Source organism: Arthrobacter sp. AL05, from assembly GCF_029960715.1.
Lineage (GTDB): Bacteria > Actinomycetota > Actinomycetes > Actinomycetales > Micrococcaceae > Arthrobacter.
Window position 1 is genome coordinate 169,256 of sequence record NZ_JASBRC010000007.1, and the last position, 40,970, is coordinate 210,225.

Annotated in this window: 38 protein-coding genes and 1 tRNA gene (1 of these 39 cut by a window edge); 15 read left to right on the plus strand and 24 right to left on the minus strand. The window is 65.7% G+C overall.

Annotation, left to right across the window (positions count from 1 at the left end; genetic code table 11):
* Window positions 1-114, plus strand: the final stretch of a protein-coding gene (locus QK287_RS10975) for a rhomboid family intramembrane serine protease (RefSeq protein ID WP_282360056.1). It extends 768 nt beyond the left edge of the window; only the last 114 of its 882 coding nucleotides appear in the window; the start codon falls outside the window, past its left edge; the stop codon is at window positions 112-114.
* Window positions 115-1,008: 894 nt separating this feature from the next.
* Here QK287_RS10975 and QK287_RS10980 read toward each other — a convergent pair.
* Window positions 1,009-1,614: a DNA-3-methyladenine glycosylase I gene (locus tag QK287_RS10980; RefSeq protein WP_226775548.1), complete on the minus strand. Its 606-nt coding sequence runs from the start codon at window positions 1,612-1,614 to the stop codon at window positions 1,009-1,011.
* Window positions 1,615-1,734: 120 nt separating this feature from the next.
* A complete protein-coding gene (locus tag QK287_RS10985) occupies window positions 1,735-1,989 on the minus strand; it encodes a cell division protein CrgA (RefSeq protein ID WP_226775547.1) in 255 nt (84 codons plus the stop codon).
* 184 nt (window positions 1,990-2,173) lie between these two features.
* On the opposite strand from QK287_RS10985, the gene QK287_RS10990 reads away from it, so the two are divergent.
* A complete protein-coding gene (locus QK287_RS10990; protein ID WP_226775670.1) occupies window positions 2,174-2,935 on the plus strand; it encodes a class E sortase in 762 nt (253 codons plus the stop codon).
* Between the two features lie 170 nt (window positions 2,936-3,105).
* The gene (locus tag QK287_RS10995; RefSeq protein ID WP_226775546.1) at window positions 3,106-3,747 is read left to right on the plus strand and encodes a gamma-glutamyl-gamma-aminobutyrate hydrolase family protein; all 642 of its coding nucleotides are present in this window, start codon (window positions 3,106-3,108) and stop codon (window positions 3,745-3,747) included.
* Here the strand turns inward: QK287_RS10995 and pknB are convergent.
* Genes pknB through QK287_RS11030 form a run of 7 tightly spaced genes read right to left on the minus strand, consistent with a single transcriptional unit; the run spans window position 3,744 to window position 13,326 of the window.
* The gene (pknB, locus tag QK287_RS11000; protein WP_226775545.1) at window positions 3,744-5,732 is read right to left on the minus strand and encodes a Stk1 family PASTA domain-containing Ser/Thr kinase; all 1,989 of its coding nucleotides are present in this window, start codon (window positions 5,730-5,732) and stop codon (window positions 3,744-3,746) included. The two genes, QK287_RS10995 and pknB, sit on opposite strands and share 4 nt — an antisense overlap.
* 6 nt (window positions 5,733-5,738) lie before the next feature.
* On the minus strand, window positions 5,739-7,547 hold the full coding sequence (locus QK287_RS11005; RefSeq protein WP_226775544.1) for a protein kinase: 1,809 nt from the start codon (window positions 7,545-7,547) through the stop codon (window positions 5,739-5,741).
* Window positions 7,544-9,001: a penicillin-binding protein 2 gene (locus QK287_RS11010; RefSeq protein WP_226775543.1), complete on the minus strand. Its 1,458-nt coding sequence runs from the start codon at window positions 8,999-9,001 to the stop codon at window positions 7,544-7,546. Before QK287_RS11010 ends, QK287_RS11005 begins: the two co-directional genes overlap by 4 nt.
* Complete coding sequence (locus QK287_RS11015; RefSeq protein ID WP_282360057.1) at window positions 8,998-10,449, minus strand: FtsW/RodA/SpoVE family cell cycle protein; 1,452 nt, start codon at window positions 10,447-10,449, stop codon at window positions 8,998-9,000. Before QK287_RS11015 ends, QK287_RS11010 begins: the two co-directional genes overlap by 4 nt.
* Window positions 10,446-12,107 carry a PP2C family serine/threonine-protein phosphatase gene (locus tag QK287_RS11020; protein ID WP_282360058.1) on the minus strand — a complete coding sequence of 554 codons (1,662 nt, stop codon included), beginning with the start codon at window positions 12,105-12,107 and terminating at the stop codon, window positions 10,446-10,448. Before QK287_RS11020 ends, QK287_RS11015 begins: the two co-directional genes overlap by 4 nt.
* A 2-nt stretch (window positions 12,108-12,109) precedes the next feature.
* Window positions 12,110-12,589: an FHA domain-containing protein gene (locus tag QK287_RS11025; RefSeq protein WP_282360059.1), complete on the minus strand. Its 480-nt coding sequence runs from the start codon at window positions 12,587-12,589 to the stop codon at window positions 12,110-12,112.
* The gene (locus QK287_RS11030; protein ID WP_282360060.1) at window positions 12,586-13,326 is read right to left on the minus strand and encodes a DUF3662 and FHA domain-containing protein; all 741 of its coding nucleotides are present in this window, start codon (window positions 13,324-13,326) and stop codon (window positions 12,586-12,588) included. Before QK287_RS11030 ends, QK287_RS11025 begins: the two co-directional genes overlap by 4 nt.
* A 440-nt stretch (window positions 13,327-13,766) precedes the next feature.
* Here QK287_RS11030 and QK287_RS11035 point away from each other — a divergent pair.
* A tRNA-Leu gene (locus QK287_RS11035) sits at window positions 13,767-13,849 on the plus strand.
* A 79-nt stretch (window positions 13,850-13,928) separates the two neighbouring features.
* Here QK287_RS11035 and QK287_RS11040 read toward each other — a convergent pair.
* Window positions 13,929-14,618, minus strand: coding sequence for a TetR/AcrR family transcriptional regulator (locus QK287_RS11040; protein WP_282360061.1), 690 nt, complete (start codon window positions 14,616-14,618; stop codon window positions 13,929-13,931).
* A gap of 169 nt (window positions 14,619-14,787) precedes the next feature.
* On the opposite strand from QK287_RS11040, the gene QK287_RS11045 reads away from it, so the two are divergent.
* The 4 genes from QK287_RS11045 to QK287_RS11060 all read left to right on the plus strand — a co-directional run bounded on the left by QK287_RS11045 (window position 14,788) and on the right by QK287_RS11060 (window position 19,266).
* On the plus strand, window positions 14,788-16,179 hold the full coding sequence (locus QK287_RS11045; RefSeq protein WP_282360062.1) for an NAD(P)/FAD-dependent oxidoreductase: 1,392 nt from the start codon (window positions 14,788-14,790) through the stop codon (window positions 16,177-16,179).
* Between the two features lie 49 nt (window positions 16,180-16,228).
* Entirely contained in the window at window positions 16,229-17,143 is a 915-nt protein-coding gene (locus QK287_RS11050; RefSeq protein ID WP_282360063.1) for a universal stress protein, read from the plus strand.
* Window positions 17,140-18,663: an APC family permease gene (locus QK287_RS11055; RefSeq protein WP_282360064.1), complete on the plus strand. Its 1,524-nt coding sequence runs from the start codon at window positions 17,140-17,142 to the stop codon at window positions 18,661-18,663. Before QK287_RS11050 ends, QK287_RS11055 begins: the two co-directional genes overlap by 4 nt.
* Before the next feature lie 120 nt (window positions 18,664-18,783).
* Window positions 18,784-19,266: a pyridoxamine 5'-phosphate oxidase family protein gene (locus tag QK287_RS11060; protein ID WP_282360065.1), complete on the plus strand. Its 483-nt coding sequence runs from the start codon at window positions 18,784-18,786 to the stop codon at window positions 19,264-19,266.
* Window positions 19,267-19,320: 54 nt separating this feature from the next.
* On the opposite strand, the gene QK287_RS11065 is transcribed toward QK287_RS11060, so the two are convergent.
* Entirely contained in the window at window positions 19,321-19,950 is a 630-nt protein-coding gene (locus tag QK287_RS11065; protein WP_282360066.1) for a hypothetical protein, read from the minus strand.
* A gap of 178 nt (window positions 19,951-20,128) precedes the next feature.
* A complete protein-coding gene (locus QK287_RS11070) occupies window positions 20,129-20,533 on the minus strand; it encodes a DUF5997 family protein (protein WP_282360068.1) in 405 nt (134 codons plus the stop codon).
* 90 nt (window positions 20,534-20,623) lie between these two features.
* Here QK287_RS11070 and QK287_RS11075 point away from each other — a divergent pair, with 90 nt between their 5' ends.
* Window positions 20,624-21,376: a LysR substrate-binding domain-containing protein gene (locus tag QK287_RS11075; protein WP_282360069.1), complete on the plus strand. Its 753-nt coding sequence runs from the start codon at window positions 20,624-20,626 to the stop codon at window positions 21,374-21,376.
* Between the two features lie 18 nt (window positions 21,377-21,394).
* Here the strand turns inward: QK287_RS11075 and QK287_RS11080 are convergent, their stop codons facing one another.
* The gene (locus QK287_RS11080; RefSeq protein WP_282360071.1) at window positions 21,395-21,730 is read right to left on the minus strand and encodes a hypothetical protein; all 336 of its coding nucleotides are present in this window, start codon (window positions 21,728-21,730) and stop codon (window positions 21,395-21,397) included.
* A gap of 499 nt (window positions 21,731-22,229) precedes the next feature.
* Between QK287_RS11080 and QK287_RS11085 the strand changes: the two genes are divergently transcribed.
* Genes QK287_RS11085 through QK287_RS11095 form a run of 3 tightly spaced genes read left to right on the plus strand, consistent with a single transcriptional unit; the run spans window position 22,230 to window position 26,421 of the window.
* Window positions 22,230-22,988: a 5-oxoprolinase subunit PxpA gene (locus QK287_RS11085; protein ID WP_282360072.1), complete on the plus strand. Its 759-nt coding sequence runs from the start codon at window positions 22,230-22,232 to the stop codon at window positions 22,986-22,988.
* Between the two features lie 41 nt (window positions 22,989-23,029).
* Window positions 23,030-24,667, plus strand: coding sequence for a 5-oxoprolinase/urea amidolyase family protein (locus tag QK287_RS11090; protein ID WP_282360073.1), 1,638 nt, complete (start codon window positions 23,030-23,032; stop codon window positions 24,665-24,667).
* The gene (locus QK287_RS11095) at window positions 24,667-26,421 is read left to right on the plus strand and encodes a biotin carboxylase N-terminal domain-containing protein (RefSeq protein ID WP_282360074.1); all 1,755 of its coding nucleotides are present in this window, start codon (window positions 24,667-24,669) and stop codon (window positions 26,419-26,421) included. The genes QK287_RS11090 and QK287_RS11095 overlap by 1 nt, the downstream gene beginning before the upstream one ends.
* On the opposite strand, the gene QK287_RS11100 is transcribed toward QK287_RS11095, so the two are convergent.
* The gene (locus QK287_RS11100) at window positions 26,390-27,304 is read right to left on the minus strand and encodes a helix-turn-helix transcriptional regulator (RefSeq protein ID WP_282360075.1); all 915 of its coding nucleotides are present in this window, start codon (window positions 27,302-27,304) and stop codon (window positions 26,390-26,392) included. The two genes, QK287_RS11095 and QK287_RS11100, sit on opposite strands and share 32 nt — an antisense overlap.
* 192 nt (window positions 27,305-27,496) lie before the next feature.
* Between QK287_RS11100 and QK287_RS11105 the strand changes: the two genes are divergently transcribed.
* The 3 genes from QK287_RS11105 (at window position 27,497) to QK287_RS11115 (ending at window position 29,995) form a co-directional block, all read left to right on the plus strand.
* A complete protein-coding gene (locus QK287_RS11105) occupies window positions 27,497-28,540 on the plus strand; it encodes an NAD(P)-dependent alcohol dehydrogenase (protein ID WP_226775525.1) in 1,044 nt (347 codons plus the stop codon).
* A 132-nt stretch (window positions 28,541-28,672) separates the two neighbouring features.
* On the plus strand, window positions 28,673-29,053 hold the full coding sequence (locus QK287_RS11110; RefSeq protein WP_226775524.1) for an STAS/SEC14 domain-containing protein: 381 nt from the start codon (window positions 28,673-28,675) through the stop codon (window positions 29,051-29,053).
* Between the two features lie 156 nt (window positions 29,054-29,209).
* The gene (locus QK287_RS11115) at window positions 29,210-29,995 is read left to right on the plus strand and encodes a glucosamine-6-phosphate deaminase (RefSeq protein ID WP_226775669.1); all 786 of its coding nucleotides are present in this window, start codon (window positions 29,210-29,212) and stop codon (window positions 29,993-29,995) included.
* Here QK287_RS11115 and QK287_RS11120 read toward each other — a convergent pair.
* From QK287_RS11120 to QK287_RS11165, 10 genes are all read right to left on the minus strand, one after another.
* On the minus strand, window positions 29,992-30,876 hold the full coding sequence (locus QK287_RS11120; RefSeq protein ID WP_226775523.1) for a MurR/RpiR family transcriptional regulator: 885 nt from the start codon (window positions 30,874-30,876) through the stop codon (window positions 29,992-29,994). The genes QK287_RS11115 and QK287_RS11120 overlap by 4 nt on opposite strands.
* A complete protein-coding gene (murQ, locus tag QK287_RS11125) occupies window positions 30,866-31,840 on the minus strand; it encodes an N-acetylmuramic acid 6-phosphate etherase (protein WP_226775522.1) in 975 nt (324 codons plus the stop codon). Before murQ ends, QK287_RS11120 begins: the two co-directional genes overlap by 11 nt.
* On the minus strand, window positions 31,833-32,756 hold the full coding sequence (locus QK287_RS11130; protein WP_226775521.1) for a BadF/BadG/BcrA/BcrD ATPase family protein: 924 nt from the start codon (window positions 32,754-32,756) through the stop codon (window positions 31,833-31,835). Before QK287_RS11130 ends, murQ begins: the two co-directional genes overlap by 8 nt.
* The gene (locus QK287_RS11135) at window positions 32,753-34,015 is read right to left on the minus strand and encodes an anhydro-N-acetylmuramic acid kinase (RefSeq protein WP_282360076.1); all 1,263 of its coding nucleotides are present in this window, start codon (window positions 34,013-34,015) and stop codon (window positions 32,753-32,755) included. The genes QK287_RS11130 and QK287_RS11135 overlap by 4 nt, the downstream gene beginning before the upstream one ends.
* Window positions 34,012-35,526 carry a glycoside hydrolase family 3 N-terminal domain-containing protein gene (locus tag QK287_RS11140; RefSeq protein ID WP_226775519.1) on the minus strand — a complete coding sequence of 505 codons (1,515 nt, stop codon included), beginning with the start codon at window positions 35,524-35,526 and terminating at the stop codon, window positions 34,012-34,014. The genes QK287_RS11135 and QK287_RS11140 overlap by 4 nt, the downstream gene beginning before the upstream one ends.
* Complete coding sequence (locus QK287_RS11145; RefSeq protein WP_226775518.1) at window positions 35,523-36,353, minus strand: carbohydrate ABC transporter permease; 831 nt, start codon at window positions 36,351-36,353, stop codon at window positions 35,523-35,525. Before QK287_RS11145 ends, QK287_RS11140 begins: the two co-directional genes overlap by 4 nt.
* The gene (locus QK287_RS11150) at window positions 36,350-37,234 is read right to left on the minus strand and encodes a sugar ABC transporter permease (protein ID WP_282360083.1); all 885 of its coding nucleotides are present in this window, start codon (window positions 37,232-37,234) and stop codon (window positions 36,350-36,352) included. The genes QK287_RS11145 and QK287_RS11150 overlap by 4 nt, the downstream gene beginning before the upstream one ends.
* 92 nt (window positions 37,235-37,326) lie before the next feature.
* Entirely contained in the window at window positions 37,327-38,622 is a 1,296-nt protein-coding gene (locus tag QK287_RS11155) for a sugar ABC transporter substrate-binding protein (RefSeq protein WP_282360077.1), read from the minus strand.
* A 182-nt stretch (window positions 38,623-38,804) separates the two neighbouring features.
* A complete protein-coding gene (nagA, locus tag QK287_RS11160; protein WP_282360078.1) occupies window positions 38,805-40,001 on the minus strand; it encodes an N-acetylglucosamine-6-phosphate deacetylase in 1,197 nt (398 codons plus the stop codon).
* Window positions 39,998-40,807, minus strand: a complete 810-nt coding sequence (locus QK287_RS11165) for a DeoR/GlpR family DNA-binding transcription regulator (RefSeq protein WP_226775515.1) — start codon at window positions 40,805-40,807, stop codon at window positions 39,998-40,000. Before QK287_RS11165 ends, nagA begins: the two co-directional genes overlap by 4 nt.
* Between the last annotated feature and the right edge of the window lie 163 nt (window positions 40,808-40,970).

Here is a 40,970-nt window from a genome sequence, read left to right on the forward strand (position 1 = left end):
GTTGTTGCCTACACCCCGCGCGGACCGCGCCAGGGACTCATGCAGGCAGGCGGCCTGGTCCTGGTCCTGGCCTTGCTTGTCGGCATCTCCGTTTTCAGGGTTGCCACCGCCTGAGGCCCGGCTGGCCGGTGATGCCTCCCCACCCTGCCTGCGGCGGACTCTGTTCCCAGGGATTCCACTCCCGGCTTCCCGCGGCCTTTTTTGGAGCGTAAACGCCGTTTTAGCCAACGCGCCCTGACGGGCGCGTTTTTTGTGTTGCCACTCCTTGTCTGGCTGGGCCCGGCAGGCCTGGCGACAGTATCCCGCAGTAGTTCTCCACAGGGGTTATCCACACTGTTGGTAACTTACACACGTGTAGTTCATCAGCCCACCATGGATCTGACGGCCACACCGGGGGATCTTGCGAAGCGGCGCCAAGCGATTTCCACAATTGTGGATAACCGCGGTGGGGAGGGCTGTGGTTAAGTGGACAACCCGGGTCCTGCTGGGGTTCGATCCGGTGCAGATGCCAAAGAAGTGACGATCGGTGCCCGGTACGGATGGCAAACTCCGGTCAGGTGGCCGTCTCGACGTTGATTTCAACAAGTTTTTGCACAGTGTTAATAACTTGTCGCTCCAAGTAAGGTAGCCAGGATCGGCCCCACAGTGCGTTGGAGCGCCTCTAGCGGGACCCGACGGGCCAACTTATCCCCAACTGTGGATAAGTTGTGGGTACTGGGTTGTTATTAAGTGGATAACTCGTGAGAAGGGGCACGGTTGAGCCCTTTTGCCGGTCATTTCCCGGCTAATAGTCCCACTGCGACGAAGAGCGTGCCGGACCGAATACTTATCCACAGGCAATCCACACTGTTAATAACTACCGGGACTGTCAGAGTGTGCGTATCCCTCGCCGGACGAGGCCCCTAAAGGCCAGCATCCGCGGGGAAGGCGGCGACGAGAGCCAAAGACTGCCAGAAGTTATCCACACTGTGGATAACTTAAACCATACTTGTTCACAGCCTGCTGTCCTTAGCGCGGCCAGATGCCCGAGCTTCCCCGACGGTGGCTGTCCATCAGATGCGTATCAACCATTCCGATGGCTTCCATCAAGGCGTACATGGTGGTGGGGCCGACAAAGGCGAAACCACGCTTGCGCAATGCTGTGGACAGGGCGATGGACTCCGTCGACGTTGTGGGGATGTCCGCATGCGTTCTCGGCAGGGGTGTAGAGGCGGGTTGGAAGGACCACACGAAGTCGACCAGCCCGCCGTCGGCCCGCAGGGCGATAGTGGCTTGGGCGTTGGTGACCGCTGCCCGGATCTTCAGCCGGTTGCGGACGATTCCGGCGTCCAGGAGGAGACGCTGAACATCCGCTTCGGTGAAGGCCGCTACCGTCTCGGGGCGGAAATTCCCGAAGGCGGCCCGGAACGCCGGACGCTTGCGGAGGATCGTGGCCCAGGACAGTCCGGCCTGGAACGCCTCCAGGCTGATGCGTTCGAACAGTCCCTGTTCGTCCCGCACCGGAAGTCCCCACTCCGTGTCGTAGTACTCGCGCAGCATCGGATCCACGGCCGCCCAGGGCGGCCTGGCGAGGCCGTCCTCCCCGAGGATCGGGCCGGCTACGTCCCGTACCATCCGGGTTTCCTCACTCGCACTATTCTCCGCTCCAGGCTGACGGGCCCGTGGGCTGCCGGGACAAATTGCGCAAAAGACCGGCACACGGGGTGTACCGGTCTTTCGGTCGTTGCGACGGGCTTAGGACCGCCAGCGGGTGGTCATTAGGAAGCCGGCGATGGCGATTCCGAAACCAGCCATAATGTTCCCTGATCCCCAGGCGGCCACGGGAAGTGTGCCTTCGCTGATGTAGAAAGTGATGATCCACAGGAGGCCGAGGATCATCAGGCCAAACATTACGGGCTTAAACCAGACCGGGTTGGGTTTGTTGGCCTGCGCGGCGGAAGTCTGTGGCGTTGCCTCGATTGTGCGCTTGCGGCGTTTTGACTCGGGCACGGGTCCTCCTGGGCGGCTGGAACAAAAGCGGGACCCCGGCTTGATATCCTGCAAGGAGGAATGCACCGGCGGTCAGCGCGCTTTTGGTCATGTTTGTGGTCGTATTCGGACCCAATTCTAGCTGTAGTTAACACCGCGGCGGTGTCCGCCGCGAACGTCCGGGAGGAGAAGCCACGTGCTGCAACTGCAGGACAGCGCCGCACGCCGTTTCACCCGCGGCCCCCGAACATTCCGCCGGACTGTCCTGGTCCTGGGCGAGTTGCTCGTCACCGCGGGTTTCATCGTCTTCCTGTTTGTCCTCTGGCAGCTGTGGGGGACCAACATGGCAGCGGATGCCCGGCAGCGTGAGATGGTCAGGGAGTTCAGCCGGAATCTGGCGGACCCGGCCGCGGCGGTAGCGGCGCCCGCCGTCGTCGACGGCCGGCCGACTGTCGCCGCGGAGCCTGCCACCGGTACCACTCTCGGCGTTGTCTACATTCCCCGGTTCGGCGCTGACTATGCCAGACCCCTGGTCCAGGGTACCTCTCCGGCAATTCTGGATGCCCTCGGAATCGGCCACTACGAAGGCACGGCCATGCCTGGCGCGGTGGGAAACGTCGCGGTCGCCGGCCACCGGCAGACCCATGGGGCCGTTCTGGATAACATCGATGAGCTGGTCCCCGGGGACCGGATCTACATTCAGACCAGGGACGGCTACTACGTGTACAGCTTCCGGAACAGCGAGGTCGTCCTCCCTGCCAGGACGGACGTCCTGCTGCCGGTGCCCGCACAACCCGACGCCGCAGCCACGGAACGCTACCTGACGATGACAAGTTGCAATCCCCGGTTCGGCTCCCAGGAACGGGTCATCGCCTACTCGGTGCTTGAGCGCTGGCAACCGGCATCGGCCGGTCCTCCACCGGCTGAGATCGCCGGCCAGGTCCAGCGTGCCGCCGGGGAGGACTGAGGAGTGTACGCCTGGATCTTCCGGCATTTGCCGGGCCCCCGCTGGCTCCGCATTACGACTGCGCTGGTGTTGGTCGCCGGCGTGCTGGTAATGATGGTTCAGTTCCTTTTTCCCTGGATGGCACAATTCACCCAGTTCACTGATTCAACGATTGGTTCAGCAAGGCACCCATGAGTACAACCAAGATTCTCGTCGTCGATAACTATGACAGCTTTGTTTACACCCTGGTGGGTTACCTCCAGGAACTCGGTGCGGAGACGACAGTGGTCCGCAACGACGATGTCACCTTGGCTGAGGCGATCGATCTCGCGGAGGCACGTGAGGGCGTCCTCATCTCGCCGGGACCCGGAAACCCTGCCGGTGCGGGAGTCTGCATCGAACTGATCAAGTGGTGCGGAAGCCACAACAAAGCCATGCTTGGGGTCTGCTTGGGCCACCAGGCACTGGCCGAGGCCTACGGGGGAACTGTCACCCACGCCCCGGAACTTATGCACGGCAAAACGTCCCTCGTGGAACACCACGGCGGCGGAGTGTTCGAGGGTCTGCCGTCGCCTTTCACGGCGACCCGATACCACTCCCTCGCCGCCGTCCGGGAGAGCATACCCGAGGTCCTGGAGATCACGGCGGAAACGGGGACGGGCGTTGTTATGGGGCTGCAACACCGCACCGCGCCCCTGTGTGGAGTGCAATTCCACCCCGAGTCCGTGCTCACCGAAGGCGGCTACCGAATGCTCGGGAACTGGCTTGAATCCCTTGGGATGGCCGGCGCCGCCCAGCGGGCTTCGGCGCTAAGCCCGCTGATCAAACACTAGGCGGAAAACCCGCGCAGGGACGCCCCGCTTTCCTTGGTGCTCTTGGTTGCCTTGGGGGTAGGCGTGGGAGTGGGGCTTGGCGACGGCGCGGGCGGGGGCGCGGGAGCCTTGGCGACGGTAACGGTGACCGTTTTCCCCTGTTCCACGAGGGCGTCCGCCGGGTCGGCCTGTGCAGTGATCTTTCCCGGTTCAACCTGGGAGTTTTCGACTTCCGTGGCGCTCATGGCCAGGCCGAGCGCCTTGAGCGCCGCCTCCGCCTCGGCCCGGGGAAGTCCGACCAGTTGGGGAACCACAACCTTGCCGGTGGAGACGATAATTTCCACAGTGCTGCCGGCGGCCACATTCTGTCCGGGCGCAGGATTTGTGGTGATCACGAGCCCTGACGGCACGGTGGGACTGTTGGCCATGGTGGTGCCGGGGGCACCGGCGAGTCCTTTCTGGCGCAGCACGTCGCGGGCGGCGGCCTCCGTGCGTCCGGGCAGGTCAGCGGGGATGGTGATAACGCTGGGGCCTTCGGAGATGTTGAGGGTGATATCTGAGTTCGGATCCAGGGGGCTGCCGACAGCCGGAACGGTGCCGATGGCAATTCCCTTGGTGACGGTCTCGTTCTGCATGTGTTCCAGCTGGGGTTTCAGCCCGGCGTTGTACAGCTTCTGGAGGGCCTCAGTTTCGGTCAGCGAGGTAACCGACGGCACCAGGACCTTGGCGACGGGCGGCGGAGCCTGGTTCATCAGGTTGTACAGCCACAGGCCACCTCCCGCGAGTACCAGGACGGTGACGATCACCAAAGCCGTGATCCACGTCCGGCGGCGCGACTTCTGGTGCCGGGTGTGCTCCCGCTCGGGGGGAAGGACCAGCGGCAAACTGCCGGTGTCCGCGGCGCCATAGCTAACACCGGGTGCCATCGGAGCGCCGTCATCATATGCGGGCGATTCCAGGGCGGGCCGGAGCCTGCCGGTATGGGAGTCGTCCAGGAACCTCGCTCCGGTCACCGAGAAGGCAGCCGTCGGAGCGTTGTCCGGCGTCGGAATGGTGTCATTGGGATTGGTGGGCGCTTCGCTTGCCGGCGGTGCGGTGACCCCAACTCCGCTCCGGGCAGCCCGGAGGGCACGGCGGAAGGCTGCGGCATCCTGGAAGCGGTCCGCCCGGTTCTTTTGCAGTGCCTTCATCAGTACGCTGTCCAGTGCCTCGGAGACATCAGGATTCAGGCTGCTGGCCAGTTCCGGAATCTCCCGCACATGCTGGTAGGCAACAGAAACGGGGCTGTCGCCGATGAAAGGGGGCCGGCCGGCGAGCATCTCATAGAGCAGGCAGCCGGCAGAGTAGAGATCGCTGCGGGCATCAACGGTCTCGCCGCGTGCCTGTTCCGGGGAAAGGTACTGTGCGGTCCCCACGACGGCCTGTGTTTGCGTCATGGTCGCTGCCGAGTCCGCCATGGCGCGGGCAATCCCGAAATCCATCACTTTGACGCTGTTGGACTCCGGGCAGTACATCACATTGGCCGGTTTGATGTCGCGGTGCACAATTCCGGCCTTGTGGCTGTAGTCCAGGGCGGCGAGCACCCCCAGGGTGAAGTCAATCGCCTGGTCGATTCCGACGTCCTTGGACCGGATGAGGTCCCGGATCGTTTTTCCGGAAACGAACTCCATCACGATGTACGGCACCCGGACAGTGTCCTCGTGGTCGCCGGGGACGGAGTGGTCCCCGGTGTCGTAGATGGCCACGATTGAGGGATGGTTTAACGCGGCCACCGCCTGCGCTTCGCGTTTGAACCTGGCCTGGAACTGAGGGTCCCGGGCAAGGTCGGGGCGAAGCAGTTTGACCGCGACGGTGCGTCCCAATCGGGTGTCCACGCCGCGGAAAACGTCGGCCATGCCGCCGCGGCCGATCAGTTCACCCAGCTCATAGCGCCCGCTGAGGACGCGCTGCGTGTTGACGGGGCCGCGGTCCTCCCGGTGCGATGGGGTGCGGGGTGAAGTGGACATGATGGCCTACGTTCCCGTCGGACTTGGGGTAGCTGCCGCGGGCGCTGCTTTGGCCAGGTGGTAGGTCACAAGTGAGCCGGCGGGGACGCTGGCGCCGGAGGCGGGCTCGGAGCTGACGAAAGTGCCGGGAGCCTGCGTCTTGGTGGCCGGAGCGAGGTCAGCCCCCTTGGCCCAACGCAGGCCCGCACTTTCGATGGCCTGCTGCACGGCGGCTTCGCTGGCACCGGGCTGCAGCGTCGGGACCGTGGCGGGCGCCGGGCCCTTGGAGTAGCTCACTGTTATGGTTGTGCCCGATTGGACCCGTCCGGCCGGGTCTATTTGGACCACCGTTCCGGGGGTGGAATCGTCAAATACCTCGGCTCCGGTCACCACAAGGCCCAGTCCGATGAGTTCGCTGCGGACCTGGTTAAAGGGGCGGCCGAGATAGCTTTCCGGAATGAGGTTGATCCCGGCCGGAGTCGACTTTGTAGGCGTCGCGGGGCTGCTGGTGGGGCTCGCGCTTGAGGATGTGGGTGACGCGCTGGAGCTGCTCGGCTGCGCGCTGCTGCTGGTGGTGACCGCCGCGCTGCTGCTCGCCGGCGTCTTCGGGAACAGGATCCCGGCCTGGGTCAATACCACGCCCACCAAGGCGAACAGCACGAGCAGGATCAGCGCCACCAGCGGCCAGGTCCAGGGGCTGCGTCCGCGGTGCCCCGGTTCATCGACGGGATCGTCGTAGTCGTCGTCCTCCTGGTCCCAGGTGCGTTCCGCGGCGAGAGCATCGGCGCGTGAGAGTGTGCTTCGGGCCCCGGCGGCGTCGGATCCGGCAGCAAACCCAGCTGCGGCACCGGCTGCGGCGGCGCCGACTACCGGCAGTGCCGAGGTGGCCGACGTCGTTCGGTCAGCCGCGCCGATGACACCCGTAGCTGCTGTGGGGACGTCTACCGGGGCGGTGATCGGGCCGGTCGCCGCCTCGAAGAGGAGCATGCCGGGAACCGCGGCGTGAGCTGCGGAAATGTCGCCGTTGCGGATGGCTTCGGCAGCCTCCGACAGCTTGAGCGCGTCGGCGGGACGGTTCTTGGGGTCCTTGGCCAGCATCGACATCAGCAGCGCGCGGACCGGCTTCGGCAAGGTCTCCGGAAGCGGCGGCGGCGCATCATTGACCTGGGCCAGTGCGATGGCGATCTGTGATTCGCCGGAGAACGGGCGGCGGCCGGTGAGGCACTCGTAGCCGATCACGCCGAGGGCATAGATGTCCGAGGCTCCGGTCGCGAGTTGGCCGGTAGCCTGCTCGGGGGCCAGATACTGGGCCGTTCCCATCACCTGTCCGGTCTGGGTGAGCGGGACCTGGTCTGCCAGCCGAGCGATGCCAAAGTCCGTGACCTTTACGCGCCCGTCCGGGGTGATGAGCAGGTTGCCCGGCTTGATATCGCGGTGCACCAGGCCCTGGGTGTGCGCCATCGAGAGGGCGCGGGCCGTCTGGGCAATCATGGAAAGGGTGCGGTCCGGGGAAAGCACCTGTTCGTGTTCAATGATGCTGCTCAGCGGTTGGCCCGGAACGAGCTCCATCACGAGGTAGGCGGAGCCTTCTTCCTCGCCGTAGTCAAAGACGTTGGCGATGCCCACGTGGTTCAGCAGCGCCGTGTGCCGGGCCTCGGCCCGGAAGCGCTGGAGGAAACCGGGGTCCCCGGTGTACTCCTCCTTGAGCACCTTGATAGCGACGATGCGGCCAAGGATCAGATCTTTGGCTTTCCAGACTTCTCCCATGCCGCCGATCGCAATACGCGTCGTCAGCTGAAATCTGCCGCCGAGGGTGATTCCTGATGAAGGCCTCACTTATTCAACACCGCCTCAAAGATCTTCTTCGCATTCGGACTGGTTAGCTGTGCGCCGGTGGTGATGTCTACGCCTTCCATCACGATAGTGACAGCCACCTGCGGGTCATTCGCCGGGGCAAACCCGGTAAACCATGAATTGTTCAGGCCGTTGCCAAGCTCAGCGGTACCGGTCTTGCCGGCCACCTGGACTCCGGGCACGGCGGCCGCGCGGGCAATGCCGTCGCTGACGACACTGACCATCCACTCATTGATCTGCCGGGCAATCTCCGATGAGGTGGAGGTGCGCAGCACCTGGGGTTTCGGCTCGCTCAATGGCCGCAGGTCCGGGGAACGCAAGGCCTTGATGAGGTTTGGTTGCATCTGTACCCCGCCGTTCGCGATCGCCGCTGTCATCTGGTTGATCTGAAGCGGAGTCGCCCGGACGTCCCGCTGGCCAATCGACGACTGCGCGAGGCTGGCGTCATCCAGTTTTTCCACGGGGAAGAAGCTGGGGGCGGAGTCCAGCTTCAGCTGGTCGCCAAATTCCTGCCCGAAACCGAATTTTTCGGCCTGGTCGACAATGGCTTGCTGGCCCAGGTCCAGGGCGATCTTGGCGAACGGGGTGTTGCAGGACTGCTGCAGTGCGAAGGCAAACGTGGCCGTGTCGCGGGAGTAGCAGTTGCCGCCGGCGTAGTTGGGCAACTTGTACTGGATGCCGGGAAAGGACATCTCAGCCGGATTCGGCAGAATGCTGTCCTTATTGTATTTTCCCGAGTTCAGGGCAGCCGCCGTGTCAACGATTTTGAACACCGAGCCCGGTGCCAGCAAGGCCCCGGTGGGACCGCTGACGTTCTGGTTCAAGTTGATCCCGGGGACCTTGTTCAGCTCGGCCAAATTGGCTGCCTCGGCTGCCGGATCCTGGGTGGCGATCAGGTTCGGGTCGTAGGAGGGTTTGGAAACCATCGCTATGATCGCGCCGGTTTTCGGATTGGTCACCACAATCGAGCCGCGCTGTCCGTCCGGAATGAGGTCGTAGGCGAGCTTTTGGATGGCGGGATCCAGTGTGAGCTCAACGGAGGCGCCCTTGGGCTGGTTGCCCAGGAACAGTTGGCCGACACGGTCCAGGAACTGCTGGTCCGAGCTTCCAGCAAGCTCTTTGTTCATCGTTTTTTCCAACCCGGTCACGCCGAAGCTCCTGGAGAAGTAACCGGTGATGCCGGCATACTGCGGCGGTTGGGTGTAGGTGCGCTGGAATTTGCAGCTCCCCGCCGTCTCGACTGACTCCGCCACCGGGGTGCCGCCCACGATGATGGCGCCGCGGTCGTTGCAGTAATTCTGGAGCAGGGTGCGTTTGTTCCACGCATTGGCCTGCAATTCGTCCGCGCCGACGACCTGGACGTAGCTGAGGGCGCCGAAGATCAGGACGAACATCGCGATCGCCGCGATCCAGGAGCTGCGGATGGCTTGGTTCACAGCTTCACCGCCGCGGTCGGTGTGTCCGGGCTGGTCCGTCCGGTACCGGGCGCGGCGGCCGGCTTCGAAGGCATGGCAGGGGTGACTTTCTGTTGGTCGGGTTGTTCGCCGGGGGCCAGCGGGGTCGTATCGACCGGGCCGCGTGCCGTGTGCGAGATCATCAGCAACAGTCCAACGATGATCCAGTTGGCCAGCAGGGAAGAGCCGCCGGCGGCCAGGAAGGGCGTGGTGAGGCCGGTGAGGGGAATGAGCCGTGTGACGCCGCCAATGACGACGAAGCACTGCAGTGCAATCGCGAAGGACAGTCCGGTGGCCAGCAGCTTCCCGAACGCGTCCCTCGTCCCCAGCGCAGCGCGGAAGCCGCGGGTGAAGAGCAACAGGTACATCAGCACGATCGCGAACAGGCCGATGAGTCCCAGTTCCTCACCGAAGGACGCGATAATCATGTCGCTGTTGGCGAATGGGACAAGATTGGGGCGTCCCTGGCCGAGGCCGGTGCCCACCAGGCCGCCGTTGGCCATACCGAACAAGCCCTCAACGATTTGCAGGCTGCCGCCAAACTCGCGGCCGTAGACCTCGTCTGTGAAGGCGTTGACCCAGCCGTCGATCCGCAGGGCCACGTGCGAGAAGACCCGGGACGCCACAAACCCGCCGGCAGTGAGCAGCCCGATCCCGATGATCACCCAGCTGATACGGCTCGTGGCGACATAGATCATCACGAGGAAAAGCCCGAAGAACAGGACTGAGGATCCCAGGTCCCGCTGAAAGATCAGCACGCCGATGCTCACGAGCCAGGCCGCCAGCATGGGGCCCATGTCCTTGAATCTGGGGAATTGGATGGGGCCGACTTTCCGGCCGGCCAACAGGATGAGATCCCGGTTGGAGGAAAGGTACCCTGCAAAGAATATTGCCAGCGTGATCTTCGCTATTTCACCGGGCTGGAAGGTCATCGAGCCAAATCTGATCCACACCCGGGCGCCCAGGATTTCACCGGCCGAGACTCCGGGAAGAAGCGGAAGGACCAACAGGAGCGCGCTGACGGCAAGCGAGATGTAGGTGAAACGGCGAAGGACCCGATGGTCCTTGAGGAACCAAATGACGGCGATCGAAACTGCCATGGCCACCAGCGTCCAGCGCAGCTGGTTGTTTCCAGTGTCTTCCCCGACCCTGTCGAGTCGGTGGATCATGGCGAGACCGAGTCCATTCAGGGCGATCACCAGCGGAAGAATAACCGGATCGGCATATTTCGCGCGGAGGCGCAGCACGATGTGGAATACGAAGGCAGCGGCCGCAAACAGGCTGGACTGGAACCAGAACTCCGTGTCAAATGCCTTCTGCTGGTCTGCGCCGACCAGTACGTTGGCGCCGATGCCGACGGCGAGGGCCAGGACAAGCAGGACCAGTTCAACATTCCGCCGGGGCTTTGGCGTGGACTCTATCGGTGTCATTTGGCACCCTCACAGCTCGGAGCGGTCGACGACGGTGCTGGCGTGGCGCTGCCGGCCCCGCCCGGACTCGCGGTATTTCCCGGAGCCGATGATGCATCTGGGCTAGCCGGCGCCGGAGATGGCGTGATGCACTCGTCTGCGGGGGCTGTGGTTCCGGTGCGCTCCAGGTTTTTGACGATCCGCTGGGCATCGTAGAGATCCCTGGCAGGCACAGTCTGTCGCACCCGCTGCTGGGAGAATTCCGGCAGATCCGACATCCTGACCTCGGTCACCGTTTCGAGCCTGGATAACTGGATGGGTCCCAGGCGTTGGGAGACCCCGTTGAAGATGGCTACATGCTGGTCCTGCTCGCCGATGTAGTACCGGGTCTGGGTCCAGGCGTAGCCCAGCCACAGACCGACGGCGAGCACTGCCAGGATGGCGGCGGCGATTGCGATCGTCACCCAGCGGCGCGGCCCTCCGTCCGGGCTGAACTCGTCGGCTTCTTCTTTGGCCTGTTCCGACTTGTGGGTCAGGACGGTCGCGGCCCGGCGCGCCATGGTGCGCCCGGCGATGGTGGGAATGGAGCCGGATTCGGCGGCGGTGGCTGCTGCCCCCACAAGCTCGTGCGGCCGGCCGGAGAGTTCCTCGCGGAGGACCTCCGCGGAAAGGTGCTCACCCAAGTGCGGATCGGTGGAGTTTTCCGGCTCTTCCTGCGGCCTGACCCTCTCTGCTGGGCTCGGTGCCCCGTCGGGGTCCTTCGGGGTACCCGTTGACGAGGCCGCGGATTTGGCCGCTGCGCCGACGGTGCTCCCGGTGGCCTGCCCGGCCCTTTCGGACCCGCCGGAGGCCACGATCGGGCTCGCTGGAGCCGGAACAACATCGACGGCGGCCGTCCGTACGTCGTCGGCGGTCTGTTCGACGATCTCCAGCATCACGACCGTCACATTGTCCGGGGCGCCTGCTTCGAGCGTGAGATCGACCAACAGTTCGGCGCATTCACGCAGATCCCGGGTCTCCCGGACCGTGCGTTCCACGACGTGGCCGGCCACGTAATTCAATCCGTCTGAGCAGAGCAGCCAGCGTTCGCCCGGCTCCACTTCGAGGGTGTCCAGGTCCAGCTCCGGGCTCGCGTCGACGTCACCGAGGACGCGCATCAGGACATTTTTATGCGGATGGGTTTCGGCCTCTTCGGGCCGGAGCCGACCTTCGTCGATGAGGCGCTGGACGAAGGTGTGGTCCACACTTACCTGCTCGTACTCACCGTTTCGAAGCCGGTAGGCGCGTGAGTCGCCAATGTGGGCGAAGTGGAGTTTGCCTTCAGCCAGCAGGAGGGCAGTGACGGTGGTGCCCATACCGGCCAATTTGGGATCAATGTGAACGAGTTCGGAGAGCAGCGAGTTGGCAGTCTGGATCTCGTCCGCCAGTATGGTGCCCGCGTCGCCGTGGTAGTCGTCGCTATCCAGATGGATCATGTCCAGGACCGTTGCGGCCGAGGCGACATCACCTCCGGCGTGTCCGCCCATACCGTCGGCAACGACGGCGAGGTGGCGGCCAACGTAGGCGGAGTCGTCGTTTTTTCCGCGGACCCTGCCGACGTCGGAACGCGCGGCATAGCGCATGATCAGTGGCCGCTTTGAGGCGGGTGCCTTGCCTGCGGGAAGTTCGGTGGCAGCCATGGCTATGGCCTCAATTCAATGACCGTCTTGCCGATTCTCACGGGGACACCCAACTCGACGGGCAGTGCCCGGGTGAGCTGCTGATCGGCCAGATAGGTACCGTTTGTCGAGCCAAGGTCTTCAATGAACCAGCGGCTGCCCTGCGGGAACAAGCGCGCGTGGCGTCCCGAGGCATAGTCATCCTCCAACACAAGGGTGGCTTCCTGGGCCCGGCCCAGCAGGATGGGGCTTGCCGCCAACTGGATCGTTGTGCCCTTGAGCGGACCCTCCGTGACGATCAGTTGGCGGGGCTGCTGTTTGGCGGGGGTGGCTGGCTCGGCGAGGGCCGGGTTTTTCCGCACCTGCCGCGCCGTCGGGGCGCCGGCCGCTGCCTTGCGGCCGATCATAAGATCGCGACGCATGGCGGCAACGATGCTGAAGATCAGCACCCAGAGGAGCAGGAGGAAACCGAAGCGCAGGGCGGTGATCGTCAGTTCGCTCACCGGCGGCCACCTGGGTTGGCGGGCAAAAGGCGGAAGATGATTTTGGTCCGTCCCATAGTGATTGTGGTGCCGTCGGTGAGTTCCGAGGACCCCACGACCTTGTGGCCGTTGACGTAGCTGCCGTTGGTGGAGCCCAGATCGACTGCCTGGGCGGTCCCCGGCCCCGTCCGGATTTCCAAGTGGCGGCGGGAAACGCCGGTGTCGTCGATGAGGATGTCCGCTTCGGAAGAACGTCCCAAAACGATCGACGGGGCGTTCAGCGAGTACCGCTGCCCGTCGATGTCCAGGACCGGCTGCATCCGAGAGGGCTGGCGCGTCGGTGCGGCCGGCATGCCGCCGTGCCCCGCCGGCTGCGGGGCAGAGGGGGACTTTTCGGTCCGCGACGTGATTTCGAAGGCTCCGGCGCGGCGTTCCTCATCACGGCGGAAACTGATCCGGACAGGGCCCTTGAGGGTGTACCCCTGGCTGCGCACGTGGTTGATCACAACATCGCACAGTTCTTCGGCAAGGGGAGTGCCCCATTCCTGCGCCCGCTCGAAGTCGGAGTCGCTGAGGAGTACGTCAAAGACGTTGGGAGCAAGGGTCCGCCCGGCGGCGATGGTGATGGCCTTGTTGTCCACCTGGCGGCGGAGGTGGCTGGCAATCTCGACCGGCTCAACCTGGGCGCGGGAACCGGTGGAGAAGACCCCGCGGACGGCCTTTTCGATGCCGCGCTCGACTTTGTCCAGCAATCCCATGGTCCTTCTCCTTTCGTGACGACTGCAGGGCAGTATTCTGTCCGGAACTCGGTTTCCCGCATCGGCGGGAGCCCGCTGGTAACGGGCACTCCTAATCAGATACTACTGGGCGAGTCTGGAAATGGCCTTAATGCGGGCCACCGCTGCGTGCCAGGGAAAATACCTCGGAGCCCTTCTGACGTGCGCTGACACCTGCTTGATCCGACCGGCACGAAGATCTCCATTTCTCCGCGGAGGCCGCATCCCGAGTGCCGTCCGGAGCCGGATTCCGGGTGCGGCGGGTGACTGAAGTCTTCCCTAGCAGGCCCCTTCGGCTCCTCCGGGGTCCCCCTCCGGGGGTCGATTGGCCTTTTCCCGCTCTTGTCCGTTATGCTTGATCTCGCTGCTTTCACGAGGTTGGCGGTCCGGATTCCGGGCCCGGATTAGGTGGAAGAAGTTGCGCGCGAGTGGCGGAACGGCAGACGCGCTGGCTTCAGGTGCCAGTGTCCGAAAGGGCGTGGGGGTTCAAATCCCCCCTCGCGCACGCACTAGAACCCCGGTCTTCGGACCGGGGTTCTTTTTTTGTGCGCTCCCGGGCCCTTCGGACGGCCGGACCCGGACGGCTAGACCCGCAGCGCGCCGAAACCGGTGACAAGCGTGTCGAGTCCCAGCTCAAATGCGGCGTCGGCCTGATTCGCGTGCCCTTGCTCGGCCAGGCGAGCCACGGCTTCCGTGAAATTCGGTGTCGAGGCAGCCATTCGGCCGGAGTCAAAAATGTCCGCGGGTGCAGTGACGTCATACGCCGAGCCGAAAATGAAGGATTCCAGGGCGACAATTGCGGAAATAATCCGCTCCTGCGGGAAACCGGCCCGGCCGAATCCGGCGCTGACGGCCTCGTACATGGCGAGGGTCTTGGGCGCGTCGGTGACCGGGAGCACTGCAATCACCGGGATCAGGGGGGTGTGCTGGGAGAAAACGTTCCGGTAGCTCCAGGCCCACCTGCGGACGGCTCTGTCCCACGGTTCGGCGTCGAAGGCTGACACGTCAACGAAGGACGTGAGATGGTCCTGGACCAGGACCAGTACGTCCTGTTTGGACGAGACGTGGTTGTACAAGGCCGACGGAGCGACGTTGAGCGTCCGCGCCAATGCGGCCATGGTAAATCCGCCGTAGCCGCTCTTGCCGATGAGCTGAAGCGCCGCCACGGTGATGACGTCCTGATCGAGCACGGCGGCAGCAGGCCGGCCAGCCCTGCGGCGGGGTTTTGCGCCCTGGCGGTGCGGTTCTGCGGGGGCACTGGTTGATGCCGGCATTCCTGGCCTTTCTGCTGTGGGGCGGTTCTCCCATTCTGCCCTTACTTTGCGTCCGAGTTTTCTTCGCGTGAAGGTCTTCCCTAGCGCACCCGATGGGTCTATAGTCGAGTCTAAATGAATGGCATTCATTTAGTGGGCCGCATCACTTCGCGGCCACGGAGAGGACATCATGCTGGAACTTGACCGCGACGTCGTTATTGTCGGAGCAGGGCCCGCCGGGCTGACCGCAGCCCGTGAACTGAAAAAGGCCGGCCTAAGCGTGGCCGTGCTGGAAGCGCGCGACCGCGTAGGCGGCCGCACCTGGACCGACACCATCGATGGCGCCATGCTGGAAATCGGTGGCCAGTGGGTCTCCCCGGATCAGACCGAACTGCTGGCTCTCCTCGACGAGCTGGGCCTCCAAACGTATTCCCGCTACCGCGACGGCGAGTCCGTCTATATCGGCTCCGACGGTAAGCGCACCCTCTATTCGGGGGCTACCTTCCCGGTCAGCGCGAGGACCGCGACCGAAATGGATAAGCTCACGGCACTGCTGGACTCTCTCGCCGCCGAGATTGGCCCCACCGAGCCGTGGGCGCATCCCAAGGCCCGAGAGTTGGACACCATCTCCTTCCACCACTGGCTGCGGGAGAACTCCACGGATGAGGAAGCCTGCAATAATATCGGCCTCTTTATTGCCGGTGGCATGCTGACCAAGCCGGCCCACGCTTTTTCGGCCCTGCAGGCGGTGCTGATGGCTGCCTCCGCAGGATCCTTCAGCCACCTCACCGATGAGGACTTTATCCTCGACAAGCGCGTCGTTGGGGGAATGCAGCAGGTCTCGGTCCTGATGGCCGCCGAACTGGGGAACGACGTTGTATTGGACAGCCCGGTGCGCACCGTCAACTGGAGCGCGGACGCGGGCGGGGAGCAGCGTGTCACCGCCGTATCGGACCGTGCCACCGTGAACGCGCGGTTCGTTATTATGGCCGTCCCGCCCAACCTGTACTCCCGGGTCTCGTTCAATCCGCCGCTGCCGCGCCGCCAGCACCAGATGCACCAGCACCAGTCGCTGGGACTGGTGATCAAGGTCCATGCCGTCTACAGCACCCCGTTCTGGCGCGAGGACGGACTCTCCGGAACCTGCTTCGGTGCCGGCGCCCTGGTCCAGGAGGTCTACGACAACACCAACCACGAGGACCCCCGCGGCACCCTGGTCGGCTTTATCTCGGATGAGAAGGCCGACGCCATGTTCGAGCTCAGCGCCGAGGAACGCCGCCGCACCATCCTCGAATCGATCGCCGGCTTCCTGGGGGACAAAGCCCTCGAACCGGAGGTCTACTACGAGTCGGACTGGGGGTCCGAGGAGTGGACGCGCGGCGCCTATGCTTCCAGCTACGACCTGGGTGGACTGCATCGCTACGGAAAGGACCAGCACGCACCCGTTGGTCCTATCTACTGGTCCTCCTCCGACCTCGCCGCTGAGGGCTACCAGCATGTCGACGGCGCAGTCCGGATGGGGCGCCACACGGCGGCCCGGATCGTCGCGGCGGCAGACCGCGCGTCTGTCTCCGCCAATTAGCACTTTTTTACGGCCCAGCCCGCGCAACCCTCCAGAAAGGACCGGCCAGATGCGTTATGTAGTGGGATATTCAGCCAATGCGAGAGGCCACGATGCCATTAACCTGGCCATCTCGCTGGCCCGGGGCCGCGGTGCCAGCCTGGATTTGGTGCTGGCGGTGCCCGAAATCCAGCAGGGAGCCGCCGCCCATGCACCCAAGGCCGGTTTCGAGACGCTGCTGAACGAACAGGCACAACAATGGCTCGACGAGGCCCTTGCCCTCGTTCCGGCGGACGTCCCGGCGCGGGCCCATATCCGCAGCGGAGATTCCGACGCCCGAACGCTGATCCAGGCGGCGGAGGAGTTGGGGGCCGACGTCCTCGTGATCGGGGCCACCAGCAACGGGCTTTTTAAGCGATTTACCATCGGGTCGGTAGCTAGCGCGCTGCTCCACGCATCGACCGTTCCGGTGGCCTTGGCCCCCCGCGGCTACCACCGGACGGAGGCCCTGGGCCGGATCAGTTGTGGACTCGGCACCCGGACGGGGGCGGAGAAGCTGCTCGACTTTGCCATCGGCATGGCAGCGAACCGGTCCGTGCCGCTGCGGGTGGTGTCGTTACTCGCCCTTGACGGCGGCGACTCGGCAGAGTCGGCCAAGGCCGCCCGCGAGTACGCCGAAAAGACTGTCGCGGACGCCGCGCCGGCCAGCCCGTCCGGTGACCCGCTCTCGGCCACCACGGATGTGGTCGTTGCGCAGGGCCGGAGCATCGAAGAGGCCGTGGACGGCCTCGACTGGGAGGACGGGGAGATCCTGGTCATCGGCTCAAGCCGGCTGGCCCACCCGCGGTCCATATTTCTGGGCAGCACAGCGAACCGCATCCTGCGCGCCCTTCCGGTGCCGATGTTTGTGGTACCCAGCGGCTACGAACTCAAGCACCAGAACCATTCAACGTTGAATGACACCTCCGGAGAGGCCCCATCATGAGCACCGAACACGCGACGGCCAAGACCGCGCACGATACGCACGCAGGACTCAGTGCCAAGGGCCTGAAAGCCGGATCGGTGGGACTGATCGGCGCCGTCGTTATTGGCGTTTCCTGTATTGCCCCGGCCTACACCTTGACCGCCGCCCTCGGGCCCACTGTCGCCGAGGTCGGCGTGCAGTTGCCGGCCATCTTCCTGGTGGGGTTCTTTCCGATGCTGCTCGTCGCATTCGGCTACCGGGAGCTGAACAACGCGATGCCCGACGCCGGCACGTCCTTCACCTGGGCCTCGCGTGCCTTCGGTCCATGGATCGGTTGGATGGGCGGCTGGGGACTGATCGCCGCGACGATCATTGTGTTGTCCAACCTGGCGGCCGTTGCCGTTGACTTCTTCTACCTCATGCTGGCCCAGGTGTTCAGCAATCCCGATCTGGCTGACCTGACCCTGAACCTGCCCGTGAACATCGCCACCACGCTGGTGTTCATCGCGCTGGCCTGCTGGATCTCTTACCGCGGCATGGAAACGACGAAGGGTGTCCAGTACGTGCTCGTCGCGTTCCAGCTCTTTGTGCTCGGCTGGTTCGCCATCGCCGCTTTCAGCCACGTCGCCAACGGCACAGCCTTTGACGCCACGGCGATCACCCCCGACTGGTTCAACCCGTTTGCCGTTGGCTCCTTCTCGGCTTTCGCCGCCGGCGTCTCGCTCTCGATCTTCATCTACTGGGGCTGGGACGTCACCTTGACCATGAACGAGGAAACCCGCAACCCGGAGAAGACCCCTGGCCGTGCGGCCACCGTCACAGTGCTGGTCATCGTGATCATCTACATGACTGTGGCCCTTGCGACACTGTCTTTCGCCGGCGTCGGAGAGGAAGGCCTGGGTGCCGGAAACCCCGAGAACCAGGGAAGTATCTTCGCTGTCCTCGCCGGACCGGTGATGGGCCCGTTCGCGATCCTGATGTCCCTGTCCATCCTGAGCAGCTCGGCTGCGTCCTTGCAGTCCACGTTCGTTTCCCCGGCACGAACGCTGCTGGCGATGGGCCATTACCAGGCGCTGCCGGCGAAATTCGGCAAGATCAGTCCCACGTTCAAGTCTCCGAGCTACGCCACGATTGCCGCCGCCATCGCGGCCGCGGCGTTCTACGTGGTCACCCGGACCACCTCCGAGAATGCGCTGTGGGACACCATCACCGCCCTGGGCATGATGATCTGCTTCTACTACGGCATCACGGCTCTGGCCTGCGTCTGGTTCTTCCGGAGCGAGGCGTTCAAGGGGGCGCACTCGTTCTTCTTCAAATTCCTCTCCCCGTTGCTGGGCGGAATTATCCTTCTGGTGATGTTCCTCAAGACCGCGTATGACTCCATGGACCCGGCGTACGGTTCCGGTTCATCGGTCGGCGGAATCGGCCTCGTGTTCATCCTGGGCATGGGCGTGATCCTGCTGGGCGTGGTCCTGATGCTGGTTATGTCCAAGCTCCGCCCGGAGTTCTTCAAGGGCAAGGTCCTGTCCAAGGGATACTGAGCCCGGCAGTCAACACCGGAAAGGTCCTCCTGCCGGCAGTTGTTGATAAGTAAGCACACTTACCAATAGGCTGTCGAAAGGGGGACCTTCCCCCGTTCGGAACCTGAACGAGGTGAGAGCATGTCGGACGCAGAAAACATCAGCAAAGTTACGGACATCATCAACGATTCGCGGATCGGAATGTTCACCACAGTTAATAACGAGGGCGCATTGGTCAGCCGGCCGCTTGCCGTCCAGGACGTGTTGGAGGACGGGGATATGTGGTTCTTCACCTCCGCCACCACCTCCCAGGTAGCCCACGTCCGGGCGCATCCGGCCGTCAACGTCTCCTTCGGCAAGGGGACGGAATGGGTGTCCGTGGCCGGAACGGCCGAGGTTGTTACGGACCCGACGAAGATCCATGGGCTCTGGAACCAGATGGTCGAGGCCTGGTTCCCGGACGGTCCGGATACCCCCGACGTGGTGCTGCTGCATGTCGATTCGGACTCTGCCGAGTACTGGACCAGCCCTGGCGGGACGGCCGCGACTGTACTCCAATGGGTTAAGTCCAAGGTTATGCACAACCGGATGAGCGTGGGCGAAAGCGGCACTGTGGAGCTGTAATACTGGTCCGCTTGCAGCGGAGCGTTGCCGCGCGCGGGTGAGTTGCCGGCGGCGTCAGCCGAGCACGGGATCCGCCGTCACCAAGGCGGCGGTGCGGACCGGGGCCGTCTGTTGCACCCCGGCGGCGCGTTCGGCCTCGGCGAGGGCTTGTTCCAGGCGAGCGACAGCCGGGGCGTAACCGGGATCGGTTCCGCCCCGGAGCAGCTCTGCTGCCTTGATGGCCCGGATCAGGACAGCCGTCTCCGGTTGCCGCGGGTCACTCATGGCGGGGTAATCGATGCAATGCGCGGGGTCGAGTTCGTAGCGTTGCCAGCGTGCCAGGGCGCCGCGGTGCCGGGCGGCAGCGAGTTCGTTGCGGCCAGCAGTCACCCGGGCGAAGCGGCGGGCCGCCGTCTTTTCGACGATCCCGGGCGTCCCCAGGTAGCTGGCGGCAGCCGCGGCGGCGGCGAGAATGGCGAGCAGGAGCCCGGCCCAAGGTGCCGCCAGGGCGGGGAGGATTACCGCCGGAACGGCGACGGCGAGCCCGGCGAAAGCATCCCAGAAAACGGCATCCGGCAGGCCATCCTCTGCGGCCTTGTGCTTGCGGACCAGGTAGACCGAGGCTCCCGCAGCGATCACCACAACGGCGGCCAGCGCCAGGAATTGCCATAACGCGAACGGGGCGGACAAGAACGGTGACGCCATTCCAACACCTCCAGGGATTCGGCCCGGTGCGGGCGCGGTTCCACTGATTCCATTGGAGTCCATGGACGGCGGGCCGTCAATGGTCAGCTGGGGGCCGAGGGTGTCAGTTTTTCGACGACGGTTGCGGGGACTTTATCCGGCCTCACCGGGACTGAGCATGCCCCGCCGCCTTCAGCGGCTATTCGGCCGAGTTGCGTGCGGTTTTGGTGTCCTTCTTCGCGGCTTCATCCTTGACCCGCTGGGCTTCGGCGCGGACGGCGGCGTGGGTGGAGCGTTCGGCGACCAGCCAAGCCGGGGGCGCCTGCAGCAGCGCGGTGATCTCCGCCGTCGTCAACGCCTCCTCGACGCCGCCGCGGGCCAGGCCGCTGATGGAGACGTTAAGCTTCTGGGCGACCACCGGGCGGGGATGCGGGCCGTTGCGGCGAAGTTCCGCGAGCCACTCCGGCGGGGTGGCCTGGAGCTCGGCGAAATCGGCGCGGCTGATAACCGAATCCTGGAACTCCTGGGGTGTTGCGGGCAGGTAGATGCCAAGCTTCTTGGCAACGGTGGCCGGCTTCATGGACTGGGAGTTTGCAGAGGTCATGGTTCAAGGGTATCCGGCCAGAGCGGGAGCAGGCACCGGCACTGAACCCTGACACCCGCCATGCGCCGGGCCGGGCGGTACTGTGAACATGTGTCCGCAGCAGAAGAACCTCCCCAGACCCCCGATGAAGCCACCGCCGTCCCGGCCGAAGCAGCCGCCCGGGAGTTGCGTTTCGCGTACGTCGCCGGCGTAACGCCGGGCAAGTGGACGCGGCGCTGGGAAGAGCGGATGCCTGATGTTCCGGTGCGTTCCTTTATGTCCGACGACGGCACCCAGCTCGCCGTGCTGCGCGACGGTTCCGCCGACCTGAGCTTTGTCCGGCTGCCCGTGGAGCGCGAGGGTTTGAGCGTTATTGCCCTGTACGAGGAACAGCCCGTGGTGGTGGCGCCCAAGGGACATGAGATTTCCGTGTTCGAGGAAGTGGCGCTGGCCGATCTCGCTACGGAGTCGTTCCTGGACGTCGCCGAACTTGGCGGCCCCGAAATGGCCTTGCGGGTGGTGGCGACGGGGGCTGGCCTCGTGATCCTGCCCATGTCCGTGGCGCGCCACTTCAACGTCAAGGACACTGTGGCGCGCAAACTGACCGGGGCGCCCGCCACGGAGATCGCAGTGGCGTGGCGCAGCGAAACCACTGATGAAGTGATCGAGGAGTTCATCGGAATTGTCCGCGGCCGCACTGCCGCGAGCTCCCGCCAGCCCTCGGCCAACCAGGAAAAGCCCAAAAAGGAACCGAAGCCTGACCGGCGCGGCCCTGCCGTAAAGAAGCCAAAGGTGGCGCAGCGGTACGCCCCGAATCCGGATAAGGGCCGCGGGAAAGGGTCCAGGAAAAGAGGCAAGCGCTAAGGAGCCGCTGCCCGGGAGCTACTTGGCGCAGGCGTCCTGGAGAGCCTGGACGGACTCGGCCGGCGCTTGATCCCCGGAGTCGGCGATTTGGCGCAGCGGAGTGACGATCTCCGCGGGAACTCCCGCTTTCTCCGCGCCGGAGACCAGGCTGCCGAGCACTTCCTTGTCCTTCACGCTGACCAGGCCGTCCGCCACGAGGGAGCAGGCCTGCTTTTTGATTTCACTCCCGGCAGCTGTGGCGACCTGGGAGGCGCCGTCGCTGACGGCCTTGTTGGCGGCGTCCTGCACCTGCCCGCAGCCCGTCAGCGCGATCATCAGGGCAGCAGCGGGCAGGGCGGCGAGGGGAAGTTTCATTTATCCACCCTAGCAAGGGACGCTTGCCCGAAGCCGGTCGCCGGCGCTTGTCCACGGTTCGATGGAAAACGGTTCGGTGGAAAACGGTTCGGTGGAAAACAGGGACGCTGCCGCCAGATCACGCGGTGCGGAAAAGCCACAACGAACGGCCCGTGTCACCGGAGGCCAGTGCTGTTGTGTTGGCGCCGGCAGCCTCCTGCGTGGCCATAACGGCGGCGGCAGGACTCCCTTCGGCTGAAAAACTCCGCGGAAACTGGCGGCGCACTTGCCCGGGCCGCGGCCCGTGGCGGGTAATGCCGACCAAGATGCGCGGAATACTTGCGGACGCCGTAATCCGGTAGCGGCTGGAATTTACCGCGTCGCAGGGCTGAATGTGCGCCGCAGCTTGTTCTGCGCGTGGTCCCGCCCCGGCGCCGCAGCACCGGCTCGAAGAATTGTTGAACAATTCGTGTATTTAGTGCATCCTTATTAAAGAGCAGCAATGAGATGAGGATCACAAATGGCAAGCATTGACCTGAACAGCGACGTTGGCGAGTCCTACGGGCGCTGGAGCCTGGGCGACGATACGGCGATGTTCGGCTCGGTCTCCAGCGCCAACGTGGCCTGCGGATTCCACGCCGGTGACCCCAGCGTCATCCGCCGGACCTGCCGCGAGGCGGTCGCCGCCGGCGTCGTGATCGGTGCCCACGTCGGCTACCGTGACCTCGCCGGTTTCGGCCGCCGCTTCCTGGACATCGACCCGATTGAACTGGCTGACGACGTCGTCTACCAGATCGGTGCGCTGCAGGCCCTGGCCGCGGCCGAGGGCGGCACTGTCACCTACGTCAAGCCGCATGGCGGCCTGTATAACGCAATTGTCGCGCACACAGCGCAGGCGAAAGCCGTGGTCGACGCCGTGAAGTCCGTGGATCCGAACCTGCCCATCCTGGGCCTGCCCGGATCCGAAGTGCTCCGTCTCGCAGAGGCTGCCGGGCTCCGTGCCGTGACCGAAGCCTTCGCGGACCGGGCCTACAATCCGGACGGCACCCTGGTGTCCCGAACGCTTCCCGGAGCCGTCCTCCACGACCATACGGAGGTCACCGAGCATGTCCTCCGGATGGCCTCCGATTCAACCGTCCGCACGATAGACGGCTCCATCCTGAAGATCCGCGCCGAGAGCATCTGCGTGCACGGCGACACCCCGGGCGCCGTCAGCATGGCGGCGGAGGTCCGCGCGGCCCTGTCCGCCGCGGGCATCAACACTGCCTCGTTCGTTTAGCCGCAGACGCGGTTCGTATCCAGTTCAAGGCACCGGCAACGATGAAAGCAGCTATGGAAACCCTGGCAGTACAAAAGGTCCGCTTTGTGCGGGCGGTGGGAACCCGTGCGGTACTTGCCGAACTTACCGGAACCCAAGATGTGCTGGCCCTGCAGGGAATGCTGCTCGAGAACCCGTTGCCGGGCCAGTTGGACGTCCTCGCGGCAGCCGAAACTGTGCTGGTCATGGCTGACTCGCCCGGGTCCGCCCGGCGGATCGCCCGGCAACTGCTCCAGCTCGACCTCACCGCGCCCGCGCAGCGGGACGGCGAGCTCGTGGTCATCGATACGGTGTACGACGGCGAGGACCTCGCCGAAGCCGGGGAACTGACCGGTCTTGGGGCCGACGGCGTGATCGCAGCCCATACCGGGCAGATCTGGACCGTGGCTTTCGCCGGGTTCGCCCCGGGCTTTGGCTACATGGTGGGGGAAAACCAGTCCCTCGAGGTCCCTCGGCGCAGCTCGCCGCGCACCGCGGTGCCGGCAGGTTCGGTGGCGCTGGCCGGCAATTACTCGGCCGTCTATCCGCGCCGCTCACCCGGCGGGTGGCAGCTGATCGGCCGGACCGGCGCCGGCATGTGGGACCTGGACCGGGAACAGCCCGCGCTTGCCTCCCCCGGCCACCGGGTCCAGTTCCGCGCGGTCCGGGACGCCGTGGAGCTGGCCCCGAAACCCTCGGCCGGGGTTGCCGATGCCTGGGTGGAATCCGGCCTGCGGGTTGTTTCGCCGGGTCTGCAGAGCCTGATCCAGGACCTTGGCCGCCACGGTCACTCCGGTATGGGCGTCTCCGCCGCCGGGGCGCTGGACCGGGCTTCGCTGCGCCGGGCCAACCGCATTGTCGGGAACGCGCCGTCGGCCGCCGCTGTCGAAACGGTCGCGGGAGGCCTTCGCGTGCAGGCAGTCGGCGACCAGGTCCTCGCGGTCGCCGGGGCGCCATCGGATCTGGCCATCGAATCACTCCCCCCGGATGGCTGTGCGGCCGCCCGCCGGACTGTCCCAATGGCCACACCCTTCGCCCTGCTCGACGGCGAAACGCTGACCATCGGCGCGCCGGAACGTGGTTTCCGCAGTTACCTCGCCATTCGCGGCGGCGTAGACAGCTCCCCGGTGCTGGGCAGCCGCTCCACTGACACCATGTCCGGGATCGGCCCCGCACCGCTGGCCGCCGGCCAGCTCTTCGCCGCCGGCGGCGAAGCCGAATCCGGCGTCGTCGGGCATCCCGAACTGCAGCCGGACTTCCCGGGCGCCGGAGTGACGGTGCTCGACGTTGTCCCCGGTCCCCGTGCCGACTGGTTCGATGCCGCAGCCCTGGCGTCCTTCTGCGGCCAGGAGTGGGAAGTGAAACCACAGTCCAACCGGGTCGGCATGCGCCTGCAGGGATCTGCGCTGCAGCGCAGCCGGCAAGGCGAACTCGCCAGCGAGGGCACAGTCGCCGGCGCCCTGCAGGTCCCGCCGGAAGGGCTTCCCGTCCTCTTCCTCGCCGACCATCCGATCACGGGCGGCTACCCCGTGATTGCCGTGGTGGTCGATTCCCAGCTGGATCTCGCCGCCCAGGTCCCGATCGGCGGCCGGATCCGCTTCCGCTGGGCGGACAATCCGGCCACTGAACCCGCCACCCCCAAAGAAGAAGTGAGTAACTGATGCGCAAGGTCCTGATCGCCAACCGCGGTGAAATAGCCGTCCGGATCATCCGGGCCTGTGACGACGCACAGCTGGCCTCCGTCGCCGTGTACGCGGACATCGATGCCGACGCCCTGCACGTTTCCGTCGCCGACGAGGCCTATGCCCTGGGCGGGAATTCACCGGCCGAGACCTACCTGAATATCCCCAAGCTGCTGGCAGCAGCGGCCGAATCCGGCGCCGACGCCCTTCACCCCGGCTACGGCTTCCTCTCGGAGAACGCCGAATTCGCCCAGGCCGTCCTCGATGCCGGACTCACCTGGATCGGGCCGACCCCGGAGGCCATCCGGTTGCTCGGCAATAAGATTACTGCCCGCCAGGCGGCCGTGCGCGCCGGTGCCCCGCTTGTCGCAGGCAGTGCCGGCCCGGTCGAATCCGCCGCCGAGGCCCGCGTCTTCGCAGAACAGCACGGACTGCCGATCGCCATCAAGGCGGCCTTTGGCGGCGGCGGCCGCGGGATGAAGGTGGTCCGCGCCCTCGACGAAGTCGAGGAAGCCTTTGACTCGGCCGTCCGGGAAGCCGTCGCCGCGTTCGGCCGCGGCGACTGCTTTGTGGAGCGCTACCTGGACCGTCCGCGGCACGTCGAGGCGCAGATCCTCGCGGATACGCACGGCAACGTCGTTGTCGTCGGAACCCGCGACTGCTCGCTTCAGCGCCGGCACCAGAAGCTCGTGGAGGAGGCCCCCGCGCCGTTCCTCAGCGAGGACCAGAGGCTCCAGATCTACAACGGCGCGAAGGCCGTCTGCCGCGAAGCCCGCTACTCCGGCGCGGGCACTGTCGAATTCCTGGTTGCCGCGGACGGCACGGTGGCATTCCTCGAGGTAAACACCCGACTGCAGGTGGAGCATCCCATCACGGAGGAAACCACCGGGATCGACCTGGTGCAGGAACAATTCCGGATCGCTGCGGGGGAGCGGTTGCGCCTCACGGCGGACCCGGCACCGAGGGGGCACTCGTTCGAATTCCGGCTCAATGCCGAGGATGTTGGGCGCGGTTTCCTGCCATCACCCGGCACGGTAGAGGAGTTCCACGGCCCCACCGGCCCGGGGATCCGGCTCGACACCGGTGTCCGTGCGGGCTCCTTCGTTCCGCCGCAGTTTGACTCGCTGCTGGCAAAATTGATCGTCACCGGCGCCGACCGCCAGCAGGCCCTGCGCCGTGCCCGCCGGGCCCTCGCCGAAATCAGCATCACCGGTGTGGCCACCGTCCTGCCTTTCCACCGTGCCGTGCTGGAATCCCCGGACTTCACCTCTGAAGCCGGCCTGGGAATCCACACCCGCTGGATCGAAACCGACTTCGCGGACCGTGTCCCTGCCGACCCGGGCTACAGCACCTCGGTTCCCGACGGCGAACGCCGGACCATCACCGTCGAGGTGGACGGCCGCCGGATGGCAGTCGGGCTGCCGGCTGAACTGTTGGACGGCTGGGCACGTTCCGGCGGCGCCCTCCCGCAGCGGATCTCCCTGGCGGAGGCCTCCGGTGGCGGACCGGCCCCCGTTGACCCGGGAGAACTGCGGGCCGACATGGCCGGCACCGTAGTGAAGTGGCTTGTGGAACCGGGCACCGAAGTCGCGGCGGGGGACCCCGTTGTTGTGCTGGAAGCGATGAAAATGGAAACTCAGGTCTCCGCCCACCGCAACGGCACACTGACCGGCGTCCGCGCGGAAGCCGGCAGCGTTGTCACTACTGGAGCGGTGCTGGCTCTGATTGGCTAGGCGCCGGCTGAGCCGGTGCCGGCTGAGCCTTTGGCTGCCCACTAGCGGCCCAAGTGGCCAGCAGCCGGACGGCATCCTCCGAGCTTGAACCGGGCTCGGCGGTATAAACAAGCAGCGACAGCCCGGCGTCGGCGGAGAGATCCAAGGCCTCGTACATCAGGTGGAGATCGCCCACCACGGGGTGGCGGAGATGCTTGCGCCCGGTGTAGTGCTGGCGTACATTGTGCGCCGCCCACCGGGTGCGGAACTCCTCGCTGCGGGTGGAAAGTTCCCCGACCAGGTCGGTCAGGCCGCGGTCGTAGGGGTCGCGGCCGGCCTCGGTGCGCAAGATCGCCACGGTGTCGTCAGCGGCCCGGTCCCAGTCCGGGTAGAAGCCGTACGCGCGGTTGTCCAGGAAGATGAACCGGGCATGGTTGGCCGGCCGGACAGGGCCGGCGAACATCTCCGAATACAGGGCGAAGCCGAGCTGGTTGGCCGCGAGGATGTCCAGTCGCCCGTTATGCACAAAAGCCGGTGCGTTCGCGATCGCGTCGAGCATCAACTGCACGCCGGCACGGACCGGCTGGGCGGCCGCGCGGCGGCGCTGGGGCCTGCGGCTGTTGCCCGCGGCCCTGGCCAGATCGAACAAGTGCGCCTGCTCTGCCGCGTCCAGCTGCAGGGCCCGCGCCAGCGCTTCCAGTACTCCCTCGGAGACTCCGGCGAGGTTCCCGCGTTCCAGCCGGGTGTAATACTCGACACTTACCCCGGCCAGCAGGGCAACCTCGCCGCGCCGCAGTCCCGGGACGCGGCGGTTGCCGCCGGAGACGGGCAATCCCGCCTGTTCGGGGGTTATTTTCGCCCGCCGGGTGGCAAGGAAGTCCCGGGTCTCGCTCTGATTGTCCATGCCTCCAACGTTAGAGGGTAAGGCGCTGCCAGGGAGGCCCTGCTGGTAGGGGTACTGGCAGTGACTCCCTGAACGGCAACGGGTTGGTGTTTGATGGAGAGTGCCCCCGATGACGTCCGGGCCGAAAGGCCGCACCGCACCGGTGCCGAACGCCGGGGCAAACTCCCCCTGAACCCCACAAACAGGAGACCCATGCTTACCGTTAACGCTTATGCCGCCATCTCCGCGACGGAACCCCTTGTTCCGACCACCATCGAACGCCGCGACGTTGGCGCGCACGACATCCTGATCGACATCAAGTTCGCCGGCATCTGCCACTCTGACATCCATACCGTCCGCGGAGACTGGGGACCGCAGCAGTACCCGCTGTCCCCGGGACACGAAATCGCCGGCATCGTCAGCGAGGTCGGCTCCGCCGTCACGAAGCACGCCGTCGGCGACCGGGTCGGCGTCGGCTGCATGGTCAACTCCTGCCGCGAATGCGTCAATTGCCTGAAGGGTGAAGAGCAGTTCTGCGTCAAGGGCAACATCGGCACCTACGGCGCCGTGGACCGCGACGGAACGATCACACAGGGCGGCTACTCCACGCACGTTGTGGTCACCGAGGACTTTGTGGTCCGGATTCCGGAAAGCCTGGAACTCGACGTCGCCGCGCCGCTGCTCTGCGCAGGCATCACCACCTTCTCGCCGCTGAACCACTGGGGCGCCGGCCCCGGCAAAAAGGTCGCGGTTGTTGGCCTTGGCGGGCTGGGCCACGTCGCCGTCAAGATCGCACACGCGATGGGCGCTGACGTCACGGTGCTCTCGCAGTCCTTGAAGAAGCAGGAGGACGGGCTGCGCCTGGGTGCGGACCACTACTTCGCCACCAGCGATCCGTCCACGTTCGAGCAGCTGGCCGGCTCCTTCGACCTGATCCTGAACACGGTCAGCGCGAAGATCGACCTGGACGCCTACCTGTCCCTGCTGGCCGTCGACGGCGCAATGGTCAACGTCGGCGCCCCGGCCGAACCGCTCTCGCTGAACGTCTTTTCGCTGATCGGTGGCCGCCGGTCCTTCGCCGGCTCGCTGATCGGCGGCATCCGGGAGACCCAGGAAATGCTGGACTTCTGCGCCGAGCACAAGCTCGGTGCCGAGATCGAGGTCATTGGGGCCGACAAGATCAACGAGGCCTACGAGCGGGTGCTGGCCTCCGATGTGAGGTACCGTTTTGTGATTGACACCGCCACGCTGGCCTAATCCCGTCCGCGGAAAAGGGCTCGGCCGGCGTGAACCGGCCGGGCCCTTTTTTGGCTTCACCGGACCGCAGGCAGCGCCGCCCCGGGGCGCTGCTGTCGTGCGGATGTCCGGCCGAGGCTTAGGATTATCACAATGATGCCTGAACGAACTCTCGCCGCGGAGGGTAAGAACTCCCTGAGTGTCCGCGGCGGGATCATAGAATCCGTCTGGCGCCCCGGCTCCTTCGTTGACGTCCAGGACGCCAAGGATGCCATGCTGGCCGTGGAACGGATCACGGGCGGAATCCCGATGCCGATGCTCTCGGAAATGACCGATGTGGAAATCAGTGCCGCGGCCAGGCGCGAGTTTGCCCAGACCTCAGGCGTGCTGGCCATCGCGGTCCTCGGATCCAGTGCAGTGGACCGCGTGATCGCTGCCGCAATGACCAGGCACACCCGTTATCCGCACGAATTCTTCACCTCCAGGAACGCAGCCCTGACGTGGCTCGCGGAAATCCTCAAGACCCGCACGTAGGGCCCGGACCCGATCGGAGGCACGTGCCGCCTCGCGCCAGCCGCCCGACCGCTGGACACCGCATGTACAACGATGTGTAACGCGCCAATATGATTACTAGTGATCGAAACGATTACTATTGAGTCATAATTGATCACTTCGAAGGGTGCGTGCGCGATGGCCGAAGTCATTGTTGTTGAGAACGAGGATGCCGCGGGCGAACTCGTCGCCGGAGCTATCCGCGAGCTGATAGCGGCCAGGCCGGAGGCGGTATTGGGTCTCGCGACCGGTTCCACACCGCTTCCCGTGTATCGCGCCCTCGCCCGCTCGCTCGCCGCACGACCGCTCGACGTATCGCGGATGCGCGGTTTCTCGCTGGATGAGTACGTCGGCTTGCCGGACGGGCACCGGGAAAGCTACCGCGCAGTTATTTCCCGTGACGTCGTGGCGCCCCTCGGGCTGACACCAGGCAGGATCCGGGTGCCCAGCGGGGACCCCGCCGGACTTCCCACCGCCGGCGCCGACTACGAGCAGGCGATCGTCGACGCCGGGGGTGTGGACCTGCAGCTACTGGGCATCGGACGCACCGGTCACCTGGGCTTCAACGAACCTGGCTCCTCGTTTGCATCACTGACCCGGGTGAAGACGCTCACCCCCCAGACGCGTGCCGACAACGCCCGCTTTTTCGACTCGCCCGCTGAGGTGCCCATACACTGCATCACCCAGGGGCTCGGCACGATCATGCGTGCCCGCCACCTGGTCCTGCTCGCCTTTGGGCACGGTAAGGCTGCGGCGATCGCCGCCGCCGTGGAAGGTCCGGTTACGTCCAGCCAGCCCGGCTCGGCGATCCAGTTGCACCCGCACGCCACTGTCGTCGTCGACGAGGCCGCGGCGGGCAGGCTTACGAACCTGGACTACTTCCGCTATGCCTGGGCTAACAAGCCGGCCTGGCAAGGGATCTAATTCGCCGTTCCGACGTCCGGCCGCATCCGGTGGCTCTGAACGGCCTCATAGGTGAGCCGAAGTGACTCCGTCATATCGTCGTACATGGATTGGGCGATGCGCACAAAGAGAATGTCGACCAGGGCCAACTGGGCGATGCGGCTGGACATGGCGCCGGCGCGGTAGCGATTCTCCCTCGCCTGGGTAGTGAGCACAAAGTCACAGTGTTCGGCCAACGGTGAGTCGGCGGAATTGGTGATTCCCACTGTTGTCGCCCCGGCGGCGCGGGCGATTTTCAATGCATTACTCGTCTCGCTGGTCAGGCCAGAATGGGAGATGGCGACGGCGACTCCGCCAGGGCGCTGAAGCGCCGCGGAAGCCCAGGCCAGGTGCATGTCGGAGAAGGAAGTGGCCGAAAGCCCGATTCGATACAGCTTCTGCTGCAGGTCCTGTGCGGTCAGGCCGCTGGAACCGAAGCCGTACACGTCAATGCGGGGCGAGGCCGAGATGGCGGTCACCACCCGGTCCAGTGTTGCGAGGTCAAGCGCCTTGGCCGTCTCCTCGATGGCCTGCACCTCCTGGTAGGCGATCTTGGCAACCACGTCTTCGGCGCTGTCGGTCCGGTTTATTTCGCCGTCGTCCACCTGGAAACGGTCGCGCTGTGCCTGCTCCCGGCCTGCCGCTGCCGCCACCTCGATGCGGAACTCCCGGTAGCCTGAGAAGCCTACTTTTTGGCAGAACCGCGCGACCGTGCCCGGGGAAGTTTTGCACAAAGTCGCAACCTCCGTGATCGTGCGGTCAAGGATGGTGGGGTTGTCGATGACGGCCCGGGCAATCCGGGAATCCGCGGTGCTGAGGCCGGGCAGTGCCTGCCGCAGCATCAGCAGGGCATTAGCGGCCATGCACCGCTCCTCCGTCAGTTAAGGCTGCGCCAATGGCCTCGTTGAGGAAACCCCGGTGTGCCGTGAGCAGCCGGAGGGCGGTTCCTGCGTCCAGATCAGTCAATAGCACCAAAATTGCCGCCTTCACGGAGCCGTCGACGGCATTGAGCGCACGCGCGGCCTCGACTGCGTTCGCCTGTGTCGCCAGCATAACGGTTCTCTCGGCGCGGGCCCGCAGTTTCTCGTTGGTGGCCTGCATGTCCACCATTAGGTTGCGGTAGGTCTTGCCCAGCCGCACCATCGTAATGGTGCTCAACATGTTCAGCACCATCTTCTGCGCGGTGCCTGCCTTGAGCCTGGTCGATCCGGTAAGGATTTCCGGGCCGACGACAACATCGATGGCGACGTCGGCCGCCCGCCCGAGTTCAGATTCCGGATTGCATGCCAGGCCGGCCGTGAACGCCCCAACCGACGACGCGTACTCGATGGCGCCGAGAACATACGGAGTGCGGCCCGACGCCGAAATGCCGATCACTGCGTCCTGGGCTGAAACGCCCACCGAGCGCAGGTCAACTGCTCCGGCGAGATCGTCATCCTCGGCGTTTTCAACGGCGGCGTGGATTGCGCCGGGTCCGCCGGCGATGACCCCGAGCACCCGGCCGGGGTCAGTGCCGAAGGTGGGCGGTGCTTCGCTGGCGTCCAGGATTCCCATCCGCCCGGCGGTGCCCGCGCCGATGTAAATCAGGCGCCCGCCTGCGCTCATCCGGTCCACGATGCCCTCAACTGCGGCAGTGATGGCTGAGCTCGCACCGGCGACGGCGGCGGCGACTGCGGCGTCCTCCTCGTTCATCGCGCGCACGAGCTCGGCAACCGAGAGCAGGTCCAGATCCGGATGCCTCTCGCTTACCTGCTCCGTGGCGAGCGTTGCTAGTGAATCGCGCAGATCGGCGTGGTCAGGGTGGTCTTGTCGCTGCGGCTTAGCCACGGATGATTCTCTTCTCATGGGGTAGTGCCCGGGAGTGGACGATGAGTGCGGCGCCGGCCAGTGCGTCTCCCCGCGGCGAAATGAGCGAGAGGCCGGCATCGGTCAGGGCAGCCTCGAGGGCGGCCCGGAAGTAGGGATGGGAGACAAGACCGCCAGTGACGCAGACGCGACCGCCGTCGGGTCGGGCCGCACTGCAGGCGAGTGCAAGCAGGGCGCACGCCTTCGCGACGATGGCCGTGGCTGCGCCGTCGCCGTCGCTGGCGTGGGTGATCACGGTGGGGGCAAAGGTGCCGACGGTCCGGGCGGGACTTCCGGCCGCCGATACCCAGCCCGGCAACGCGGCGAGTCCGCCGGCAAGTCCGGCAGCGACCGGTCGCAGGGTGGTCTCCGGGCCACGGCCGTCACCGGCCCGGAGGGCTGCCTGCAGCCCCTGCTGGCCGATCCAGCGCCCGCTGCCTTCGTCGCCGAGCCACGGTCCGAGCCCGTCGACCTGGCGAATCAGCCCGCCGTCGTCGAGGGTAAAGACGACGGCTCCGGTGCCGGCGATGAGGACCGTGCCCGGTCCTCCGGCGAACGCGCCAACGTGCGCGCAGAGGCCGTCGCTGATGACGGCGACCGGGGCGTCGAAATCGGCCCGGAGCACCCTGATGAGCCGTTGCACCGCGTCCGGTGCCGCCACGGCGCCAGCCGCGCCGATTCCGATGCCGTCGAGGTCCGGGAGCATCCGCTGCACGTCGGGGTGAAGTCCAGCCAACGCGCCGAGGATAGCGTGGCGTGCCAGTTCGGCGCCATGGTCTTCGGCCAGGCCGGGTGAGCCTTGATGGGCTGCGTCGCCAAGTACCGCGGTGCCGCGGCTGAGGCGGACGCGGCAGGATGTCTTGCCGAGGTCGACGGCCAGCACGGTCGGCCCGCTCACAGGATTGTCCCCGGGCCGGCCGGAGTGCGGTGCTGTGGCGCCAGCACGCGCAGGCCGCGGATCCCGTTCAGCGGCTCCGGCATGCGCAAGGGCTTCGGCCCGGCGGCGATGTGGCCTGCCACCCGGGCGCGGCCCGGCGAACTCGCGGGTAGTTCGCACGGGACGCCATGCCAGCTGAGGAATCCGAGCAGGGCGAACATCAGCGACTCCTTGAAATCGGGATCGATGCCACAGGTGTTTGAGGAGACCAGGTCACTGCCGTCGCGGACCAGTTCCGCGCCAAGCGCCGACATCAGCGACGGGTTGCGCACGCCGCCGCCCGACGCGATCAGGCGAGCCGGCTGTGCGGCCCCGCTGCTGCGCAGGGACGCAGCGATCGAGCGGGCGGTCAGCCGGGTCAGGGTGGCCACAAGGTCCGCAAGCGCCATCGGCGAGTCTCTGCCGACCGACGCGAGGGCGGAATCCACGAAGGGCAGCCCGAAGGTCTCACGGCCGGTCGACTTGGGTGCCGGTCTGAGGAAGTAGGGATGCTGGAGAAGCGAGGCGAGTAGGCGGTCGTTGACCTTCCCCGCAGCCCCGAGCCGGCCGTCGGCGTCAAAGCCGTCCACGCCGTGGCTGGCTCGTGCAACGACCGCGTCGATGAGCACATTTCCGGGGCCGGAATCCCAGGCCATCACCGTTCCGTCGGAGCTTACGACAGACAGGTTCGCGATTCCTCCCAAGTTGACGGTGGCCACCGAACCGCCGGTGTCCGCTGCGGCCGCGGCGAGCCAGGCCCGGTCGAAGACGCCCATTAGCGGAGCGCCCTCGCCTCCCGCGGCGATGTCGGCCGCCCGGAGGTTGCAGAGCACGGGCGCGGCAGCTGCTTCAGCGATCCAGGCGGCCTCGCCCAGTTGGAGTGTTCCGCGGGCGTGACCGCCGTCCACCCAGTGGAAAAGCGTTTGTCCGTGCGAAACAACCAGGTCCACGGACGTGCCAAGGTGCTTGATCGCGGCCGCCGCCGCCGAGGCGAACTCCTGGCCCATCCGGGTGTCCAGCCGGCATAGCTCGGCCGCGTCGATGCTGCCCCCGTCCGCCAAGGCCAGAACGCGCGTGCGCAACTCCGGGGTCCAGGCCACGGTGCGGGTGAGCAGCGGGCGCAGGGTCAGCCACGGGGTGCGGCAGGCATCGGGCCCCCGGCTGCCGTCCGCAGTGATGTCGACGATCGCAACGTCGATGCCGTCTGCGGACGTTCCGGACTGCAGCGAGAGGATCTTCATGGTCTTCCACCCTGCAGGATGGCGCTGACGGTGTCCGCCGTGATCCTTGACGAACCCAAGGCATCGATGACGGCGAGCGGAAGGGTGGCAGCGGAGGGCAGCCCAGCGTTGATAACGACGGCGTCGGGGCGCAGGCCGGCTATTCGGGCCAGGGCCTCCCGCTGCGCGCCCGCGGAAGCGATCCGGTCCACCAGCACTGCCAGGCCGCTGCCGGGTGGGACCGCAGCGACCGCTTTGGCCACCGCAGCCTCGTCCGTTCCTGGTGCAAAGCGGTCCAGCTTATATGCCCGTGAAAGGCTTGTGGTGAAGGTATCGGTGGTGGACGCAACGGCAAGGGTGGCCCGTGCCCTCACGTCGAGCAGCGCCAGCCGCTGCTGGACGAGGGACGCGGCGCCGCGCACTGTGATGGCCGAGCGCACCATAAGCGCAGCGTCGATGGCCTGTTGTGCGGCGCTGGGGGCAGGGGCGCCGGGACGCCCATCGAGGTCGGCCGGCAGCCCAAGCCGTGCAGCCGACCGCCCGGCGCGCTCCAAAGTGCCCGGGGTAAGCACGCCGCCGTCGAGGGCGTCGAAGAGGGCTCCCCGCACCTGAAGGTAGTCGGCCTGGTCGGTGCTGCGGCCGCCGTTCGGTCCAAGATTGGACGGATTGCCGATGCACAGCAGCTCGGCTCCGGCGGCCAGGGCGAGCACGGCGCCCGGCCCGGCGCCGAAAGACGCCCGGATGGCCGCCATGTCGAGGGCGTCGGTGACGATCGTGCCGGCAAAGCCGGTCTCACGCAGCGCGGTGAGGATGCCCGGGTTGAGGGTTGCAGGAAGCTCGCCCCGTTCGGGCACCACGATGTGCGCCGTCATCACGGCCCGCACTCCGGCGGCGACTGCCGCATGGAACGGCGGCAGGTGGTCGCGCTCGATCTCGGCCCAGGAGAGATCGAGCCGGGGGAGCGAAAGGTGGGAATCGGTGTGCGTGTCCCCGTGCCCGGGGAAGTGCTTGACGCACGCGGCCACTCCGGAGTCCTGCAGGCCCTGGATGAAGGCGGCGACATGGCGCGCCACGAGGCCGGTGTCACGGCCGAACGCCCGCACGCCGATCACCGGGTTTGCCGGATTTGTGTTTACGTCGGCCACCGGGGCCAGCACGATGTTGGCACCGGCAGATGCGGCTCGGCGGCCGATCATCCGGCCGACGGCCTCGGTGGCCTCAGGGTCGTTGAGGCCACCGAGCTGGGCATGCCCGGGCAGGAGGGTCCCCCGCGAAGAGTCGAGCCGGGACACATTCCCGCCCTCTTCATCGATACCGATGAGTACCTCGGGCCGAATGCCCCGCAACTCGGCGGAGAGCCGTGCGGGCTGCTCGGCATCGTCCTCGTTAATGTTGTGGCCAAAGTAGACCACCCCGGCCAGGCCTTCGTCGAGTGCCCGGGCGAGCCATTCGGGGACGCGGAGGCCGGTGAAGCCTGGCCAGAGAACGCCGTTGACCAGCCGGCGCAGCGTGGGGTCCGTGGCCGCGGTCATCCCTTCACGGCCCCGGCCACAAGACCACTGCTGAGCTTGCCCTGCACCAGGATGAAGAAGATCATGACCGGAATAGTGATGATGGTGGAGGCTGCCATGACCGGTCCCCAATCGTTGGAATGTACGCCGAAGAATTGTTTGAGGCCGATGGCCACGGTGTAGTTCTCGGCCGACCCGCCCAGAAGGGTCATCGCAAAGATGAACTCATTCCAGGCAACAATGAACGAGAAGACGCTTGTCGCAACGAGCCCGGGCGCCACGAGTGGCAGCATCACCGAGCGGAACATACGCCCCCAGGTGGCGCCGTCGATGTAGGCTGCCTCTTCCAGCTCGACCGGGACGGCTGCGACGAAGCCGCGCAGCATCCAGATGGCGAAGGGCAGGGAGAACGCCAGGTAGACAACGACGAGGCCCAGCAGCGAGTTGAGCATCTGCAGGTCGCGCACCTGCACAAACAGGGGAATGACCAGGGCCTCAAGCGGCACCATCTGCACGGTGAGCACCATGATCAGGATGCCGGTGCGGAATTTGAAGCGGAAGCGCGCCACCGCGACGGCGGCCAGCAGGGCCACGATGCCCGAGATGGTCACCGTAAAAAAGGCGACGATCGCCGAATTGCGGAGGAAGGTGCCGAATCCGCCTTCGGTGAGGACAAAATCGTAGTTGGCGAGAGTGAACTCCCGGGGCAGCAGGGACTGGCCGCCGCTGGAAGCCTTCGCGTCAAAGGAGCTGGAGATCATCCAGTACGCGGGGAACAGGGTGAAAACCAAGAGCAGGGCGACCAGGCTGGCCTTGACGAGCCTCCGGCCGAGTGAGGCTTGCCTCATACCTTTTCCTCCTTGAACAAGGTGCGCACATAGATGGCGGTGATGACCAGGAGCAGCACCGTGAGGAGGACGGCAATGGCTGCGCCGAAACCGTAGCGGTTTTGTCCGAACGATTCCACGTAGGACCAGACGCCCAGGTTGAGCACTTCCCGGTTGGAGCCTGAGCCGCCGGGCATCAGGTAGATCTGGGCGAAGACCTTGAAGTCCCAAATGGTCGAGAGGATGACCACCACCGAGAAAACCGGCTTGATGGTGGGGTAGGTGATCTGGAAGAAGCGCCGCACCGGGCCGGCACCGTCCATCTCGGCGGCCTCAAGCATCTCCTTCGGCACGCCGAGCAGGCCCGCAAGCACCGTGATCGCCACAAACGGGAAGCCGTGGTGGACGATGTTCAGGGCTACGATTCCGTAAAAGGTCACCGGGTTGGTGAACCAGTTGAAGGAATCACTCATCAGGCCCAGGCTTTTGAGGGTCCCGTTGACAAGCCCCTGGTCAGCGTCGAAGATCCAGATCCAGACGTAGGTGCCGGTGACGGCCGGCATCGCCCAGGCGACCATAACGGCGCTGCCGACTATAGTGCGCCAGGACGGGCTGAGCGAAGCCATCAGCAAGGCGACCAATGTTCCGAAGATGACTGTCGAGGCGACCGCCACGATGGCGAAGCCGATCGTATTCGGCAGCACCACAGTCCACAGGGATGAGTCGCCGAAGATCTCGGCGTAGTTATCCAGCCCGATGAAATTGGTCTTGCCGCTGACAATCTGGCGCAGGCCGTAATCCTGCAAGGAGAAGATAAAAACCCGTGCCAGCGGCCAGAGCAGCAACCCGGCCAACAGAATGAGTGCGGGGGCGAGCAGCAGCCACGGCCGGGCCTTAGCCATGGTGAGGAGCCGCCGGCGTTTCGGCGCACGGCCGCCCGTGGACGATGGGAGCTTGCGTCCCTCGTTCACGGGCGGTTGCTGAAGCTTGACGGTCATGGAGTCGTGTTGCCGTTCATGATGTTGTCCATCTCCTCGGCGGCATCGGTTGTGGCGGCATCAACATTCTTCTGGCCGGACAAGATGGCCTGGATCATCGTGTTGGTGGTCTTTTTTGCCTGCACCGCACCGAACTTGGGAGTGACGGGAACGGATCCGCCGCCGTCGACCATCTGCTTGGCGAACGACTTCACCAGTGGGTCAGCCGACGCTATGGTCTCGTTCAGCATCGATTTGAGGCCCGGGAAGTATCCGCTCTGTTCGGCCCACTCCTGTGCAAACTTGCCGGTGCCCATCAACTTGACGAACGCCCAGGCGAGGTCTTGATTCTTGGCCGTGTTGAAGACGCTCAGGTGTGAGCCGCCGAGGACCGAAGGGCTGATGCCGCCGTCCTTGCCGGGGATGGGGATCGCGCCCAGCTTGCCCTTGAGCTCGGGAGCCTTCCCGACGATGCTGGCCGGAGTCCAGGATCCGGAGATCGCCATCGCGACCTTGCCCCTGGCGAAGTTGTCGAGCACGTCGGTTTCTTTCCAAGTGGTCGCGCCCGCAGTGGAGAAGCCGTGTTTGGTGGCCAGGTCCGTGTAGAACTGGATTCCCTCGCGGGCCTTGTCGCCGGCCAGTCCGGAAGCCCAGCTCCCGCCCTTCTGCACCGAGATGTCGCCGCCGGCACCCCAAACCCATGGATAAGCAAGCATCTCGGCATCTCCGGGAACCGGAAAGGGGATCAGGTCGGGGCGCTTGGCCTTAATGACAGTTGCGACGTCGACCAGTTCCTGCCAGGTGGTGGGCGGGGTCAGTCCAAGCTCTTCGAACACGTCAGTTCGGTAGACGATCGAGCGCACCCCGGCGTACCAGGGCATACCGTAGAGTTCGCCGTCGTAAGTGCCGGATTCGAGCAGGCCTTTTACGAGGTCGTCGTTGATTCCGGCTTCCTTGACCTTGTCGCCGATCGGGGCGAGTGCGCCGGCGTCAGCGAACTCGGCCGTCCACGTATTCCCGGTCTCGGCAACATCCGGAGTGGTGTTGCCGGCGATGGCCGTGACGAAGCGGTCATGGGCATCGGCCCACTGTACAAACTCGACGTTGAGGTTGGCGCCCGTCTCCTTCGTAAACTCCTCGCCGACGGACTTGAAGAACCCCTCGGAATCAGGGTTGGTGCCCTTCATGATCCAGACGTTAAGCGTTTTGCCTTCGGCATTGCTCGCGTCACCCCCGGCGGAACCGCCGCCGCAAGCGGACAGTGCAAGCGCCATGACTGCGGCCATGGCGACGGATAGATAGCGCTTCTGCATGCGGTCTCCTCATTGAAACGTGGTAGCGGACTAACTGGCCTGACTTTGATGAAAATAATTATCCATTCATGTAACCACAGTCGAAAATTATTTTCTACCCTGTCGTGTGCTGGGGGCCACGGCCACGGCCGCGGAGGCGGTGCCGTGGCCGGATGCGACAAGATCGCCCCAAGAGCCATGGCTTAGGCGGGCAGGCGTCGACCGGCCGCGAATACCGAGTCGACCGTGAGGTCATCGGCCAGCAGCACCGCGTCGGCGGCGTAGCCGACTGCGAGCCGGCCCAGGTCATGGCCGCGGCCGATGGCCCGGGCAGGAGTCTCGGTGAGGGCAGTGACCGCCTCTTCGAGGGGGATGCCCACCTCGGCGACCGCCCTGCGCAGGGCCGCGTCCAGGGTGAGTGTAGAGCCGGCGATTGCTCCCTCGCCACCGGTTCCGTTGCCGGCGAGGCGGGCTACTCCGCCGGTCACGGTCACGGCCAGCGACCCGAGCATGTACTCGCCGTCTTCGGAGCCGGTGGCCGCCATGGCGTCGGTGATAAGGGCGATCCGGCCGGGCGCGCCGGCGAAGGCCAGGCGGACCACCTCCGGGTGGACGTGCACGCCGTCGTTGATTATCTCCAGCGTGACGCCGGGCGAGCGGGTTGCGGCAGCAACCGGACCGGGGGCGCGGTGGTGGATGCCCTGCATTCCGTTGAAGGCGTGGGTCAGGATCGAAGCGCCGGCCTCGAACGCCGCCAGGGCGGTGGCGTAGTCGGCCGAGCTGTGTCCGACGGCCACGGCGACTCCGGCGTCGACAAGCGTCCGGATGGCGGCCGCGGCCCCTGGCAGTTCGGGTGCGAGCGTCAACTGCCGAAGGTGGCCCCTCGCCGCGGCCAGGAGCCGTGTGATCGACTCGGCGTCTGGGGAGCGCAGCAGCGCCGGGTCGTGCGCCCCGCGAAAGTCGTTGTCGAGGAACGGTCCCTCAAGGTGCGCGCCGAGCACCAGTGGGTTCGTTTCGGCCGCGTCGGCGACGGCGGCGAGCCGGGACTCGAGGTCGCTCTGGCGGGCGGTGACGAGTGAGAGTACGGCGCGGGTGGTGCCGTGGCGATGGTGCACGGCCAGGGCTTTGCCGATGGCATCGGGTCCGGCGTGCCCGTTGGTTTCAACGTCGAAAGCGAACCCGCCGCCGCCGTGACAGTGGATGTCGATGAAGCCGGGGACGAGCGGGCGGCCGGCGGCATCCGTTATCTCCCCGGCCCTGGCGCCGAAAGCCTGCCAGCCGGTGCCGGATCCGACGGCGGACACGGTATCGCCCGTGAAAGCGACCCAGGCGTCGGCGGTGCTCGACCCGCCGGTGACCAGACGGGCGGAATGGATGATGCAGGTGGGAGGGCGGCTCATGATGCGACAATCACCTCGAGGCCCTGGTCGGCGAAATCGGCCTGCTGCTTTGGGGTGATTCCGTCGTCGGTAATGAGCCCGTCGAATCGGTGCAGTTCGCCCAACCCGGCGAAGGCTATGCGGCCGATCTTGCTGGAGTCGGCCACGATCATGGCCCTGCTGGCGCGCGCTGCCATCAGGGAATTAACGGCTGCCTCGCGTTCATCGTTTACGGTGGGGCCAGCCTGCGGATCTATGCCGTTTACGCCGATGAACGCGATATCCATCCGCACCTGCTGCAGCACCGCGTCGCTGTAAGGGCCAACAAGTTCGTACGAGCGCGAATGCACCACCCCGCCGGTGACCACCGTCTTGATCTGTGGGCGCATCGCCAGCTGGGCGGCGATGTTGAGTGCGTTGGTCACAACTGTCAGGGTGGCGTGCGGGGACGCCTCCATAATGTCCGCCCTGGCGCCCAGCACGCCGGCAATCGCTGTGCTCGTGGTACCGCCGCAGAGCCCGACGACGGCGCCGCGCGCCACGAGCGCGCTTGCTGCGCGCGCGATCAGGAGCTTTTGCGGCGCGTTTTGCTCGCGCTTGTAGCGCAGCGGCAGGTCGTACGCCACTGACTGCCCAATCGCCCCGCCGCGCGTGCGGGTGAGCAGTTGCTGGGCTGCAAGGGTGTCGAGGTCCCGCCGGGCTGTCGCCGCTGAGACGCCGAGGCTTCTGATGATGTCATCCACCTCAATTTGGCCGGACTCGGCGAGCAGGTCGAGTACGGCGGCGAGGCGCTCGGTCCGGTCGAGTGTCATGTAGTTCCTGTTCATAGGTGCAGCGATTTCTTAGCTGCAGCGATCGATTCTGATTGAAAAGACCGCCACTCAATCACTTTAGCTCGTTGCTGTGCCGACAATAGCTGTGCTTTTCCCTGGCCGGGATGTAACGGGTTGGTTACGGGTTTGGGGTGACCCATCCGGGGTGGGGGGTGTT

Coding starts and splice junctions, on each gene's coding strand:
- QK287_RS11155 (WP_282360077.1), bottom strand. CDS start 38,622: ATGCAGAAGCGCTATCTATCCGTCGCCATGGCCGCAGTCATGGCGCTT.
- QK287_RS10980 (WP_226775548.1), bottom strand. CDS start 1,614: ATGGTACGGGACGTAGCCGGCCCGATCCTCGGGGAGGACGGCCTCGCC.
- QK287_RS11080 (WP_282360071.1), bottom strand. CDS start 21,730: ATGAAACTTCCCCTCGCCGCCCTGCCCGCTGCTGCCCTGATGATCGCG.
- QK287_RS11015 (WP_282360057.1), bottom strand. CDS start 10,449: ATGACACCGATAGAGTCCACGCCAAAGCCCCGGCGGAATGTTGAACTG.
- QK287_RS11030 (WP_282360060.1), bottom strand. CDS start 13,326: ATGGGATTGCTGGACAAAGTCGAGCGCGGCATCGAAAAGGCCGTCCGC.
- QK287_RS11085 (WP_282360072.1), top strand. CDS start 22,230: ATGGCAAGCATTGACCTGAACAGCGACGTTGGCGAGTCCTACGGGCGC.
- QK287_RS11140 (WP_226775519.1), bottom strand. CDS start 35,526: ATGACCGCGGCCACGGACCCCACGCTGCGCCGGCTGGTCAACGGCGTT.
- QK287_RS11145 (WP_226775518.1), bottom strand. CDS start 36,353: ATGAGGCAAGCCTCACTCGGCCGGAGGCTCGTCAAGGCCAGCCTGGTC.
- QK287_RS11135 (WP_282360076.1), bottom strand. CDS start 34,015: ATGAAGATCCTCTCGCTGCAGTCCGGAACGTCCGCAGACGGCATCGAC.
- QK287_RS11165 (WP_226775515.1), bottom strand. CDS start 40,807: ATGAACAGGAACTACATGACACTCGACCGGACCGAGCGCCTCGCCGCC.
- QK287_RS10995 (WP_226775546.1), top strand. CDS start 3,106: ATGAGTACAACCAAGATTCTCGTCGTCGATAACTATGACAGCTTTGTT.
- QK287_RS11060 (WP_282360065.1), top strand. CDS start 18,784: ATGTCGGACGCAGAAAACATCAGCAAAGTTACGGACATCATCAACGAT.
- QK287_RS11045 (WP_282360062.1), top strand. CDS start 14,788: ATGCTGGAACTTGACCGCGACGTCGTTATTGTCGGAGCAGGGCCCGCC.
- QK287_RS11090 (WP_282360073.1), top strand. CDS start 23,030: ATGAAAGCAGCTATGGAAACCCTGGCAGTACAAAAGGTCCGCTTTGTG.
- nagA (WP_282360078.1), bottom strand. CDS start 40,001: ATGAGCCGCCCTCCCACCTGCATCATCCATTCCGCCCGTCTGGTCACC.
- QK287_RS11020 (WP_282360058.1), bottom strand. CDS start 12,107: ATGGCTGCCACCGAACTTCCCGCAGGCAAGGCACCCGCCTCAAAGCGG.
- QK287_RS11105 (WP_226775525.1), top strand. CDS start 27,497: ATGCTTACCGTTAACGCTTATGCCGCCATCTCCGCGACGGAACCCCTT.
- QK287_RS11050 (WP_282360063.1), top strand. CDS start 16,229: ATGCGTTATGTAGTGGGATATTCAGCCAATGCGAGAGGCCACGATGCC.
- QK287_RS11065 (WP_282360066.1), bottom strand. CDS start 19,950: ATGGCGTCACCGTTCTTGTCCGCCCCGTTCGCGTTATGGCAATTCCTG.
- QK287_RS11040 (WP_282360061.1), bottom strand. CDS start 14,618: ATGCCGGCATCAACCAGTGCCCCCGCAGAACCGCACCGCCAGGGCGCA.
- QK287_RS11120 (WP_226775523.1), bottom strand. CDS start 30,876: ATGGCCGCTAATGCCCTGCTGATGCTGCGGCAGGCACTGCCCGGCCTC.
- QK287_RS11070 (WP_282360068.1), bottom strand. CDS start 20,533: ATGACCTCTGCAAACTCCCAGTCCATGAAGCCGGCCACCGTTGCCAAG.
- QK287_RS11095 (WP_282360074.1), top strand. CDS start 24,667: ATGCGCAAGGTCCTGATCGCCAACCGCGGTGAAATAGCCGTCCGGATC.
- QK287_RS11100 (WP_282360075.1), bottom strand. CDS start 27,304: ATGGACAATCAGAGCGAGACCCGGGACTTCCTTGCCACCCGGCGGGCG.
- QK287_RS11150 (WP_282360083.1), bottom strand. CDS start 37,234: ATGGCTAAGGCCCGGCCGTGGCTGCTGCTCGCCCCCGCACTCATTCTG.
- QK287_RS11110 (WP_226775524.1), top strand. CDS start 28,673: ATGATGCCTGAACGAACTCTCGCCGCGGAGGGTAAGAACTCCCTGAGT.
- QK287_RS11115 (WP_226775669.1), top strand. CDS start 29,210: ATGGCCGAAGTCATTGTTGTTGAGAACGAGGATGCCGCGGGCGAACTC.
- pknB (WP_226775545.1), bottom strand. CDS start 5,732: ATGTCCACTTCACCCCGCACCCCATCGCACCGGGAGGACCGCGGCCCC.
- QK287_RS11055 (WP_282360064.1), top strand. CDS start 17,140: ATGAGCACCGAACACGCGACGGCCAAGACCGCGCACGATACGCACGCA.